At 67.1% G+C, this 55862-nt stretch carries 55 protein-coding genes and 1 pseudogene (2 of these 56 cut by a window edge); 29 read left to right on the plus strand and 27 right to left on the minus strand.

Annotated elements, in window-relative coordinates:
• Nucleotides 1-1556, minus strand: partial view of a S9 family peptidase gene (locus MC380_RS12685; RefSeq protein ID WP_242165163.1) — the 5' portion only. It extends 373 nt beyond the left edge of the window; the window shows 1556 of its 1929 coding nt (coding positions 1-1556); its start codon is at nt 1554-1556; the stop codon falls past the left edge of the window.
• Nucleotides 1557-1701: 145 nt separating this feature from the next.
• Between MC380_RS12685 and MC380_RS12690 the strand changes: the two genes are divergently transcribed.
• Nucleotides 1702-2490 carry a hypothetical protein gene (locus tag MC380_RS12690; RefSeq protein WP_242165164.1) on the plus strand — a complete coding sequence of 263 codons (789 nt, stop codon included), beginning with the start codon at nt 1702-1704 and terminating at the stop codon, nt 2488-2490.
• A gap of 154 nt (nt 2491-2644) precedes the next feature.
• On the opposite strand, the gene MC380_RS12695 is transcribed toward MC380_RS12690, so the two are convergent.
• Both MC380_RS12695 and MC380_RS12700 read right to left on the minus strand, forming a co-directional pair.
• Complete coding sequence (locus MC380_RS12695; protein WP_242165166.1) at nt 2645-3175, minus strand: hypothetical protein; 531 nt, start codon at nt 3173-3175, stop codon at nt 2645-2647.
• A 57-nt stretch (nt 3176-3232) separates the two neighbouring features.
• Nucleotides 3233-4819, minus strand: coding sequence for a sulfotransferase (locus MC380_RS12700; RefSeq protein WP_242165167.1), 1587 nt, complete (start codon nt 4817-4819; stop codon nt 3233-3235).
• A gap of 107 nt (nt 4820-4926) precedes the next feature.
• Here MC380_RS12700 and msrB point away from each other — a divergent pair, with 107 nt between their 5' ends.
• Nucleotides 4927-5394 (plus strand): peptide-methionine (R)-S-oxide reductase MsrB, encoded by a 468-nt coding sequence (msrB, locus tag MC380_RS12705; RefSeq protein ID WP_242165169.1) that lies wholly within the window; start codon nt 4927-4929, stop codon nt 5392-5394.
• Between the two features lie 20 nt (nt 5395-5414).
• Nucleotides 5415-6098, plus strand: a complete 684-nt coding sequence (locus MC380_RS12710; RefSeq protein WP_242165171.1) for a hypothetical protein — start codon at nt 5415-5417, stop codon at nt 6096-6098.
• Between the two features lie 68 nt (nt 6099-6166).
• Here the strand turns inward: MC380_RS12710 and MC380_RS12715 are convergent, their stop codons facing one another.
• The gene (locus tag MC380_RS12715; protein ID WP_242165173.1) at nt 6167-6730 is read right to left on the minus strand and encodes a hypothetical protein; all 564 of its coding nucleotides are present in this window, start codon (nt 6728-6730) and stop codon (nt 6167-6169) included.
• A 153-nt stretch (nt 6731-6883) separates the two neighbouring features.
• Between MC380_RS12715 and MC380_RS12720 the strand changes: the two genes are divergently transcribed.
• The 4 genes from MC380_RS12720 (at nt 6884) to xth (ending at nt 9896) form a co-directional block, all read left to right on the plus strand.
• The gene (locus MC380_RS12720; protein ID WP_242165175.1) at nt 6884-8104 is read left to right on the plus strand and encodes a serine hydrolase domain-containing protein; all 1221 of its coding nucleotides are present in this window, start codon (nt 6884-6886) and stop codon (nt 8102-8104) included.
• Nucleotides 8105-8161: 57 nt separating this feature from the next.
• Nucleotides 8162-8731 carry a dihydrofolate reductase family protein gene (locus MC380_RS12725; RefSeq protein ID WP_242165176.1) on the plus strand — a complete coding sequence of 190 codons (570 nt, stop codon included), beginning with the start codon at nt 8162-8164 and terminating at the stop codon, nt 8729-8731.
• A gap of 166 nt (nt 8732-8897) precedes the next feature.
• Nucleotides 8898-9101, plus strand: a complete 204-nt coding sequence (locus MC380_RS12730; RefSeq protein WP_242165178.1) for a hypothetical protein — start codon at nt 8898-8900, stop codon at nt 9099-9101.
• 6 nt (nt 9102-9107) lie between these two features.
• Nucleotides 9108-9896 (plus strand): exodeoxyribonuclease III, encoded by a 789-nt coding sequence (gene xth, locus MC380_RS12735; RefSeq protein WP_343223577.1) that lies wholly within the window; start codon nt 9108-9110, stop codon nt 9894-9896.
• Nucleotides 9897-10106: 210 nt separating this feature from the next.
• On the opposite strand, the gene MC380_RS12740 is transcribed toward xth, so the two are convergent.
• Entirely contained in the window at nt 10107-10844 is a 738-nt protein-coding gene (locus MC380_RS12740; RefSeq protein ID WP_242165180.1) for a DNA-formamidopyrimidine glycosylase family protein, read from the minus strand.
• A 116-nt stretch (nt 10845-10960) separates the two neighbouring features.
• Between MC380_RS12740 and MC380_RS12745 the strand changes: the two genes are divergently transcribed.
• A complete protein-coding gene (locus MC380_RS12745; protein WP_242165182.1) occupies nt 10961-11719 on the plus strand; it encodes a DUF72 domain-containing protein in 759 nt (252 codons plus the stop codon).
• 145 nt (nt 11720-11864) lie between these two features.
• Nucleotides 11865-13982, plus strand: a complete 2118-nt coding sequence (locus MC380_RS12750) for a hypothetical protein (protein WP_242165184.1) — start codon at nt 11865-11867, stop codon at nt 13980-13982.
• 23 nt (nt 13983-14005) lie between these two features.
• Here the strand turns inward: MC380_RS12750 and MC380_RS12755 are convergent, their stop codons facing one another.
• From MC380_RS12755 to MC380_RS12765, 3 genes are all read right to left on the minus strand, one after another.
• The gene (locus tag MC380_RS12755) at nt 14006-14194 is read right to left on the minus strand and encodes a hypothetical protein (protein ID WP_242101737.1); all 189 of its coding nucleotides are present in this window, start codon (nt 14192-14194) and stop codon (nt 14006-14008) included.
• Between the two features lie 69 nt (nt 14195-14263).
• Nucleotides 14264-15142 (minus strand): Nif3-like dinuclear metal center hexameric protein, encoded by an 879-nt coding sequence (locus tag MC380_RS12760; RefSeq protein ID WP_242165187.1) that lies wholly within the window; start codon nt 15140-15142, stop codon nt 14264-14266.
• Nucleotides 15143-15200: 58 nt separating this feature from the next.
• The gene (locus MC380_RS12765; protein ID WP_242165188.1) at nt 15201-15758 is read right to left on the minus strand and encodes an NADPH-dependent FMN reductase; all 558 of its coding nucleotides are present in this window, start codon (nt 15756-15758) and stop codon (nt 15201-15203) included.
• Nucleotides 15759-16008: 250 nt separating this feature from the next.
• Between MC380_RS12765 and MC380_RS12770 the strand changes: the two genes are divergently transcribed.
• Complete coding sequence (locus tag MC380_RS12770) at nt 16009-16371, plus strand: RcnB family protein (protein WP_242165191.1); 363 nt, start codon at nt 16009-16011, stop codon at nt 16369-16371.
• 119 nt (nt 16372-16490) lie between these two features.
• On the opposite strand, the gene MC380_RS12775 is transcribed toward MC380_RS12770, so the two are convergent.
• The gene (locus MC380_RS12775) at nt 16491-20105 is read right to left on the minus strand and encodes an alpha-1,6-glucosidase domain-containing protein (protein WP_242165193.1); all 3615 of its coding nucleotides are present in this window, start codon (nt 20103-20105) and stop codon (nt 16491-16493) included.
• Between the two features lie 348 nt (nt 20106-20453).
• On the opposite strand from MC380_RS12775, the gene MC380_RS12780 reads away from it, so the two are divergent.
• Nucleotides 20454-20894, plus strand: a complete 441-nt coding sequence (locus MC380_RS12780) for a hypothetical protein (protein ID WP_242165195.1) — start codon at nt 20454-20456, stop codon at nt 20892-20894.
• 268 nt (nt 20895-21162) lie between these two features.
• Nucleotides 21163-22029 carry a hypothetical protein gene (locus MC380_RS12785; RefSeq protein WP_242165197.1) on the plus strand — a complete coding sequence of 289 codons (867 nt, stop codon included), beginning with the start codon at nt 21163-21165 and terminating at the stop codon, nt 22027-22029.
• A gap of 65 nt (nt 22030-22094) precedes the next feature.
• Here the strand turns inward: MC380_RS12785 and MC380_RS12790 are convergent, their stop codons facing one another.
• Together MC380_RS12790 and MC380_RS12795 are read right to left on the minus strand one after the other, a co-directional pair.
• Nucleotides 22095-23042, minus strand: a complete 948-nt coding sequence (locus tag MC380_RS12790) for an alpha/beta hydrolase (RefSeq protein ID WP_242165199.1) — start codon at nt 23040-23042, stop codon at nt 22095-22097.
• Between the two features lie 53 nt (nt 23043-23095).
• On the minus strand, nt 23096-23524 hold the full coding sequence (locus MC380_RS12795) for an organic hydroperoxide resistance protein (RefSeq protein WP_242165201.1): 429 nt from the start codon (nt 23522-23524) through the stop codon (nt 23096-23098).
• 115 nt (nt 23525-23639) lie between these two features.
• Between MC380_RS12795 and MC380_RS12800 the strand changes: the two genes are divergently transcribed.
• The 3 genes and pseudogenes from MC380_RS12800 to MC380_RS12810 form a co-directional block, all read left to right on the plus strand.
• Nucleotides 23640-24467 (plus strand): AraC family transcriptional regulator, encoded by an 828-nt coding sequence (locus tag MC380_RS12800; protein WP_242101746.1) that lies wholly within the window; start codon nt 23640-23642, stop codon nt 24465-24467.
• Between the two features lie 181 nt (nt 24468-24648).
• Entirely contained in the window at nt 24649-25347 is a 699-nt protein-coding gene (locus tag MC380_RS12805) for an amino acid racemase (protein ID WP_242165203.1), read from the plus strand.
• A gap of 1 nt (nt 25348) precedes the next feature.
• A pseudogene (locus tag MC380_RS12810) lies at nt 25349-25537 on the plus strand (helix-turn-helix domain-containing protein); the annotation flags it as partial.
• A 276-nt stretch (nt 25538-25813) separates the two neighbouring features.
• Here the strand turns inward: MC380_RS12810 and MC380_RS12815 are convergent.
• Entirely contained in the window at nt 25814-27088 is a 1275-nt protein-coding gene (locus tag MC380_RS12815; RefSeq protein WP_242165205.1) for an aminopeptidase, read from the minus strand.
• Nucleotides 27089-27387: 299 nt separating this feature from the next.
• Here MC380_RS12815 and MC380_RS12820 point away from each other — a divergent pair, with 299 nt between their 5' ends.
• On the plus strand, nt 27388-28656 hold the full coding sequence (locus tag MC380_RS12820) for a PilT/PilU family type 4a pilus ATPase (RefSeq protein ID WP_242101749.1): 1269 nt from the start codon (nt 27388-27390) through the stop codon (nt 28654-28656).
• Nucleotides 28657-28774: 118 nt separating this feature from the next.
• Here the strand turns inward: MC380_RS12820 and MC380_RS12825 are convergent, their stop codons facing one another.
• The 3 genes from MC380_RS12825 to MC380_RS12835 form a co-directional block, all read right to left on the minus strand.
• Nucleotides 28775-29203, minus strand: coding sequence for a VOC family protein (locus MC380_RS12825; RefSeq protein WP_242101750.1), 429 nt, complete (start codon nt 29201-29203; stop codon nt 28775-28777).
• Nucleotides 29204-29394: 191 nt separating this feature from the next.
• Nucleotides 29395-30528: an MFS transporter gene (locus MC380_RS12830; protein ID WP_242102937.1), complete on the minus strand. Its 1134-nt coding sequence runs from the start codon at nt 30526-30528 to the stop codon at nt 29395-29397.
• Nucleotides 30529-30828: 300 nt separating this feature from the next.
• Nucleotides 30829-31278 carry an SRPBCC family protein gene (locus tag MC380_RS12835; RefSeq protein ID WP_242165207.1) on the minus strand — a complete coding sequence of 150 codons (450 nt, stop codon included), beginning with the start codon at nt 31276-31278 and terminating at the stop codon, nt 30829-30831.
• Nucleotides 31279-31552: 274 nt separating this feature from the next.
• Here MC380_RS12835 and MC380_RS12840 point away from each other — a divergent pair, with 274 nt between their 5' ends.
• Nucleotides 31553-33175, plus strand: coding sequence for a hypothetical protein (locus tag MC380_RS12840; protein ID WP_242101752.1), 1623 nt, complete (start codon nt 31553-31555; stop codon nt 33173-33175).
• A gap of 109 nt (nt 33176-33284) precedes the next feature.
• Here the strand turns inward: MC380_RS12840 and MC380_RS12845 are convergent, their stop codons facing one another.
• From MC380_RS12845 to MC380_RS12855, 3 genes are all read right to left on the minus strand, one after another.
• A complete protein-coding gene (locus MC380_RS12845) occupies nt 33285-33842 on the minus strand; it encodes a YaeQ family protein (RefSeq protein ID WP_242101753.1) in 558 nt (185 codons plus the stop codon).
• A gap of 117 nt (nt 33843-33959) precedes the next feature.
• Entirely contained in the window at nt 33960-34274 is a 315-nt protein-coding gene (locus MC380_RS12850) for a hypothetical protein (protein WP_242101754.1), read from the minus strand.
• A 42-nt stretch (nt 34275-34316) separates the two neighbouring features.
• Nucleotides 34317-35660, minus strand: coding sequence for an amidohydrolase (locus MC380_RS12855; RefSeq protein WP_242165209.1), 1344 nt, complete (start codon nt 35658-35660; stop codon nt 34317-34319).
• A gap of 189 nt (nt 35661-35849) precedes the next feature.
• Between MC380_RS12855 and MC380_RS12860 the strand changes: the two genes are divergently transcribed.
• Nucleotides 35850-36197 carry an excalibur calcium-binding domain-containing protein gene (locus MC380_RS12860; protein ID WP_242101756.1) on the plus strand — a complete coding sequence of 116 codons (348 nt, stop codon included), beginning with the start codon at nt 35850-35852 and terminating at the stop codon, nt 36195-36197.
• Nucleotides 36198-36257: 60 nt separating this feature from the next.
• Here MC380_RS12860 and MC380_RS12865 read toward each other — a convergent pair whose 3' ends face one another.
• A complete protein-coding gene (locus MC380_RS12865) occupies nt 36258-37319 on the minus strand; it encodes an MBL fold metallo-hydrolase (protein WP_242165210.1) in 1062 nt (353 codons plus the stop codon).
• Between the two features lie 153 nt (nt 37320-37472).
• Between MC380_RS12865 and MC380_RS12870 the strand changes: the two genes are divergently transcribed.
• The 4 genes from MC380_RS12870 (at nt 37473) to MC380_RS12885 (ending at nt 40895) form a co-directional block, all read left to right on the plus strand.
• Nucleotides 37473-38087 carry a TetR/AcrR family transcriptional regulator gene (locus tag MC380_RS12870; protein ID WP_242165211.1) on the plus strand — a complete coding sequence of 205 codons (615 nt, stop codon included), beginning with the start codon at nt 37473-37475 and terminating at the stop codon, nt 38085-38087.
• Between the two features lie 202 nt (nt 38088-38289).
• Nucleotides 38290-38622 carry a hypothetical protein gene (locus tag MC380_RS12875; RefSeq protein WP_242165212.1) on the plus strand — a complete coding sequence of 111 codons (333 nt, stop codon included), beginning with the start codon at nt 38290-38292 and terminating at the stop codon, nt 38620-38622.
• 3 nt (nt 38623-38625) lie between these two features.
• The gene (locus MC380_RS12880) at nt 38626-39813 is read left to right on the plus strand and encodes an XVIPCD domain-containing protein (protein ID WP_242165213.1); all 1188 of its coding nucleotides are present in this window, start codon (nt 38626-38628) and stop codon (nt 39811-39813) included.
• Nucleotides 39814-39959: 146 nt separating this feature from the next.
• Nucleotides 39960-40895, plus strand: a complete 936-nt coding sequence (locus MC380_RS12885) for a hypothetical protein (protein WP_242165214.1) — start codon at nt 39960-39962, stop codon at nt 40893-40895.
• A gap of 14 nt (nt 40896-40909) precedes the next feature.
• Here the strand turns inward: MC380_RS12885 and MC380_RS12890 are convergent, their stop codons facing one another.
• Complete coding sequence (locus MC380_RS12890; protein WP_242165215.1) at nt 40910-41290, minus strand: hypothetical protein; 381 nt, start codon at nt 41288-41290, stop codon at nt 40910-40912.
• A gap of 178 nt (nt 41291-41468) precedes the next feature.
• On the opposite strand from MC380_RS12890, the gene MC380_RS12895 reads away from it, so the two are divergent.
• Nucleotides 41469-41990, plus strand: a complete 522-nt coding sequence (locus MC380_RS12895) for a hypothetical protein (protein WP_242165216.1) — start codon at nt 41469-41471, stop codon at nt 41988-41990.
• A gap of 70 nt (nt 41991-42060) precedes the next feature.
• Here MC380_RS12895 and MC380_RS12900 read toward each other — a convergent pair whose 3' ends face one another.
• The 4 genes from MC380_RS12900 to MC380_RS12915 all read right to left on the minus strand — a co-directional run bounded on the left by MC380_RS12900 (nt 42061) and on the right by MC380_RS12915 (nt 47782).
• Nucleotides 42061-42867 (minus strand): oxidoreductase, encoded by an 807-nt coding sequence (locus tag MC380_RS12900; RefSeq protein ID WP_242165217.1) that lies wholly within the window; start codon nt 42865-42867, stop codon nt 42061-42063.
• A 32-nt stretch (nt 42868-42899) separates the two neighbouring features.
• On the minus strand, nt 42900-45968 hold the full coding sequence (locus MC380_RS12905; protein WP_242165218.1) for an efflux RND transporter permease subunit: 3069 nt from the start codon (nt 45966-45968) through the stop codon (nt 42900-42902).
• Nucleotides 45965-47080 carry an efflux RND transporter periplasmic adaptor subunit gene (locus MC380_RS12910; RefSeq protein ID WP_242165219.1) on the minus strand — a complete coding sequence of 372 codons (1116 nt, stop codon included), beginning with the start codon at nt 47078-47080 and terminating at the stop codon, nt 45965-45967. Before MC380_RS12910 ends, MC380_RS12905 begins: the two co-directional genes overlap by 4 nt.
• 84 nt (nt 47081-47164) lie before the next feature.
• Nucleotides 47165-47782, minus strand: a complete 618-nt coding sequence (locus tag MC380_RS12915) for a TetR/AcrR family transcriptional regulator (protein WP_242165220.1) — start codon at nt 47780-47782, stop codon at nt 47165-47167.
• Between the two features lie 122 nt (nt 47783-47904).
• Here MC380_RS12915 and MC380_RS12920 point away from each other — a divergent pair, with 122 nt between their 5' ends.
• Nucleotides 47905-48462 (plus strand): TetR/AcrR family transcriptional regulator, encoded by a 558-nt coding sequence (locus MC380_RS12920; protein ID WP_242165221.1) that lies wholly within the window; start codon nt 47905-47907, stop codon nt 48460-48462.
• A 114-nt stretch (nt 48463-48576) separates the two neighbouring features.
• Here the strand turns inward: MC380_RS12920 and MC380_RS12925 are convergent, their stop codons facing one another.
• A complete protein-coding gene (locus MC380_RS12925; protein WP_242101767.1) occupies nt 48577-49302 on the minus strand; it encodes a hypothetical protein in 726 nt (241 codons plus the stop codon).
• Between the two features lie 104 nt (nt 49303-49406).
• Between MC380_RS12925 and MC380_RS12930 the strand changes: the two genes are divergently transcribed.
• The 3 genes from MC380_RS12930 to MC380_RS12940 all read left to right on the plus strand — a co-directional run bounded on the left by MC380_RS12930 (nt 49407) and on the right by MC380_RS12940 (nt 52371).
• Nucleotides 49407-50816 (plus strand): winged helix-turn-helix domain-containing protein, encoded by a 1410-nt coding sequence (locus tag MC380_RS12930; RefSeq protein WP_242101768.1) that lies wholly within the window; start codon nt 49407-49409, stop codon nt 50814-50816.
• A gap of 455 nt (nt 50817-51271) precedes the next feature.
• Nucleotides 51272-51538 carry a hypothetical protein gene (locus MC380_RS12935; RefSeq protein WP_242165222.1) on the plus strand — a complete coding sequence of 89 codons (267 nt, stop codon included), beginning with the start codon at nt 51272-51274 and terminating at the stop codon, nt 51536-51538.
• A 152-nt stretch (nt 51539-51690) separates the two neighbouring features.
• Nucleotides 51691-52371, plus strand: a complete 681-nt coding sequence (locus MC380_RS12940; protein WP_242165362.1) for a L,D-transpeptidase — start codon at nt 51691-51693, stop codon at nt 52369-52371.
• A gap of 528 nt (nt 52372-52899) precedes the next feature.
• On the opposite strand, the gene MC380_RS12945 is transcribed toward MC380_RS12940, so the two are convergent.
• Both MC380_RS12945 and MC380_RS12950 read right to left on the minus strand, forming a co-directional pair.
• Nucleotides 52900-53799 (minus strand): SDR family oxidoreductase, encoded by a 900-nt coding sequence (locus tag MC380_RS12945; RefSeq protein ID WP_242165223.1) that lies wholly within the window; start codon nt 53797-53799, stop codon nt 52900-52902.
• A gap of 46 nt (nt 53800-53845) precedes the next feature.
• Nucleotides 53846-54592, minus strand: coding sequence for an SDR family oxidoreductase (locus MC380_RS12950; RefSeq protein ID WP_242165224.1), 747 nt, complete (start codon nt 54590-54592; stop codon nt 53846-53848).
• 105 nt (nt 54593-54697) lie between these two features.
• Here MC380_RS12950 and MC380_RS12955 point away from each other — a divergent pair, with 105 nt between their 5' ends.
• Nucleotides 54698-55606, plus strand: a complete 909-nt coding sequence (locus MC380_RS12955; protein WP_242165225.1) for a LysR family transcriptional regulator — start codon at nt 54698-54700, stop codon at nt 55604-55606.
• Nucleotides 55607-55786: 180 nt separating this feature from the next.
• Nucleotides 55787-55862, plus strand: the beginning of a protein-coding gene (locus MC380_RS12960; RefSeq protein ID WP_242165226.1) for a hypothetical protein. The gene runs 392 nt beyond the window's last position; only the first 76 of its 468 coding nucleotides appear in the window; its start codon is at nt 55787-55789; its stop codon lies off the right edge, out of view.

A 55862-nucleotide genomic window follows, 5' to 3' on the forward strand; every position in this document is an offset into this window, starting at 1 on the left:
CACCGGTACATCCCAGGCTCGCGCACTGCCCCCATCAGCGCCGCATAGCCGCCGTAGCTGGCGCCGAAGATGCAGGTCCTGTTCGGATCGGCGATCTTCTGCTCGATCGCCCAGCGCGTCGCGTCAGTGACGTCGTCCTGCATCTTCCCGCCCCACTCCCGCGCGCCGGCATGCATGAAGGCGCGCCCATAATTGCCCGACCCCCGGTAATTGATACGCAACACCGCGTAGCCGGCTTCCGCCAGCAGCTGCGCCTCGTCGTTGAACTCCCACTCGTCATAGACCCCATACGGACCTCCATGCGGCACCACCACCAGCGGTCGAGGTGATTCCTGCTCGCCAGGCGGCGTGGTCAGATAGCCGTACAGCGGCAAACCGTCCCGCGACCGCAGCTCGACGAGGCGGGTGGGAGCCGTGCGCGCGGGGTCGAACCACTCGCGCCTGCTGAAGACCAGGTTGGCCTGGTGGGTCCGGGTGTCGAACAGGTAGAAGTCGCCCGGGTTGCGTTGGTTCCAGGTCGCCACGATCAGCAGCTTGCCGTCGTCGGTGGCCGAGGTGACCGTGACCGCATGCCCCGGAAATGCCTTCTCCAGCATGCGCTGGCGCCGGGCGATGGCGGAGCCCTCGTCGAAGAAAGCGCTGCGCATGCCCGCATGCATGAACAGGGCGCCTTGCGGGGCGTCCGTTGCAGGATCGGCGACGATCAGATAGGGATCCACGACCTGGTCCCGCAGCTTTGGCGTCATTGACCCGCTGGTGGTGTCGTACTCGAGAATCTCGTCCGGGCCCTGCTTGTTCTCGCGCTGGAGGTAGGCCTTGCCGCCGTCCGCGGTGAAGCCCAGCGGCCACGCCGTCACGCCGCTCTGCGCCTCGTCATTGATGAGCCGCCACTCGTCGCCACGCCTGGCGCGGTAGTACAGCTTGCTGACATTGTCGTAACCGGCGCCGACCGCAAACCGCACCTCTCCGCTCGCATCCGCGACAAACCTGGCGCGACGCACAGGTGCGTCGGCGCTCGCCGAGCGCCTGCCGTTGTAGATGTCGAGCCGTTCCACCCGTGTCTTCGGGTCCGCGCCGACCATGAAGGCGCTGATCAGCACACCGCGATCGTCGCCCCTGAGCGTATCAATCAGGAAGGCCGCTTCCTGGCGCGCTTCGCCTCCATTCAGCCCGAAGCGCCCGAAGATCATCTGTCGCTTCGAACCATCGGCATTGACCGCGTACAACTCGCCAGTCGGATGCGGCTGGTCTTCCGAGCCGAACCGCTCGGCCATGCTGACCACGACGCGTTCCGGGTTGGCCCATTCGAAATCGCTCACCACCGAATGTCGCTCGCCACCAACCTTGGCGGTCACCTGCTTGTCGCTGCGGCGCATGACCGCGAGGATGGTGCGATCCTCCAGCGGCACCGTGGCGGCGTAGTACTCGCCCGTGGGGGAGATCTTGATCGTGCCGAATGGATCGCGCTTGAGGTAGCGCCCCAGATCCACCTGCGCATCTGCCGTGCCGGCGACGAGGATCAACGCCAGCAACGCCCACCCGCATCCTGCCCGCATGCCTGCTCCCCTGCCGCCCCGATCCCCGTCCCTATTCAATCGCAATTTCCTGTTCCCGGGAACAGCTCCCGGCAGCCCGGGCGTCGACGCGGCGCTCACCCTTCCCTGCTAGCGTGCGCTCCGGACGCCCTACCGGAGTGCCGCCATGCGCCTGCTCGTGCTGCTGATGTCGCTCGCCATGCCCGTGGTCGCGTTCCTGTCCCAGCGCGCGGTCTTCGGGCCAGACAACGGAACCGTGTCGGATCAGTATCCGACCCTGCTGGTGGCATCGGGCTACGCGTTCGCGATCTGGGGTCTGATCTTTCTGCTGGATCTCATTTACGGCGTCTGGCAGGCAAGCGGGGAGCGCAGGACCGATCCGACCGTGGCGCATGTCGCGCCTTGGGCTGCGGCGGGATTCGCGCTGACCGCGCTGTGGATGCCGCTGTTCTCGATGGGCTCGCCCGCCAATGGCCTGTACTGGGCCTGCCTGCTGGTGATCTTCGGTGCCATGTTCTGCCTGGTGCGCTGCGCGTTCGTCCTGTCGCACGACAGCACCCCGCAGGAAGGCCAATGGCTATGGGCGTGGACGCCGCTGTCGCTGCATGCCGGCTGGCTGTCGGTCGCTGCGTTTCTCAACCTGGCGCAGGTCATCGTGGCGCACGAACTGCTGCCGACCGCGCAGATGCTGTCCTGGAGCCTGGTCGTGTTCGCCGCGGCCGCCGCGCTGCTGCTGTTCGTCAACCACCACATGCACGGCAATATCGACTACGCCGGTGCTGCGGTGTGGGGCCTGGTTGCGGTCTATGTGAAGCAGTCCGGATGGGACGTGCCCGGCGCCAACGTGGCGGCGTGGGTCGCCATCGCGATCGCCGCGATCCTCGTGGTGCAGACGTTCTGGCTGCGCAGACGTCATCCGGGCGGCCTGTTGACCAACCCGGCGCGCGCCGATTGAGCGTGCCATTGCCGGCGTGCGGGAAAGCAAGCTCGCCGAGGTATTGAAAGTACATGCGCGGCCAGCAGGCCGCCGTGCCTCGTGATCGGGCAGTGCGCTGAGCACGCGGAAGGATGGTGTCAGGTCTGCGCGAGGACTGCGCCGCCCGCACTCATCAGTTGTCAGGAATCGGGGCTCCCGCAGGCGCCACCACCCGACGCATTTCTTCCAGGCTCAGGCCGCCGTCGCGGTCTGCATCGCGCGCAAGAAACTCAGCCTCCGCCTGCGCGCGGGTTTCCTCCGGCGATATCTCGCCGTTGTCGTTGTCGTCGCTTGCATTCGCCGTTGTGGAAACCGTACCGGCCGCGAGCTGGCCCATCGCCGCAGCACCGGACGTAGTCGCCTGCTCCAGCTCCGCCGCGCTGAGGTGATAGTTGTGATCGGCGTCCAGTGCATCGAATCGGGCCTTGGCGCCTTCGGCATGTTCGACCGCCGAGACCTTGCCGTCGCCGTCGCGATCGAGCGCGGCGAACGCCTCCGCGACAGGATCCGCTAGTGGGGCCGGCGGCGTGGCGGGCACCGGGGGAACCCCGGTTCCCACGGGGACGCCCGCTTCGGGCGCGGTCCACTGCGCTTGCGCCCAGGGGAACGTCAAGACCAGGGCCGCGCACAGCACCACGGCCTTCGCGACTGCGGGATTGCGCATGTCGGGCTCCTCCGTCTTGCGGTGCACGAGCCTGCGATCCAGGCCGTGAGCGCCGGGTCAAGGCGTGGACGCGTGCATGGACTCGCCGAGGGCATCCAGCAACGGTCCGAGATGTTCGCGGTACGGCAGCCATGCGCAGTCGCCTGATTGCAGGCCGGTGCGCACCTGGGTGGCGCTGTAGGTGGACACCGGAACGTCCTGGCGATCCAGCCGCAGCATCGCCGCATCGAATTCCAGCCCGCAATGCGCGGCGATCCGTCGCAGCTCGGGTTCCGGCGCGGCAATCAGCGCAGCGTGGGACACCGCGAGCAGGCGCTCGCCCAGCAGGTCGTGCCAGTGCGCCATGAGCCGGGCGTAGTCGCGATGGTAGGCGGCCAGTTCGCGCTGGTCGTAGGAATACGGACACAGGCCGCCGTAAAGCACCCGCAGGTTGGAAAAACAGACATCGACCGGCGCCCGCTGCACGTGCACGAAGCGCGCGCGCGGCAGGGCCCGCGCGATCAGGCCGAGATTGATGAAGTTGGACGGCAGTTTCTCGCTCCAGACACGGCGCCCGTGCGCGCGCCAGGACGATGCGGCCATGAACGCCGCGCCCAGCGCTTCATGGTCCAGCGCAAGCGCGCGCTGCAACAATCGCAGATCCATCAGCTCGCGCCCACCATCGTCCGCGGCAAGCCGCAGCGCGGTGGTGAACGCTAGCGTCTCGCCGCCGACGCTCACCTGTGGGTGACCGCCGAGCAGGCGTTCGAGCACGGTGGTCCCAGAACGGAACAGACCAACAATAAACACCGGCACGGGCGCATCGTCCACCGGCGCATGCCCGCGACCAGCGAGGAATTCCGCATCGCAGCCAGCGCGTAGCGCGTCGAACAGCCGCGTCGTTGCCGCAGGGTCGTAGGTGAGCCTGGCGCGTTTCCCCACGCAGCCTTCGGCCAGTACTTGCCAGGCGCCGCGGTAATCGCCCAGGTCGTGCAGTTCGGCGTGGAGCGCGAAATTCAGGTGAATCGCGTGTTCCGAGCCGGGTGCTGCGCGCGCCAGTTCGGTGCGCATCCTCGCCACACGTTGCTCTGCACCTTGCGGAAGATGCCGGCGCAGTTCGCTCAGGCGCCAGTGCGCATGCGCGAAGTGCGGCGCCAGCGCGATCGCGTGTTCGAACGCCTGCGCCGCTTCGGACATCCGCCCTTCGAACATGAGCGAGGTACCGTGCAGATAATGCGCCGGTGCGTGATCGGCATCGCGTGCCAGCGCGGCTTCCAGCAGGCTGCGGCTGACGGCATGCAGATCCAGCTGGCTGCACAGGTCGGCCAGCTCCACCAGCTGATCCACGCCGGCGGCGCTGGAATGCAACGCCATCGACCGCGCCAGCACGTCCAGCGCACGCACCTCGTGATGGCGGCGCAGCAGGCGCGCCAGTGCCAGCGCATGCGGCCATTGCGCAGGTGAGCAGGCCGCCGCGCGCAGCGCGGCATCGCGGCTGGCGCGATGCGAGCCGCCGATGTCGTGGGCCTTCGCCAGCGCGATCCAGCCTGCCGCCTCGCCAGGCGCCCGGGCGGCGGCAGCGTCGAAACATTCGATCGCCGTCGCCCAGTCGCGGCGGGCTGCGGCGGCGTTCGCTTCCTGCCAGAGCGTGGTTGTCGGCTTCATGCGCATCGCTGGGCGACCGGACCACAGGATACCGGCGGGCAGGCGCAGGGCGAACCGGCCGCGCGCGCCCGCTACCATGCACACTCCGACCGGCCTGCGGAGGCGCCATGGACCGTTTCGATCTGACCCCGCCCGACGACGCGCAGCGCGTGCGCCTGGAGGCGGCGCTGTCGCCAGAAGAGCGTCACGTGCTCCTGCAGCACGGCACCGAGGCGCCGTTCTGCGGCGTGTTCCTCGACAACAAGCGCGAAGGCACATACACCTGCCGCCTGTGCGGATTGCCGCTGTTCCGCTCCAGCGCCAAGTTCGAATCGGGCACGGGCTGGCCGAGCTTTTTCGCGCCCTTCGATCCGGCCCACGTGCGCGAGATCCGCGACACCAGCTACGGCATGGTCCGCACCGAGATCGTGTGCGCGCGCTGCGGCAGCCATCTGGGCCATGTGTTCCCGGATGGGCCGCCGCCGACCGGCGAGCGGCATTGCCTCAATTCGGTGTCGCTGGCGTTCGTCGGCCAGGGCGAGGCGCTGCCCGACCCGCTCGGCCGCGGCGGCGCGGAATCACGGCCGCTCGACTGAGCACCGAGCCGCCAAGCCCGATGCGTCGCTCGATCGAACGCCGCAGCGCGCTGCGACGCTGGCTGTTTTGCCTGGCCGTGCCGCTCTGGGCCTGGTCGCGCTCGACGCTCACGCCATGGGCGGTCAGCCGCGCGCCGCGCCTGTGGCTGTACGACGCCCTCTACTACCTGGGGTTCGCGCTGCTGGCCTGGGCCCTCGCGGAAGTGGCCTTGGCGGTGTTCCAGCGCCGGCGCGAACCGGCCGTCACCCTGATACCGCTCGCCATGGCCGCAGGCCTGGCCTCCGCGATCCTGTGGTGGACGTACTCCGAAAGTGGGCTACGCATGCAGATCAGGGTCAGCGCAAACGACCTGCATCGCGTGGTGGGCGCCGGGCATGGCGACGTGCGGCAGCGCGCCGGCGTGTTCCTGGTCGACACGGTTCGCGCTCCGTGCGCTGCGGCTGAACCATGGCTCTGGCTCGGGCGGCCGCATGGCGCAGGGACCGGCATCAACCGCGCGCTGGTGTTCAGCGGCCCGTCCGTGCCGTACAGCCCGCAGCGCGACGCCTACGGGTTCTGGCCGGTCGCCGATGGCTGGTGGATGGCGTACCAACATGCGCGCCGCGACCTGGCGGCAGCCGATACACCCAACCGCTGCGCGCGGGGGCGCGTGTTGCATTCGCACCGCCAGGGCATGGCTTGGATCGCCCGCGGGCGTCGCTGAAGCGCGCAAGCGTGCAGGTTGCAGCCGGCCGACCGCGGGGCGTCGCCGCGCGTCGGACAAAGCGCGGGTCAGCCATTCGCCGGCTGCGCGCCCATCCTGGCGTCGTGTCCGGCCTGCAGCTCGGACTGGGTCAGGCTGCCATCGTGGTTCGCATCCATCTGGTCGAACATCGTGCGTGCGCCCTGCTCGTGCTCCTCGCGGGTCAGCGCGCCATCGCTGTCGGTATCGACGACCTTGATCTTGTCGGCGGACGTCATGCGCGTATCGCCGCCCATCGCGACCTGGCTCGCATCCATTTCCTCGACCGTCACCGATCTGTCGCCGTTCGCATCCATGGTGGCGAACATGGCCGCCGCCCCGGTCGCATGTTCGTCGGCGCTGACGCCACCATCGCCATTGGCATCCATCTTCGCGAACTGACCGGAGACGTCGCCGGGCGCGGTTGGTGCCGAAGGCGCCGGGTCGGCGACCGGAGCCGCCGGTGCGGCAGGCGTTTGCACTTCATCCGACTGCGATGCGGCCGCATCGCTACCGATGTCGGCGCCGCGCGTGCAAGCGCCCGCGGCGAGCAGGCATGCGCCGACCAATGCTGCGCTGAGCGTACGTGGAATCGCGATCATGCAAGCGTTCATCGCTGGCCTCCGGTTCTCGGGGCCTGCAGGCTAGCCGGCGGCTGGTCTTGGCGCGGTGTGGATTGCGTGAATTCCGTGTAACGCGACTGTTGCCCGCCGTGCGCGCGCGTGCGCTAACCTGCCCTGCGAACACATCGACCGGGGGAACGCACGATGGCGCCACACATATTCGTTGCGATGACGGCCTCGCTGGCCTGCCTGCTGGGAACAGCTCAGGCATCCGGCCCGGTGGCGACCGTCCGGGTCGCGTTCGATCGCAACGCCATCACCTCGACTCAGGTGCACGGATACGCCGATGTCGGCGCGCAACGCAAGGTCACTGCCGGAGATCCGGTGCGAATCGCATCGATTTCCAAGCTGGTGGTCGCGATCGGCGCCATGCGCCTGGTCGAACAGGGCAAGCTGGATCTGGATGCCGATGTGTCCGACGGGCTCGGTTGGCCATTGCGCCACCCTGCGTATCCCGCAATGCCGATCACCCTGCGCCTGCTGCTCTCGCATCGCTCGAGCCTGACCGATGCGGCGGGTTACTACGACGTGCCGCTGGACGGGTCGCTGCGCGACATCCTTGATGACCCGCGCGCCTGGGACGCGGAACATGCGCCGGGCAGCTACTTCCGCTACACCAACCTCAACTTCCCGTTGATCGCGACGCTGATGGAAAACGCCACCGGCGAGCGCTTCGACCGGCTCATGGACCGGCTGGTGCTGCGACCGCTCGGGATCGCCGGCTGCTACAACTGGGACAACTGCAACGAAGCCACCGCGGCGCGTGCGGTGGTGCTGTACGACAAGGACGGCGCAGCGGTGCGCGACGATCATCACGGCGCCAAGCCCGCCTGCAGCACCAACCGCGCGCGCGATGGCAGCTGCGATCTCTCGCGTTGGAAAGCCGGTGTCAACGGCGCGCTGTTTTCGCCGCAGGGAGGACTACGGATCTCGGCCAACGGTCTGGCGATCATCGGTCGCCTGCTGCTTGGCCAGGGCGAGTTGGATGGTGTGCGCCTGCTGTCGCCTGAATCGGTGCGCACGCTCGTAACGCCTGCGTGGACCTACGCGCCGGGCAACGGCCTGCGCTCGGAGGACGGCGATAGCGGCTTTTTCTGCCGCTACGGCCTGGCGGTGCAGACGCTGGCCACGCAGGCCGAAGGCTGCCGCGACGATCCTTTCGGCGACGGCGTGTCCCGCATCGGCCATGCGGGCGAGGCCTACGGGCTGCTGTCGGGTCTGTGGGTGGACCCGGCCTCGGGCACCGGGGTGGCGTATTTCGCCACCGGTGTGGAGGACACGCCACCGGGCCGACGCTCGGCCTTCAGCGCGATCGAGGAAGCGCTGGCGACGGGGCAGGCGGCGGCGGGCGATCCGGCCCGGTGATGTCGAACGGGGCTTCCCGGATTCGTCGTCTGGGGAAACCACCCGCAAAGGACACGCATGGGCAAGCTCATCGTCGAACAGATCGTCAGCGCCGACGGCTACGCCGCCGCACCCGACGGCGGCATCGACTATTTCTCCGCCGCGGGCGATTTCCGCGACTGCGAACCCGAGCAGCTGCGCATGCTCGCCAACACGCGCGCGATCCTGTTCGGGCGCACCACATACGGCATGTTCGCCGACTACTGGCCCAAGGCCGATCCTGCCGAGTTCCAGGTCACCACTCTCATCAATATCCTTCCCAAGTACGTGGTTTCGAACACGCTCGAATCCGCGCCCTGGGGCGATGCCGGCGATCGCGCGGAAGTGCTGCGCGGCGACGGCGTGGAGGCCACGCGTGTACTGCGCAAGCGCATCGACGGCGACATCATAGTCTGGGGCAGCCTGACGTTGGGCGACGCGTTGCTGCGCGCCGCCGAGGTCGATGTGCTGCGCCTGCGCATCGTGCCGGTCCTGATCGGCGCCGGTCGCTCGTTCTCGCCGCACGACCTGGGCCAGCGCGCACTCGCGTTCGAGCAGGCGCAGACGTTCCCCAGCGGCCATGTCGTGCTGCAGTACCGGATGACATAGCCCTCGCCCGCTGCGCGGCCTGAGCCGTAGCGGCGCCGGCTGGCTGGTGTGCTCCACAGCATGAATGCGCGCCAGGTGTACGGGACGCACGTCTGAACGGTCAGGCTTCGCATCGCCTCGACCTGGGCATCGCGATACTCCGCCGCAATCCAGCCAGGAGTGAACCATGGCGACCTCCAAAACAGACGGCAAGCGCACCCTGATCGAGCCCAACGGCGACAAGCGTTTCGTGCGCCGCGACCAGCAGGGTCGGTTCAAGGAAAGCGACGATGTCGGCCGCTCGCGCGCGGCCGACCGGCGCACACCAGCCAAAACCAGGGTGACATCGGGACAGGGCGCCCGGGGCGCCCCGAAAAGCGGATCGAAGTAGCCGCCCGTGGCGCGCAGGGCGCTGCGGCTGGCGACGTTCAACGTCAACGGCATCGGCTCGCGCCTGCCGCACCTGCTGCAATGGCTTGCGCGCGAGCGCCCCGACATCGTCTGCCTGCAGGAACTCAAGGCCGTGCACACTGCCTTTCCACGCGCGGCGCTGGAGGACGCGGGCTACGGCGCGCTGTGGCAAGGCCAGTCGTCATGGAACGGCGTGGCGATCCTGGCCCGCGACAGCGAACCGGTCGAGGCGCGCAATGCATTGCCCGGCGAGCGCAGCGATACCCAGGCGCGCTATCTCGAAGCGGCCGTGCACGGCATCATCGTGGCCTGCATTTACCTGCCCAACGGCAACCCGCAGCCGGGGCCGAAGTTCGCCTACAAGCTGGCTTGGTTCGAGCGCCTGATCCGGCACGCGCGCAGCCTGCACGACTGCGGACATCCGGTGGCGCTGGCCGGCGACTTCAACGTGGTGCCGACCGACGAGGACATCTACGATCCCAAGCACTGGCGTCGCGATGCCCTGCTGCAGCCGGAGAGCCGTGCCGCGTGGTTCCGCCTGCTCGACCAGGGCTGGGTCGACGCCCTTCGGGCCAAGCATCCGAAGCAGCGCATCTACACGTTCTGGGACTACTTCCGCGACCACTGGAAGCGCAATGCCGGACTGCGCATCGACCACATCCTGCTCAATCCGGAGCTCGCGCCGCGCCTGCGCAAGGCCGGCGTCGACAGCTGGGTGCGCGACCTGCCCAAGGCCAGCGACCATGCGCCGACCTGGGTCGCGCTGGCGCGCTAGCGCGATCCGTGCGACGAGGGGCGATTGTCGCGGCGAAGCGCATCCTTCGACTTCGCGCCTTCGGCGCTACGCTCAGGACGAACGGCATCGGGGAAATCCGGGCACTCGATCGGCTACGCCGCGAGCCCCCGTTCGCCCCGAGCGTAGGGGCCTAAGGCCCCGAAGTCGAAGGACGCGTTTCACGGCTAGCCGCATCTCCGGGCCGACTCTTCAACGATAGATTTTCTGGCACGTTGCACACCAGAACGCCCGTCGCTGCGCCTTGCCCAGATGCTTGCGGTAGCACAGCCGCGCGCCATCGCGCGGACAGTGGGTCTTCGCATGCACCTGCCAGTGCTTGCGCAGCACGAAGGCCTGCTTCCAGCGCAGGAAATCGAAGCTGTACTCGCGCGCCTGCTCCACGAGCTGGGCCAGCTTGCGCGGTGGCAACGCGCCGATCCGGCTTTCCGGATGCACCCGGATCCGGTGCAGGACTTCGTTCTTGATGATGTTGCCAACGCCGGCGAACAGCGACTGGTCGAGCAGCGCATCGGCCACAAGCGCCGCCGGCTGACGTCGAAGCCTGGCGCGTGCGGCCTTCGCATCCCATTCGGGGGACATCACGTCCACGCTCCAGTCGTAGACCTCGTCGAGCGGATGATCGATAAAGCGCACCGAGCAGGCATAGAACGCGAGCGACCGGCCGCGGGTGAATTCCAGCCGCAGCCGCGGCGGACGATGGCTCTCCTCATCGATCCGCCAGCTTCCGAACAGGCCGAAATGGATGCGCACGGCGAATCCACCGAAGCCCAGCAAGAAATGTTTGCCCCAGCTGCGCACCTCCCGCAGCACTTTGCCTTGCAGACGCGCGATGTCCTGGCTGCTGTTGCCCGCCACCGACAGCACGCGGCGACAGGCGAAGACCTCCGCCGCATCGCGCAGCATCACGATCGAAGGACCCTCTGGCATATGGGCAGTATCGCGACGCACGATGAGCAGTGCGTCAAGCCTGACGTCATGGCGCCTGTGCACCGCCACGCGTGGCGTTGTCCTGATGCACACGCACGACCTGCTATCCCGGTGTCATGACCTCGCCACGCAAGGCTTCCACGACCGTACGCATCGGCTGCGCCGGCTGGTCGATTCCTGCAGCGCATCGCACCTTGTTCGGCGCGGGCGACAGCATGCTGGCGCGCTATGCCACGCGTTTCGACTGCGTGGAAATCAATTCTTCGTTCTACCGCCCGCACCGTCGCCAGACCTATGCGCGCTGGGCGGCGAGCGTGCCGCGCGGCTTCCGCTTCAGCGTGAAACTGCCGCGTACGATCAGCCACGAGCAGCGCCTGCGCGCCAGCGGTCCCATGCTCGACAGGTTTCTTGAGGAATGCAGCGGCCTGGGCGGAAAGCTCGGCTGCCTGCTGCTGCAGATGCCGCCGAGCCTGGCGCTGGAACCGCGCGTCGCGGCCACGTTCCTGGCGATGTTGCGCCGCCGCTTTGCCGGAGCCGTGGCCTGCGAGCCGCGTCACGCCAGCTGGTTCGCGCCGCGCGCCGCGGAGCTCCTGCACCGCCATCGCATTGCACGCGTGGCCGCCGATCCAGTCACGCATCCGGGCGCGGACCTGCCTGCGGGTGATGGGGCCTTCGCCTACTGGCGCTGGCATGGCAGTCCGCGCATGTACTACAGCGCCTATGGCGAAGCCGACCTGCGCGCACGCGCCGCGCTGGTGCGCAGCCAGCGCGTGCGCCGGCAATGGGTGATCCTGGACAACACCGCGCATGGGCACGCCATCGCCGATGCGGCCTGCCTGCAGACGATCCTGCACAGGGGCGGCACCAGGAGCTGAATCGTGTTCATCACGGCGGCAACCTGAATCTCCAGCGGATGTACGGCGATCACGCCACCCATGTGCCGGCCACCTAGGGCAAACCCCAATACAGCGCCGTACGCACGCCCATTAGCATCGGGCCATTCTTCCGTGAGCCATGGCCATGAGCGGCACCACCTACGGCGTCAATACGCAGACCTATCAACACCTGCCGCCCGAAGACCAGGCGTCCATCCGCGAGGCCTACCTCGCACGACAGGACACGCCGGAACCGGCGAACGAAACGCCTCCGGTAACTGCCACCACCGAGACTGCAGCCACCGCACCGGCCCCCGATCCGGCGACTACGCAGACACCGCAGGAAGCGGTTGCCGCAATCCAGGCCATGACGGTGCCCACCACTTCCGACCTGCCGCCGGGCATGCCCTCTTACGCGCAGCAGGCCGTCTACGAAGAGCGTGCCAGCGTATTCAACCAGTCGCGCGCGGATGCCGCGCAGGCGGCACTCGATCGCTTCGCGCCCCAGCGCAGCGATTACGACGGGCTCAACGGCGCCACGGCCAGCTACGAGTACCAGCAGGCGCAACAGGCCTACAACAGCGATCCCTACGTGGCCGAGCTGCGTCGCATCGTCGACGAAGCGCAGACCCGGCCCAACGACATTCCGGCCTACCTCACCGGCGTCGACAGCAGCACCGACGTCCAGCAGTTCGCACCCGAGCAGATGCGCAGCGCGCTCTCGCTGCTGGGCGTGGACCTGCCCGAGAACCCGTCGCCCGAACAGATGGCGGCCGGCTACGAGATCCTTGGCACCGTGCCCGATGACATCCTGGCAACGCTGATCAACCCGGGCTCGCAGGTCTCCTACACCGGTGCCGGCGGTGTGGGCACGCCCAACCTGTTCGGCCCCAGCGTGCAGTACGGCGTGCAGGTCCAAGGCGAGGTGGAACTGGGCGACTTACAGACCGGCGTCAACTTCGAACAGACCCAGCAGTTCGAGATGTCGGTGCAGGTGCAGGGCGGCCCCGTGTTCGACCTGAGCAAGACCCCGCTGCAACGCATGTACAAATGGGCCGACCGGCTTGGCCAGCTGCCCGATGCCGCGCGGGACATGGTCAACGGCTCACCGATCCTGCGCCAGGTGGTCAAGGGGCTGCCGGTGTCGGGCTCGTACACCGAGTTCGAGGGCGCACGCCTGAGCTACGAGGCGGTCGTCACGCCCGGCCAGGGCACGCAGATCGCCAACGGCGACCTCAACGGTGTGCCGAACCCGCTCGATCCGCTGAACATGCCACAGGGCACCTCGCTGCTGATGCGCGGCCAGTCGCTCACCGGCAGCACCTTCGAAGCCAACTGGAAGGCATTCACCGTCGGCGGCACGCATGCCGAACTGTCGGGTCTGGGCTTCGGCGTGACCCGCGGCGAGGGGTCGATCGTCGAGGTGTATTCGGGCCCGGTCGAAACCGTGGAAAACAGCGCCTTCTTCGGCCTCGGCCGCCAGGGTACGCTGGCGCTCGGCGTTGGCAGCGACCTGAGCATGGAGACGCGCGAGATGCAGATCGCGCGCATCGACCTGTCCACTACCGAAGGCCAGGCCGCGTACCAGACCTTCATCAGCACCGGTCGGGTGCCCGACTGGTCGCCGCCCGGGGTGCAGCAATCCGGCACCACCGAGGTCTTCAGCCATGAGTACGCCAGCTTCATCGGCCTGCAGGTCGGTGGCCTCACCCTCGGCGGCTCGAACGATGCGAACGGCACCATTACTCGCACCACCTGGGCCGACGGCACGGTCGAGTACAGCAACATCTATACGTCCACCGGCGGCACGACGACGGAAGTGCGCGGCACGCTGCGCGAGGACGGCAGCTTCGATGAATCCAACACCCGCTGGACAGTGGTGCGCACCAACCTGGACTCAACGTCGGCCTCCTACCTGCGCTCCGCCTACGATGCCTCGCAGGTCAACCAGTACCCCGAAGGTGACCAGCACACCCAGCAGGTCTTCACTACCGCCGACCTGATGGAGATCCGGGACCGCGCACGCGCCTACGTGGTCGACACCCAGGGCCAGGAGCAGCTGGACAACCTCGACAGCGGCGTGGTCTCGCCCTGGTGGGCGAACCAGGAAGAAGCGCTGGCCATCGCCGACACGCCCGAGGAGGTCTTCGCGGTTCTGAACCAGGATTTCCACGGCACGACCATGATCGCCAACCTCAGCACCATGAGCCTGCTCGGCGAACAGCCGCTGCCGGGCCAGTTCCGCATGATCGACGCGGGTTGAGGCGCGCCGGGACGGATCACCAATCAGCGCAGCGAGGCCTGCAGCGCCGCGGCCAGCGCCGCATCGCCACTGGCCAGGTCGCGCCAGGATAGTTCCACGCCCTTGCGCTTGCCCTTCTCGGTGAACTTCAGGCCGTCCGGGTCGATGACCACGGTGTAGGCCTTGTCTCCCACCTGCACCTCACGGCGCAGCGGCTTGTCGAGCGGCGTCATGTTGGTTTCGTCCTTCTTACGGAGGCTGCCCAGCCTGCGCAGGCGCGGGCAAACGGTTCGTGACGACGCTCAGCCGATGGTCCAGAACGGCTCGCGCGTCGGCATGAACCGTACCGGCAGCGGTTCGAGTACGGTCCGCAGCCAGTCCGCGCACGCCTGCATGCCCGCCTGTTCCGAAGCGACGTGACCCAGCACGATCAAAGCGCGGCGCGCGCCGTTGTCGACCCGGTCCTGCATGTATTCGACCAGTTCCCATTCGCGCGCCTCGCCGACGACAAGCAGGTCGATGTCGTCGCGCGCGGCCAAGGCCCGCAGTTCCGGTCCCCAACCCGCATAGCCCCAGCGCGCGGCCACCCGACGCACCGGCAACCCCGGGTCGCCGAGCACGCGCATGGAGTCCGCACCCAATCGCGTGGCCAGCGTCCTCGCGAAGTCGCGCAGCGGCGTGGCAGGGAACGCGAATTCGCCCGGCTTGCCCGCAACGGTGTTGCGGGCCCAGCCCAGCGCCTGCTGCATGCCGGTGTCGATGCCATCTGGCGAACGCAGGTGCCAGTGATCATGCAGGCGGAACACCACCTGCCGGTGCTGCTCGATGAACGCGCGCTTGGCGTGGACGAGGTCGTCGTTGGCCAGCGCCTCGGCCTTTTCGAAGTGGTCGTAGAAGGTCGGCTCGTGGGTCACGACCAGGTTGCAGTCCGCCGCCGACGCGCGCCGCAGCACGTCCAGCGTGGCCATCATCGTCACCGCGATGCCGCGCACCGCCGTATCCGGATCGCCGGCGACGATCCTGTCCACCGTGTCCGCACGCCATGGAACGCCGATCGAAGCCTTGATCCGCTCGACGGCATCGACCGCACGCAACGGCGCCGCCGCATGCGCACGCACACAAAGACCCTGGGTCAACATGCCGCCCAACCCAGCCTGCCACAGCGTGCGACGGGAGATCATGCGGCGATTGTGGCAGGCGCCGGGCCGTCGTGTGAAGGCCAGACCCGCGGTGGTCGGCTCACCTCCCGTCAACGACGAAGCGCGCATAACCTTCGACGAACGCGCGCAGCTGTTCGCGGGTCTTCTCGTCGATCAGAGCGCCCTGCGCATCGAACACGCTGCCCGCACGCGACACCATCAGCCGGCCGCCGAACCACGGCCGTGTGCGCAGCGTCCGCAGCACCGACCACCATGCGTCCTGGGCCAGGATGGTGCCAAAGCCGCCAGGCGAGGCGCCGATCACCGCCACCGGCTTGCCGCCGAACACCTCCGGAATCTCCGAAGCCGGTCGCGTCAGCCAATCGATCCCGTTCTTGAACACGCCCGGGATGCCGTTGTTGTATTCGGGCGTGACCAGCAACAGACCGTCGCAAGCCTTCACCTTGGCCTTCAGTGCCCGCACCGGCTCGGGCAGTCCATGCGCGACCTCGACATCTCCGTCGTAGAGCGGGATGCCGTGCAATGTGGCGACTTCGATGCGCACGCCTTCGCCCGCGACCGCCTGCGCCTCGCGCAGCAGCGCGGTGTTGAACGAACCGGCACGCAGGCTGCCGGAAATACCCAGGATCGAGATCATGGATTTGTCCCCAGGAAATGGATCGAGCGAAGACACGGGCCGGTCGCGCGCCTGGCGACCTGCAGCCCGAGCATGCGCAGGATCCGGTACCGGCGCAAGCGATGCCCTGGCTGGCGCGCGGAATCCTCACGCATTCGTGATGCAGCTGACCCGGGCCCCAAGAGCGGAAGCGATCGGACCGCAAACTCCGGGGCCATTCATTCTCGCCCCGGTAATGTCGCGGCTCGTTGCAGACCCCACGGAGTCACCGATGAAGCGCCTGCTCACCACCGCCCTGCTCGCCACGCTGGCCCTGTCGGGTCAGGCTCTCGCCGACAACGGCAAAGGCAAAGGCAAGCACAAGGCCAAGCACGACGGCCACCCCGCCCAGTACGACGGCAAGCGCAACGGCCACGACAACGGCCTGCACCTGGGACATTACAAGCGCTGGAATCGCGGCGACCGGATCCCGGCCGAATACCTGGTGTCGCGCTACTACGTCGACGACTATCGCGCCTACCGTCTGGATGCACCGCCACGCGGCTACCGCTGGGTGCGCCCGTACGAGGACGACGGGACCTATTATCTGGTCCAGGTCGCCACCGGTCTGATCTCGCAGATCTTCGGCGGCTGAGTTTTCCGCTCGCGGTCAACGAAGAAGCCCCGCTTATGCGGGGCTTCTCTGTATGGCGGCCTGAAGCGCGTCGCTTCTACTTCTAACCCGATCCAAGCGTAGGCATCCGCAATCCGCGATCACGGCACCACGAACACCACCGCCGTGCGCGCCGGGATCTCGAAACTGCCATCCGCACCGATGTAGCGCGCCTGCGCCGCGCGGCGGTCGGCCGCACCCGCCGCGGCATGCACCGGATGCAGGCGCCAGGCCTTGCCGGCTTCCTGCGCGAACGCCAGCGTGTGCGCCTGCCTGTCCACGTTGACCAGGTACAGCACTTCGCGAAAGCCCGCACCGGCATAACCACGGCCTTCGAGATGTCCGGCCAGCACCGTGGGCTCCTGCGCGCTGCCGGTATTGCGGAACACGAGGCGCTGCCCGATGTCGGTGGCGGTGCGCATCCGGAACAGCGTGGAGCTACTACGGATGCGCAGCAGGTCGCGGAATGCGTCGCGGGTCCAGCGGATGTCGGCAGGCAGAGGTTGCAGGTCCGGGTTGGCCAGCAACGGCCCCATCACCGGCCAGTTGCCGCCGTTGTCCCCAGCCGGCGGCAGGCCGACGCCGAAGTTGTTGTGCGCATAGCTCCAGTCCAGCGCGTTGAACCAGTCGCCGCTGTCGTAGCTGTTGCGGTCCAGCGACTTGCTGCGCAGGGTATCCATGCCCGCGTGGAAATAGGCGACGCCCTGGCTGAAGGCATTGATCGCCGCGCCCAGGATCTGCACCCGCGCGCGGTCCTCGCGCGTGGTGGCCAGCGGCAGCTTGTAGACGGTGGTGTCGAACAAGGTCGGGTTGTCGTGGTTCTCGACGTAGTTGACCACTTCCTGCGGGTCGGCCACGTAGCCGGCGGGTTGGCCGTTGTAGTCGATCTGCTCCAGCGGCAGGGTCGCGTCCCAGTGCGTGGTCAGGCGGTAGCCGCGGATCGAGCCGGCCAGGCCGACCTTGATGATGTCGCCCGACCACATCAGGTCGTTGCGCGACTTGTTCGCGCCGCTGCCGTTGTCGTCGTAGTACAGGCCGCTGATGTAGCCCTGGTTGCGGATCGCCGCGGACGCGTCGTCGAAACCCGAGCCGCCGCGCACATGGTCGCGGGCGCGATCGCTGAAGGTGCCGATGCCGCTGCCGTTCAACGACAGCTGCGAGGCCTGCACGAATCGCGCGCCGTTGGCGACCTCGCCGAAATTCCAGCCTTCGCCGATCAGCTGAATCGGCCGGCCCGCAGCGACCGACACCTCGTCGCGCAGCCGTTCCATCACCGCGCGCGGCTGGTGGCCCATCAGATCGAAGCGGAACGAATCGACATGATGCTCGACCGCCCAGGTCTTCACCGAATCGATCATGAGCTTGCCCATCATCATGTTCTCGGTCGCGGTGTTTTCGCAGCAGGTCGAGCGCTCGATGTCGCCGGCGTCGCTCAGGCGGTGGTAGTAACCGGGCACGATCCGGTCGAGCACCGAACGCGAGTTCTGCCCGGATGCGCTGGTGTGGTTGTAGACCACATCCATGCCCACCCGCAGCCCGGCCGCGTGCAGCGCCTGCACCATGCTGCGGAACTCGCGCACGCGCGCCGCGCCGTCGGCGGCGTTGCTGGCATAACTGCCTTCCGGCGCGGTGTAGTGCCACGGGTCGTAGCCCCAGTTGAAGCAGTCGCTGGCGCGGTGCGCATCGACCACCGCCTGCTGCACATCCGACGCGGGGCCTGCATCGGGCACCTGCGGCGTGGTGCAACCGGTTTCCGGCACGCTCGCGAAATCAAAGGCCGGCAGCAGGTGCACGTCGGTCAGGCCGGCCTGGGCCAGCGCGCGCAGATGACGCATGCCGTCCGAGCCGCCCTGGGCGAAGGCGAGGTACTTGCCGCGCAGCGCCGGCGCGACGCTGGCATCGCTCGCGGAGAAATCGCGTACATGCAGCTCGTAGATCGACATGTCCTCCTGCGCACGCACCCGTTGCGGACTGCGATCGGAGGCCCAGTTCATCGGCGCCAGCGCCGGCGAGTCCAGGTCGCCGACGTAGCTGCGCTGCGAATCGGCATCCAGGCTGATCGAATACGGATCGGTCACCAGGTTGCGCACCAGGCCGACGCCGCGCACGAACACCTGGACCGCATAGCGGTAGTAATCGCCGGCGCGCAGGCCGCTGCCGGATCCGGACCAGGTCCCGGTGGCGGCATCGAACTGCAGCGCGGCCAGCGTCGAGGCGCCGCCGCGCGCCGGATAACCGCACAGCCATACCTGCTGCGCGGTCGGCGCCCACAGCCGGAAACGCGTGCTGCCGCCCTGGATGCGCACACCCAGGTCGTGCACGCCATCGGCCGCGGCATGGCGGTCGTCGAGCTGGCCGGCGAGCTGCGCCGTGGTCGCGGCCAGCACACGGCCCTGCGCGTCTTCCTTCACCAGCACCAGTTGTTCGCGCAGCGCCTGCGCCAGCTGTGCGTCTTGTGCTGCATCCACCGCCAGCACCACGCCTGCGCCGACCCATCTGAAGCGTTCGGCGGCCTCGGCAGGCACATCCTGGGTTGGCTGCAGTGCGATCGCGCCGTCGGCACCGGCCACGGCCGCGCCCTTGCGCGCCACGATCTGTCCGTTGGCCGAGTGGTACAGCCGGAACACGCCGGCCGCATCGGTCTGCGGCCACTGCACCAGCCCGCGGGTGAGCCAGACCGCGCGGGCGTCGGTCGTGGAGACGCGCCCCAACGTAGGCGGCGCCGTGAACACGGTCGGTTCGCCCTGCACCAGCCACGCGTGACCACTGCGGTCGGCGATCGACAGCGCCGCGTAGGCGATGTGGATGTCGCTGTTCCAGCCATCCTTGTTGTTCACGCCGCCGTTGGGATTGGAAGGCATGCCGTGGAGCACGAAGGTCACGCCGGTGCGGCCGGCGTCGGCCTGCGGATTGAGCACCGGCAGGTCGAACGCCACTTCGGCACCGTCCGCCGACTGCGCGTAGTTGGGCATCGCCGACAGGGGCACCGGGTTGTTCCAGTCGCCGATCGTCAGTCCCGGCAGGCGCGCGGTGTCGATGCCGCTGCCGCCCCAAAGATGCAGGCCCCACTGCGCGTATTCCTGATCGTAGCGGCGGTAGTGCACGCGCACGGTGTCGATGTCGGGCGTGCCCGCCAGCGGATTGCTCCGGTACACGGTGGCATCGCCCGAGCGCAGCCAGAACTCGGCGCCGTCGGCGAACTTCCAGATCCGGTCAACGCCCGGATCGCCGCCCTGGCCCGGCGGATGCACGATGAAGCCGAAGCCCGCGGCATCGGGATGGGTGAACGCTGCCGCGGAAATCTCGAACCAGGCGCCTGCCTCGTCGATCCCCGAACGCGACAGCGGCGCATTCCAGTTCACGTCCGGATAGTCGGCGACATATTGGCCGGCATCGTTCACCTGCCACACGTGCAGGCCGTAATCGCCGTAATTGCCGTCGGTGCGGTGGTAGTGCACGCGCACGTCGATCGCGGCGCCGCCGCCGGTTGCTGGCAGTCCGACCAGCAACGTGTTGGGTTGCGGCGAATCGCAGATCTCCGATGCGCTGGCAGCCGATGTCACCGGCGATGAGGTAGCGGACAGTTGCACTCCCTGCGCGCCGACCTGCGCCGACTGCACGCGCCATGGAAGTTCGCAGCCGGTCGCGAGCAGAACCCACGCGAACAGTGCCACGACGCGCACGGCGCGCAGGCGGACAGAGGATGGAATGCGCATCGGACCCCTCCCGAGGGTATGGATGGCCGGCGCGGATCCACGGCGACGGCAGCCCATGGACTCTGCGCCCCCGGTCGGGGTGCGGCAAGGCGCAGCGGGCCAGCTGCAAACGTATTCAACGCAGGTGCAGCATGGCGGCCAGGCCAGTGACGCGCGTGGGCACTGATCGCGATCCGCGGGAGGACAGCAATTCGACGGTTCAGGCCACGAGCTTCGGGGTGGTCGACACGAAGCGCGCAATCGCATGCATCCTGCCCGCGAGCGTTGAATTCGGGATCGCGATCCGCGCACCACGGGCGCGGCTTGTGTTAGAAAACACATCCGGTTGGTGGAAGGAGCCACGCCCGCATGCCCGAACCGAGCCCGGCTTCAACGTCCCATCTCTTCGCTGCCGTGGCGCAGCGCGTGCTGTTCACCGCCGCTCTCTTCACCTCGATCGCAGGATGCACGATGGCCAAGGCCTCTCTCTCCAAGGACGATTTTTCCCGGCAAGTCACATCCCTGTTAGCGGGCAAGGACGCCGTGGTGGTGCCGGCTTCCGCGCTGACGGAGTTCGCCTGGGATGCGCTCTGTTTCGAGCGCGATGACACGTTGCAGCTGCGCTTCCGGAGCGGCGACTCCGAGCAGGTGCTCTCGCTGCCGTACGAGGAGTTCTTCGTCGACGAAGGACACGTGGAGAATTCGCTCGAGGATGCCTGCGTCGCACCGGGCGACCGGATCCGGGTCAGGAAGAAATATCCGGGCTATCAGGGGCCGATCGAATTCCAGAAGGCAGACAAGGACAAGTAGGGCCTGTTAACGCTATGGGCATGGGTCGCGTTCACACTGAGGGGCTGCCAGGTGGTGTTGCGCAGCGCAGGGCAGACTGGCCGTCTGGTCAAGCTGCGCGGCGCCGGCTGGCCGCCCCTCAGTGCGAACCCACGGGGCCGGGCCTGCGCGCACGCACGGCGGCGTCATCGCTCGGGCGTGGATCAACATCCACTTCCTCGCTCTTCCTTGCCATGCGCGCGCGCAGGCCCGGCGCGGCCCATGCCCATAGCGTTAACAGGCCCTAGCCATGGTCGACATCACCGATCCCAAGGGCGCCAAGCGGGAAATCGAGCAGGAAGCTTATCGGTACTACGAACAGCTCAGCGGCGTGACGCTGGCACGGCGGGCGGACGGCAGCTTCCAGCCGCAGGGCCACAACGACGCGCTCGACGCGTTCCGCCACGCCTACACCAGTGGTCGCGTCACCCAGATCGCGCTGGGCCAGCAGTGGCTGGCACGGCGTTTCGGCGACGACGCCGAGATCGGACCGGCGCATCCGAACGATCCCTACGAGCACCGCATGGACCTGTGGAACAACGAGGCCGGGCGCCGCATCGGCGATGACACATCGGGCAGCGATGCGCTGGCCCGGGAAGCCTATGCAGCACTGCAGCGCGGTGAACTGGTCACTGGCCTGCACGACCCGCGCTTGCGGCAGTTGTTCCCCGACGACCCGAGACTGCGCCTGCCGCAGGGCCATCCGCAGCGCGAACTGGTGACGTCCGATGACGTCGACCGGATCAACCAGGATGTGTCGCGTGTGCAGGACCAGTCGCGCGAGCGCTACCCCGACCAGCACCCCGACCGCGCCTACTTCGATGCGCTGCGCCGGCAGCTGCCGGCCGAGGTGTCGGATACCAAGGTCGCCGAAGTGCTGCTTGCGGCCAAAAGCGCCGGCATCGAACGCGTCGACCAGCTCGGCGCGGTGGCGCTGCGAGGCGACCAGATCTTCGTCGCCGGCACCACGCCCGGTTTCCGCGCCCAGGTCGATGCCAGCGCGCCTGCGCCGGACATGCGCGACACCGTGTACCAGACCGACCAGCACAACCTGGTGCGCGCGTACGAAGAACAGGCCCGGCCGCAGCAGCTCCTGCAGCAGACGCCGGGGCGCTAGGCGGTTCCTGGCGTCCGGCACCGGCTTCACCGACCGCACGCATGCGGTCGGTGGCCGGCCAGGATCTACTGCCGGATGAACTCCAGCAGATCGTTGTTGAGACGATCCCGGTGGGTATCGGCGATGCCGTGCGGCGCGCCCGGATACTCGATCAGCCGCGCACCCTCGACCAGCTTGGCCGCAGCGCGGGCGGACGCATCGATCGGCACGACCTGGTCGTCGTCGCCGTGGATGATCAGCGTCGGCACGTCGAAGCGCCTGAGATCCTGGGTGAAGTCGGTGGCCGAGAACGCCGCGATCGAATCGTAGGTGTTCTTGTGGCCGCCGAGCATGCCCTGCATCCAGAACGCGTCGATCAGCCCCTGCGACGGCTTGGCGCCCGGGCGGTTGAAGCCGAAGAACGGACCCGACGCCAGGTCGCGATACAGCTGCGAGCGGTTCTGCAGCGAGGCCTTGCGCAGGCCGTCGAAGACCTCGATCGGCAGGCCGCCCGGATTGGCCGGAGTTTTCAGCATCAGCGGCGTCACCGCGCTGACCAGCACCACCTTGCGGACGCGTGCGGTGCCGTGACGGCCGACATAGCGCGCCACTTCGCCGCCGCCGGTGGAGAAGCCGACCAGCACCGCGTCCTTGAGGTCGAGCGTATCGATGACGGTCGCCAGATCGTCCGCGTAATGGTCCATGTCATTGCCGTCCCAGGGCTGGCTCGACCGGCCGTGGCCGCGACGGTCATGGGCGATGACGCGATAGCCGTGGTCGGCCAGGAACAGCATCTGCGCCTCCCAGCTGTCCGAGTCCAGCGGCCAGCCGTGGCTGAAGACGACGGGTTGGCCGCGGCCCCAGTCCTTGTAGTAAAGGCGAGTGCCGTCCGGCGTGGTCAGGTAGTCCGAGGTGCGCGCGACTGCGGAAGCGGGTGTCGCGGGCGCAGCATTGCCGTTGCCGTCGGCAGCCAGGGTGGTGGCGCTCGCCATCCCGAGGATGGCGGTGCCGAGCAGGCGGGTGAAAGTATTCATGGAGGTCTCCGAAACAGGGGTCGCAGGAAATGGGGTTACGCGCGCAGCGCCGTTCAATCGGCGAGCAACAGCGAGACATCGATGTTTCCGCGCGTGGCGTTCGAGTACGGGCACACGACATGGGCCTTGTCGACCAGCGCCTGCAGCCGCTCGCGCGACATGCCGGGCACGCTGATGGTCAGTTCGGCCTGGATGCCGAAGCCGGTGGGGATCGGGCCGATCCCGACCCGTCCGGTGACCTGGCTCTCGGCCGGCAGCGCGGTCTTTTCCTGGCCGGCCACGTACTTCAGCGCGCTCAGGAAGCAGGCCGAATAGCCCGCAGCGAACAGTTGCTCCGGATTGGTGCCGGAGCCGCCGGCGCCGCCGAGTTCGCGGGGCGTGGACAGGGCGACATCGAGGACGCCGTCGGAGCTGACGGCGCGGCCTTCGCGCCCGCCAACAGCCGTGGCCTGTGCGGTGTAGAGAATGTTCTGGACGCTCATGGATCGGTTTCCTTTCCGGCGGGTGGGTGGACGTTACGTGCCGGTAGGGCTACTTTGGGCGGAATTCGGGACGATTTGCGTCGTAAAATCCAGAAAACTTGACTTGGAGTATTCGATGGCCGATCGGCTGGAAGCCCTGCTGGACCGGTTCCCGGTCAGCGCCCGGATGTTCCACACCGGCACGCTGTGCGGGATCAACGACCTCGCCGCAGAAGCAGGCACCGGGCAGCTGCACTTCGTCCGCCGTGGCGTGGTCGAGGTGGTCCACGACGGCACCACGGCGCTGCGCATCGACACGCCCAGCCTGCTGCTCTACCCGCGGCCGATGGCGCATCGCTTCATCACCGATCCCGACACCGGCGCGGACCTGACTTGCGCCAATCTCCGGTTCGAGGGCGGCGCCGCCAACCCGATCGCCGCCACCCTGCCCGCTTTCGTGTACCTGCCACTGGCGGACATCGAAGGCCTCGACGGCGTGCTGGGCCTGCTCTTCGAGGAAGCGTTCGAACAGCGATGCGGGCGCCAGGCACTGGTCGACCGGCTGTTCGAAGTCGCCGTTATCCAGATCCTGCGCCAGCTGATGGAAACCGGTCAGGCACAAGTCGGGCTGCTGGGCGGTCTTGCCCATCCGCGCCTGCGGCTGGCGCTGGTGGCGATGCACGAACGCCCGGCGCAGGCCTGGTCGCTGGACACGCTTGCCGCGGAAGCGGGCATGTCGCGCAGCGTGTTCGCCAACGCCTTCCGCGACACTTTGGGATGCACGCCCGGTGCGTACCTGCAGCAATGGCGGGTGGCGCTGGCGCAGCGCGCACTGCGTCAGGGACGCCCGCTCAAGCGCATCGCCGACGAGGTCGGCTACGGCAGCGAGGCGGCGTTGTCGCGTGCCTTCAAGGCGCAGAGCGGAGCATCGCCGCGGCAATGGAGGCAGGCAGACGCCGGCTGACGGGCTGTGCGCGACAGGGGTGTGCGACTAGGCTCGCATCGTCGCTGGCGCGCGTCACACCACGTCACGCGCCGAATAGACTGGGAGATCGATGGGAGTGCACGGCCGCGCCCGCTCCAGGCGCGCAACAGGGCCGGAGGTTCACGGCCGGCGTCGCTATCCCGGCACTCGGAGGCTGTCCATGGCGCTGCATCTCGGAATCGTGGGTGGTTCGGCGGAAGGCGCCGCGCTGTGCTATCGCACGATCTGCCAGGAAGGGGCCGGCCACTTCGGCGCGCACGGCCACCCCGAGGTGTCCATGCATACCCCGTCGCTGGCAGGCTACGTCGCGTGCCTCGAGCGGGGTGACCTGGTCGGCGTCGGTGAACTGATGCTCGATTCCGCCCGCAAGCTGACCCGCATCGGCGCGCAGCTGCTGATCTGCCCCGACAACACCTTCCACCAGGCCTACGACTGGGTCACGGAACGCATCGATACGCCCTGGCTGCACATCGCCGATTGCGTCGTCGAACAGGCCAGGGCGGGCGGCCATCGCCGACTGGGGCTGCTCGGGACGACCTGGCTCGTCGAGAGCGATGTCTACCCAACCAAACTCGCCGGCCAGGGCCTTGACCTGGTCAGGCCGAACGCCGACGACCGGCGCGAAGTGGGGCGGATCATCATGGAAGAGCTGGTTCCCGGACATGTGCGCGAACCCTCGGTCCGGTTCCTGCTGGAGACGATCGAACGCCTCGACCAGGCAGGCTGCGATGCGGTCATCCTCGGATGCACCGAGCTTCCCCTGGTGATCGATGACGGCAACGCCTGCCTGCCCACACTCGATTCGACGCGGCTGCTGGCGCGGGCCGCCCTGCGACGCGCCGCGCGCGACGCTGCCTGACACCTTCCGCGAGACGCCGGGCTGCACGCCCGGTGCATATCCGCAGCACTGGCAGGTGGTGGCGGCCCAGCGCGCGTTGCCCCAGGGACGCTCGCTCAAGCGCATCGCCGATGGAGTCGGCTACGGCAGCGAAGTAGCGTTGGCGCGCACTTTCAAGTCGCAGAGCGGATCATCGCCGCGGCAATGCAGGCCGGCACGAGGACGATCGCTTGTTCTTTCGCAACCGCCTGCGCCTCACCACGCGGGTGGGCGAAGCGCTGGACGGCAAGGTGTGGTTCGATCCCAAACCAACCACGTACTGGACCTACGCTTGGATGTACGAGTGGTGAGCCGGGTCATTGCGCGGCGAGCCAGCATTCGCGAGCGGCAGCGGCGGTTCCGGCAACATGCCGGTGGCGAGTCCAGGCTCAGCTGGGGTGGGCATGGGCCCACCCCATGTCTCTGACACATCGCCGGTTGCGCACGCTCACAACTTGAGCACGCCCTGCTCCACCACCGGTTTTCCGTCCAGGGTCACGGTGCTGCCAGGCAGATGCACGACCAGGCTGTACGGCACGGAGTTGTCGCCGCCGGCCCAGACATTCGCACCGGTACCCAGGGTGACGCTGCCGGCAGGCACCCAGGTACCGACGCTGGCATTGGCCGGCAGGCTGATGTTCGGGTTGATGCCGAAGTCCAGGAACGCCAGCGCCGCCTTGCGCTTGTCGTCCATCGCATCGTATTCGGCCTTGAAGGCCGCAAAGCCGGGGCCCGATCCGGTCATGGCGGTCAACTGCCCGGCGGAGAAGGTCAGGGTCAGGTCGTCGATCTGCTTGCCACGGAAATAGCCGCGTGTCTGCACCAACTTGCCCTCGCCGCTGCCCGGCACCGGTGTGGTGTAGACCTCGCCGGCCGGGAGGTACTGCGACAGCGCGCCGCCGCCCCGCTTGAGATCGGCTTCGGACGCCACGCCGTCGCTGGCCAGCACCGGCCGTCCCTGCACGCTGAACTTCAGGTCGGTGCCGTTCGGATGGGTCACGTGCACGTCCTTGGCGGCGGCGACCGCCTTGCCGACTTCCTCGCCGCGCGCCTGCAGTTGCGCGTAGTCGACGTTGACGCCCTTCCAGAACAGGTCGGCCAGCGCCGCTTCCGACAGCCCCAGGCGCTCGGCGCGCCATGACGCCGGATACAGGCCGTTGCCCAATTCGACGCTGCGCACTTTGTTGCGCGCGAACGCCTGCTGGACCGGTTCGAATGCCTTGGTCCGTGCAGCCACGCGCGCCGGCTCCGCGCCTTCGAACAGGTTCTCGGTGGTGGCGTTGGAAACTTCGATCGTGACGTCGGCGATCTCCGCCAGTTTCAGCGCCAGCGCATCGCTCTGGCTGTCGTACTTGGCCGGCACGTCGAAGAACAGGCGCTTGGACAGGCGGTCGCTGCTGTAGGTGATCAGCGGGAAGGCACCGGCCTTGCGCGCTGCGACCGCCAGGTCTTCCATTAATTCGGAATCGGCCATGCGCCCGCCGATCAGCACGACGTCGCCTTCCTTCACCGCCGCGCTCTGGGTCATGACCCGCGTCGCCAACTGTTCGAGGTCGGTAGCGGCGGTAGTGCGGGCTGGCGCGGCGGCGGGTGCCTGCTCTTCGGCCGCCGCCGCCTCCGCGCCGGGTGCGGCGGCAGGTGGTGCGGCGGATTCGCGTTGGCAGGCGCCCAGGACAGCGACGATGGCGATCGTCAACCCGGCGATTTGAGTGATGCGGCGCATGATGGTCTCCCATGGATCGGCTCGGGGGAGCCGGCGTGACCACAACGCCGAGCCATCCGGAGATCGGCCAGTGCCGGGCTGGGCATGCCCACGCCGGGTTTGCGCGGCCCGTTCGGGGTCATCACGCCCGGGTGCACACCGTCGCCTTCGAGGCCGCACGCCGCCGCCGCGCGAAAACGGCGGCAGCGATCACGGGTGGCGCGAGACCGCGCTCGCGTCCTGGTGGAACGACGCATCACGGGCACGCGCCCGGCATCGCACGGCAGGCATGATGTCGCGCCGCCATCGCACCTGCCTTCATGACCGTTCCCGATCTCGACGACGCCCGCGCCACCATGCACGACCTGTTGGCCCGGATGGCGGCGGCGGGCGGCTCGGACCTGTTCATCGCCCACGACTTTCCGCCGAGCATGAAGGCGCACGGCGCGATGACGCCCATGGCCGACGCGCCGCTCAACGGCGCGCAGACCGCGCGCCTGGCCGCGTCCCTGATGAACGACAAGCAGCGCGATGAGTTCGCGCGCGAGATGGAGTGCAATTTCGCCATCGCAGTGCCGGGCGTGTCGCGGTTTAGGGTGAACGTGTTCGTGCAGCAGGGCCAGGTCGGCATGGTGCTGCGCACGATCGCCGCCGAGATCCCCAACTTCGAGAAGCTGCGCCTGCCGGAAGTGCTCAAGGGCGTGGTCATGGAAAAGCGCGGCCTGGTGCTCGTGGTCGGCGGCACGGGTTCGGGCAAGTCGACCTCGCTGGCGGCGATGATCGACCATCGCAACCGCACCTCGGCCGGCCACATCATCACCGTCGAGGACCCGGTGGAGTACGCGCATGTCTCGCGCAAGTCGCTGGTGACCCATCGCGAGGTCGGCGTCGACACGCATTCCTGGCACCACGCGCTGAAGAACACCCTGCGCCAGGCACCGGACGTGATCCTGGTGGGCGAGATCCGCGATGCCGAGACCATGGAGCACGCGATCGCGTTCGCCGAGACCGGGCACCTGTGCCTGAGCACCCTGCACGCCAACAGTGCGTCGCAGACGATGGAACGCATCATCAACTTCTTTCCCGAGGAGCGCCGCACCCAGCTGCTCATGGATCTTTCGGCCAACCTGCGCGCGATCATCTCGCAGCGGCTGGTGCGCACCGAAGACGGGGTCGGACGGGTGGCGGCGATCGAGATCCTGCTCAACACCCCGACCATCGCCGAGAAGATCTTCAAGGGCGAGTTCAACGAGCTCAAGGGCATCATGACCCGCTCGCGCGAGCTGGGCATGCGCACCTTCGACTGGGCGCTGTTCGAGCTCTACAACGAGGGTCTGATCGGCTACGAGGAGGCGATCCGCAACGCCGATTCGGCCAACGAGCTGCGTCTGAACATCAAGCTCAAGAGCCGCCGCGGCGAGCCGAGCAACGCTCCGGGCATGGCCCTGTCGCTGCACGAGGACCCCACGCCCGAAGAGGTCGAGGCGATCCGCCGCGAGGAACTGCGCAAGCAGGAAGAGCGCGCCCAGGAGCTCGAACTCGAGCGCCTGCAGGCGGCCAAGCGCGACGCGGGATCGCAGGTGTCATAGCGATACGCATCGGCTGCTGACGCGGGTGTCCCGCGCAGCCGCGCGCAAGCCCCATTGCGTCTCTTGCGGCTTTCCCGTCCGGCTGCGCGCCGACGCCCGACGCGGCACGACGATTCTTCTAGAACGTCACCTTCACCGACGGCGCGCTGCGTTGCGCCTCGCCGTGGTACACGGCTTCGATGTTGTTGCCGTCCGGATCCAGCACGAAGGCGGCGTAGTAGCCGGGATGGTAGGGCCGTTCGCCCGGAGCGCCGTTGTCGCTGCCGCCATTGGCCAGTGCGGCCTTGTGGAAAGCGTCGACCATTGCGCGGTCGCTGGCCTGGAACGCGAGATGGTGGCGCCCGGTGAGCTTGCCCTGCGCGGCCTCGCTGTCGGCGGTGGACACGAACAGCTCGTCCGCCCAGAAATAGTCGTCGCCCTCGCCACCGATGGGCACGCCGAGCACGTCGAATACGGCAGCGTAAAAGCGCCGGCTGGCGGTGAGGTCGCGCACCACCAGTTGCAGGTGGTCGATCAGGCGGCCGCGATGCAGTTCATTGGTTTCCATGGATCCTCCTCGTGCGGGGGCGGGCAGGTTACCTGCGCGTATCGCAAGCGGAGAGTGAAATGCACGCACCGCCAACGCGCCGGCGAACTCCCGCATTCCTGGCCTGCGTAAACCGGATGCGCGGACGCAGCGTGCGTCGCGACGCTAGACCGCCGGCACCGGCCGGCGCGGACGCAGCGTGCGTCGCGACGCTAGACCGCCGGCACCGGCCGGCGCGCGCGCAGGTCGGCGCGCGCCCAGGCATAGATCAACAGGCCACCCAGTGCGGTGATCGCGCCCACGTAACCGGTACTGGTCCAGCCGTAGCCAGCGGTGATGGCCATGCCACCCAGCCACGGGCCGAGCGCGTTGGCCATATTGAACGCGGAATGATTGGACGCGGCAGCCAGTGTCTGTGCATCACCGGCTACGTCCATCAGATGCGATTGCAGCGCGGGCGCCAACGCGCCCATGGTGCCTACCGCCGCGACCGCCGGCAGCACCGTCCACGGCGACAGCGCCGCGAGCGGGAACGCCAGCAACACCGCGATCGACCACACCAGCACGATCGCCGCCGCGCGGAAACCGAAACGGTCGAACAGCCAACCACCGGCGAGCGAGCCGGCGATGCCACCCGCGCCGAACGCCACCAGCGCGAACGGCACGAACGATTCGCGCACGCCGGTCACCTGCACCAAGGCCGGCGGCAGATAGCTGAAGACCGCGAACATGCCGGCGAAACCGATCGCACCGGTGCCCAGCGCCAGCCACACCGGGGCGCGATTGAAGTCACGCAGTTCGCGCAAGGCATCGGTGCGCGGTGCGCCCAGGCCGCTCGGCAGCACGCGCGCGGTCATCGCCACCGTGGCCAGCGCGATCAGGGTCACCACGCCGAAGGCGTAGCGCCAGCTCAACGCCTGCCCCATCCAGGTGGCGAGCGGATTGCCGACCAGCAGCGCCACCGACAGCCCGAGCATCACCCGGCCCACGGCCTTGCCGCGCTGCTCGGGCGGACTGGCGTGGGCGGCCACCAGCGCGGCGACGCCGAAATAGGCGCCATGCGGCAGACCGGCGATGAAGCGGAACACGATCATCAGCGGATAGCTCGGCGCCAGCGCGCTGGCCAGGTTGCCCAGCGCATAGAAGCCCATCAGCCACAGCAGCAGACTGCGCCGCGGCAGGCGCGCGCCGAGGATCGCCAGCAGCGGTGCGCCGACCACCACGCCCAGGGCGTAGGCACTGATCACATGGCCGACCTGGGGTTCGGTCACGCCGAAACCGCGCGCGATTTCGGTGATCAGCCCCATCACCACGAATTCGCTGGTGCCGATGGCGAACCCGCCCATCGCCAGCGCCAGCAGAATCAATGCGAGCTGGCGCGGCGGCAGGGGCGAGTGGACGGCGACGGCGGATGGGGTCGGAATTTCCATCCACCGCATTATTGTGCATTGCAGCATGCGCTGCACGCGATGCTGCGGACCACAGTGTTGCGGGTAGCGCCGGGATCCGCGTCAGCGCGATGACGCATCGGGTGGGCCTATCGGCCCACCGAGCCCGCGGATCGCGCTTGCGAAAGGCTCAACCGATTGCACCGCGGAGCCGATGGGTCCGGGCGATCGCACCCATCGTCGCGTCGGCGACTGCGCTCAGGCGCCGTCCGGAATATCCGGCTCCACCACGTTCTTGAGCAGCGCCAGCGATTCCTGCCAGCCCAGATAACAGGCTTCGGCCGGGATCACGTCGGGCACGCCTTCCTGCACGATCTGCACTTCGGTGCCGACTGAGACCTTCTTCAGCGTCACCGTGGTGGTCATCTCGCCGGGCAGGTTGGGATCCTCGAACCTGTCGGAGTACTTGAGCCGCTCGCCCGGTACCAGTTCCAGGTATTCGCCGCCGAAGGCGTGGCTGTTGCCGGTGCCGAAGTTGGTGAACGACATCCGGTAGCGGCCACCGACCTTGGCATCGAGCTCATGCACGGTGCAGGTGAAGCCGTTCGGCGGCAGCCATTTGCAGATGGCGCCCGGATCCACGAAGGCGCGGTAGACGCGCTCGGGTGGGGCGGCCAGGACGCGATGCAGGCGGATGGTGCTGGGCATGATGCTTCTCCAATGAGAGAGGACGATCCTCTTGCAAAACGACGATCCAGCCAAGGCCGGATCGACATCCATCGCAGGGTGCCATTCGCGCAGCGATCACGATTCGCCGATCGCGCGCCCGCATCCGTCCATCTAACGCGTCCGGTGCGCATTCACCACCCGATTGGCCCACGCAATCTGCGATGGCGGATCTTTCGGCCAACCTAGGGTCGGCCCGAATGGCAGCGACGCAGCTGGATCGCTAGGCTCGCCGCATTCGCCACGGAGCCGTGCAATGGCCGACATCTACGGCATCGATGCCCAGACCTACCGACACCTGCCGCCCGAAGACCAGGCCGCGGTGCGCGAGGCGTACGAAGACCGTCTCGCCGATCAGCGCACCGTCGATCCGGGAGCCGTGGTCGATCGCATCCTCGATGCGCCTTCCTACGAAACCACCGCCGCACTGGTACGCGAACTCAAGGACATGTCGCCCGAAAACGCGCAACGCGTGCTGCAGGAACTCGAACATCGCGACCCCGATGCCTGGCCGCAGGTGATCAATACCGGCGCCCTCAACGATCTGCAGGGGACGAACTACCCGCAGCGCGGCCTGCGGGTGCTGGCCGATGCGATCGCCCTCGAGCACGCCGCCGGGCGCCTCGACAACGACGAGATCAGCCTGCTGTTCGGCGCCGGCATCGCCGGATTCGAGCGCACGCAGGCCAACGGCGCGCGGATGCTGTTCGGCGCATCGAACAGCGAAGAGATGCAAGCGTTCGAGCGCGCCATGGCCGACTACGCGCTCGACACGTTCGCCGGCGCCGACCGCAACTCCGCATCGCACGGGACCGAAACGACCACGACCGGCGTCGCCAATATCATCACCAAAGGCCTGGGCAGCGACTATTCGGGCCGCGAGGCGCTGGCCTCGGCCTATGCCGATACCGATGCGGGCGCCGACGGCGTGCAGGCGCGCTCGCCCGAGGAGCGCGCGCACATCCGCACCCTGCTGGCCGACAAGGGCTCGCTCTACGACGACGAACCGGCCAATCCCGATCCGCTCGCCGTCCTCATGCGCGGCGTGGCGGAGATGTACGGGGACGTGGAGGTCGGCGGCACCAATCTTGCGGTCGAATTCGTGAACTGGGCCGGCGAGAACCAGGAGTTCTTCGTCGAAAACGGCATCCTCGGCAACACCACGTCCGATCCGCGCGCCGAGGCGCTGGGTCTGCTGACCACGCTCCATGCCGATGCCGTCTTCGCCGACCTCACCGACGGTTACGCCAACGGCGACCAGTACGCCGGCGACGATAGCCGCAAGCTCGGCTTCCTGCTCTCGCTCACCGCCTTCAACGGCAACAACTCCCACGCCGACTCGGTGACCCGCAGCCTGGACCGCTACGTCGACGGGCTGGTGGATCAGGTCCGGCAGGATCCCGCCTCGCAGGCGGCGCAGGATCCGCTCGGCAGGCTCGAGATCGTGGCGCCAGCACTGCTGATCGCGCAGGCATCGCCCTACCTGGGCGAACTTGCTTCCAACGAGGCGCGGGTCAGCGGCATCCTGCGGGTGCTCGACGTGGTGTCCACCGGCGCCGGGCTGATCCCGGCGGGTGGTTTTGCGAAGTTCCTCACCCAGACCTACGGCGACATCAATGGGCTGAGCGACGACCAGATCAAGAACGGGCTGCGGGACTACCTGACCGATGCCATGTCCGGCTCGCCCGAAGAGCGCGAAGCCGCGCTGCGCGACGTGGTGAGCATGGTCGAGCAGCAGATCCAGGCGGAGTACGGCGACGTACCGGTGGTCGCCGGTGCGATGACGCGGCGTCTGGAGGACAACCTCTACGAGATGCTGGTCGCGATCGCGGACAACGACGTCTCCGGATTCCTCAACACGCTGAACCTGGATCGTTGAAGGCGGGCACGGCAGATAGGCCCGCGGCTTGAGGCGTGACCGGGTCGCCCGGCAACTGCGCGTACGGCAGCGACACGGAGTGGGTCGAGCCCACCCGATGTTGCGGAACTCAGGCCGCCTGTTCGAGCGGCGCCATTCGCACCTGCGGGCGCAGCGCGATGCTGCGATCGGCATCCATCAGCTGCAGCTCGCCGTCCTGGATCATCGCGGTCAGGCGCATGCCGCGCGCCAGCAGCCCGGTCGCGGCTGCGACGCCCTCTGCGGGAAGGTCGATCACGGTGAGGTTGCGCAGCCGCGCAAGCGTGGCTCCATGTTTCTTCCACCAGACCTCCGCGGCATGGCCACCATAGGTCACCACCACCACCTGCTGCGCGCGGCCGCAGGCCTTGCGCAGGCGTGATTCGTCCGGCTGCCCGAGCTCGATCCAGCGTTCGATATCGCCGGTGTAATCGCGCTGCCACAGCGCCGGTTCGTCTTCGTCGCTGAGCCCGCGCCCGAACATCAGTCGCTCGTCTGCAAACAACGCGAACGCCAGCAGCCGTGCCATCAGCCGTTCGGCGGTCTCCGAGGGATGCTGCGCCAGGATCAGGTCGTGCGAGGCGTAGTAATGCCGGTCCATATCGGTGACCTGCAGTTCCGCCTTGTACACGGTGGCATTGGGAGCCATGGCAAGCGCCTGCGGTCAGGCGCGCGATCGAAGTAGGGGCTGCATTCTAGGCGGTGCGGTGCACCCGTGCCGTAAAGACGGGCAGGCGCACCGATGCCCGCTGCGCCCGCCCTGCGCTCAGCGCCCCGGCGGGTCGGGCAGGCGGTCGCGATCCGCACTTTCGCTGACGTTCTCGTCGCGGAACGTCTCGGTGCTCTTGCGCACCGTATCGACGAGCGGCTGATAGGGCTGCTTCGCCGGCTCATTGGGAGGACGTCGGGCCTTCTTGTCGCCCTGCGACTGCCCGGTTTTCGCTTTCACCTGCGAAGCCGCCGTCTTCAGGACCCGCTCCGGCGCTGGCGCGCTGGGTGGCGCGGACAGCGCCAGGCCGGGAATGGCGCAGGCGAGCAGCACTGCCAGCAGGTGTCGGTAGCGCGGTTTCGTTTCCTGCATGGCGGTGCTCTCTTTGGGCTTCGGGTTTGTGCAGCCCCGGCGCTAATCCGTCGCCGCAGTGGCGGCAACGGGCTTGAGCAAATCGAGCACCGCCACGGTCATGGCTTCGGTGCCGAGCCGCACCGAGGGTTCCGGATCGATCTTGAACAGCGGCGAGTGGTGGCCGGGCACGGGCGGCCCGCCCGCCTTGGCGGCATCGAACGCCGCCTGCGGCGTGCCGCCGACGCTGAAATAGAAACCGGGCACGCCGAGTTCGGGCTGCACGAAATACGCAAAATCTTCCGCGCCCATGCCCGAGCGCGGCCGCGATGCGAGCACGCCTTCGCCAAACGCCTGGGCGAAGGTGGTGCGCAGCCGCGCGGTCAGCGCGGCATCGTTGATCGTGACCGGCGTCGATTCGGTCGACACCTTCACTTCCGGCAGTTTGTCCTCCGCAAGGCCGTTCATGCGCCCGACGTTCACTGCGATGCGCCTGATGCCGTCGAGCAGGGTCTTGCGCACCGCCTCGTCGTCGGCGCGCACGGTCAGCTGCAGGTCGGCGCGGTCGGAGATGATGTTGTGCTTGGAGCCGCCGTGGAACGCACCCACCGTGACCACGCCGGGCGACAGCGGCGAGATCTCGCGGCTCACCAGCGTCTGCAACGCCATCACGATCTCCGCGCCGATCACGATCGGGTCCTTGCCCTGGTGCGGGTAGGCGCCGTGGGCACCGACGCCGTGGATCGCGATATCGACGCTGTCCGACGACGAGGAACTGATGCCCGGGTCCGCCACGATCGTGCCGGTCGGCGTATCGGCATCGACGTGGAAGGCCAGCGCGTAGTCGGGCTTGGGGAAGCGGGTGTACAGGCCGTCCTCCAGCATCATCCTCGCGCCGCCGATCCGCTCCTCCGCCGGCTGCACCACGAACACCACCGTGCCCTGCCAGCGGTCCTTCATCGCCGCGAGCCGGCTGGCGGTGCCGATGAGCGAGGTGATGTGCACGTCGTGGCCGCAGGCGTGCATGACCGGCGATTCGACGCCGTCGATGCCGGTCTGGACCACGGTCGAGGCATTGGGCAGGCCGCTGGCCTCCTTGAGCGGGAGCCCGTCCATGTCGGCGCGGACCAGCACGGTCGGGCCGTCGCCATTGCGCATCACCCCCACCACGCCGGTGCCGCCGACCCGCTCGGTGACCTCGATGCCCGGGATCGCGCGCAGTTCCTTCGCCATCCGCGCCGCGGTGGCGGTCTCCTTGTAGGAGAGCTCGGGATGGCGGTGGAACCAGTCGAACAGCGCGCCCAGGCGCTGGTCGTAATCCGCCTTCACCGCAGGCCCGAACTCGGTCGCGGCGCGGGCCGGGAAAGCCGCGAACGCGGCAAGGCACAGCAGGACGCCGTAGCGCATGGACATCTCCCCAGGGTGACGCCGGCAGTGTAGGCCGGATCGGCTGGCCGGGCGGATGCCGGCACGGAGTGTGCGCTGCTGCGCAAACCGGCGAACGGCTGCGCCTGTCCGGCCCGTGCCACCGGCAATACCCGCGCGCTTGGCACGACTCCTGCATCCATAAAAACATCCCCTGTGCGGTAGATCGACATGCAGTTCTGGACCCTCATCGTCAGCTGTATCGCCATCCCGGCCAGCAGCACCGTGTACGCCCATGGCGGCGGGCTCAACGGCCAGGGTTGCCACAACAACCGCAAGACCGGCGATTACCACTGCCACGGCGGCAGCGACGGGCCGTCGCGGCCCCGCCTCGTGCCGGCGCAGCGCGACGCCATCCCGGGCAACACCCTGACGCCCAGCGGCGGTTCCGGCCCCGGGCGCGCATTTGCCAACTGCACCGAGGCCCGTGCCCATGGCGCGGCACCCGTGGGCCGCGGCGATCCGGGCTACGGCCCGCATCTGGACCGCGACAACGATGGCGTGGGGTGCGAGTCCTAATCAGGACGGCGAATACAGGCGTCCAGTCGACCCGTTCCTGCACGCCAAGCCCGCAACGCCCTACTCCACCGCGCGCCACCACGCGTTGGTCGGCTGCGGCGCCGCCAGGTCGAAATGCTCGCCCATCATCGGCGTGGCCAGGGCGATGTCGCGCTCGGCGCTCAGTGCGCTGACGCGTTCGAACGGATCGCGCCAGCCGTGCATCGCCAGGTCGAAGGTGCCGTTGTGCACCGGCAGCAACCAGCGCCCGCGCAGGTCCTGGTGCGCCTGCACGGTCTGCTCGGGCAGCATGTGCACATAGGCCCACTGCGGGTCGTACGCGCCGGTTTCGATCATGGTCACGTCGAACGGGCCGAACCGGCGCCCGATCTCCCTGAACCCGTCGAAATAGCCGGTGTCGCCGCTGAAGAACAGGCGCAGGCCGTCGCCGCCGTCGCCATCGGCCGCGTCGTCGATCACCCACGACGCCCATAGCGTGCGGTCGCCGTCGAACAGCCCGCGCCCGGAGAAATGCTGGGCCGGGGTCGCGGTGAAGCGCACGCCGTCGAACGACGCGCCCTGCCACCAGTCGAGCTGGCGCACCTTGTCCGCCGGCACGCCCCAGGCGATCAGCCGGTCGCCGACGCCGAGCGGGGTGAGGAACACCTCGGCGGTCTTCGCCAGCTGCACCACGGTGTCGCGGTCGAGATGGTCGTAGTGGTCGTGCGAGAGCAGCACGCCGCGCAGCGGCGGCAACTCGTCCAGTGCGATCGGCGGCGCGTGGAAGCGGCGCGGGCCCATCCACTGCACCGGCGAGGCGCGCTCGGCGAACACCGGATCGGTGATCCAGAAGCCGCCGCGCAGCTTCAGGAGCAGGGTCGAATGCCCCAGCCGGAACAGGCTACGGTCCGGCGCCGCCTCCAGCTGCGCGCGGGTCAGCGCCAAGACCGGCAGCGGCGCCCGCGGCACGCTGTCGGCGGGCTTGTTGAACAGGAAGTTCCACAGGATCCGGGCGGTCTTGGCCATGCCCTCGGCGGGTCGGGGTGTCGCGTTGCGGAAGCGGCCGTCGGTCGCCTGCGGCGAGTCGGGATGGGCCGCCACGGGCCGGTCGGTCGTGGCGAAGGACAGCAGGCAGGCGCTCATGAGCAGGGCTCCAAGGGTCAGGGCGATGCGCCGCAGGCGACGGAAGCGGGGTCGGGCGGGGGGTCGGCGCATCGGTGTGCCAGAGTTAGGAACTACACCGTGCAGTGTACTTATATTCGGGCAAAAGTAAACTGCCCGGTGTAAACTTTCGTCATGCCCCGCGAAGCCGCCCCCGCCCGCCTGACCGACCGCAAGCGCGCGGCGATCCTGGAGGCCGCCGTGGCCGAGTTCCGGGAATCGGGCTACGAGGCGACCAGCATGGATCGCATCGCCGCCAGCGCCGGGGTCTCCAAGCGCACCGTGTACAACCACTTCCCCAGCAAGGAGGTGCTGTTCACCCGCATCCTCGAGCAGATGTGGGAACGCGGCGCCGACGGCCTGGACATCCCCTATCGCACCGACCGGCCGCTGCGCGCGCAGCTGCTGGAACTGGTGGAGCAGAAGATGCGGCTGCTACACGACCCCAGCTTCACCGACCTGGCCCGCGTCGCCATCGCCGCCGGCGTGCACAACCCGGAGCTGGCGCGCGAACTGATCGCCCGCCTGGGCGATCGCGAGGAAGGCCTGACCGCATGGGTGCGTGCCGCCACCGCCGACGGCAGGCTCAAGACCCACGACCCCGTGTTCGCCTCCATGCAGCTGCAGAGCCTGGTCAAGGGCTTCGCGTTCTGGCCGCAGATCGCCATGGGCCAGCCGCCGCTGAGCGCAGCCCAGCAGACCCAGGTCACCGAAGCGGCGGTGGAGATGTTCCTGGCGTATTACGGCTGAGGCCGAGGTCGTTTCGGAAGCAGCCGCGCCTCGTCCTTGCGGACCGTAGTCGCTTGATGACCCATCCACCCCAAGCGATGATGGCGATTCACAGGGAAGCGAATGGAGAGGGATCGTGAGCTTCAGTCACCACCCGTCGCCGCGAAGTCAATATGCGATGTTCTTCGCTTCGCTTCTCCTCGCCACGTCAGGATGCTCCGCCGTGAATCAGAACGCCCCGCGCAACTTCAATCCGCAGCAGTCGGCTGGCGAAGCCACGCGCCAGCTGCAATCGTCGAATCCCGCCGGCACGCCCCTGGACGAGGTCGTGCGTAATCTCGAGCGGGCCGGTTTCCAATGCCAGGAGCTCGCAACGGCGAGCGCCGGCTATCGCAACTCGCTCCTGTGTACCCAGGCACCGCCCTCCGTGCAGCCTGCGCCAACCACATCCGATCCGCCTACGCCTGTCCACTGGACAGTGAGCGTGGATTCCCAAGACGGCAAGTCGGTGAGCAGACTGCAGGCGAGTCGTTACCCGAAGGATCTCGGAGAATGAGTCATGGACGAAGAGAAGAATGCCCGCATCATCGTTGGGGCGAGCGAAGTCGCAGGCGATAGACGGCATCTCTACCTCCTGTTCGAGCGCTCTGACGGCATCCGAATCGTCGTCCGCGGCGGCCCGGATACAAGACCCGAAGGCAACGATCTGGCCAACCTCGCCGAAAGCACGCTGCTTGGTTCGGAGAAGTTCGGTCATCTCGTTGTGGATGCCGCACCCTACGTGCCTCCATACGAAGCGGCATTGAAGCGGCAACAGGACGGCACCTTTGTGCCCGTTCCATTCGAACAAGCCGATCCCAACGATCCATCGCTTACGCGCAACGCGCAGGGAGATCTGATCCGGCAGACCATCGTGGCTCCTGACTGGCAAGGACCCGGCGAGAAGCATGAGCGTACCGTTGCCTGGACAGGCACGGACCAGGAACTCGCTACGAAGCTGGAGGCCGCTGTCCAGGCGGGTCGGCAGATCAACGACGCCAAGCTCGAATACTCTCCGCTCTACAACAACAGCAACGGCGTCGTCGGCAATCTGATGAAGGCTGCCGGAGTGAAGCCCGTTCTTCCCAAAGACACCGAAGGCGAGCCAGTCAAAGCTCCCGACTTCGGCGAAGACCTCTATCAGGACGTTGGCCTCGCCTCCAATCGCAGCGGTTATCGCTTCAACGGAACCCAGTGGTATGACGAGGACGATCGCAAGATCGCGCCGCCCAAATCGGGTCAGCCTGTCGTACCACAGGATCCGGGCGAGCCCAAACGCGGTTCGTCGGATGGCTTCAAGCTCAGCGCGGCCGATCAACAGCCGGAAGACCCCCTGTTCGGCCAGATCCTGGAGGGCGTCCGACGGATCGACGCCTCGCTCGGGCGCACGCCCGATGCCGCGAGTGAGCGGATGACTTGGGGTCTCTACGCGCTTGCAAAGGAACAACGGATGGAACGGGTGGACGATATCGCCCTGGGTCGCGCGGGCACGCGCGCGGCCGCCGGCGAGTACGTGTTCCTGATACAGGGTGACCCCGCCGGCTCGATTTATCGACGCGAGCAGATGCGGACGGCTGATGCTGTGGAAGCGACGGTCGAGCAAAGCCAGGCCCGGGTGCAAGCTGCCGAACACGCCCATGCGACGGCGCTCAAGATGGAACCTGAGGAGCCCGTTCGGCAGCAGCAATTTGGGCCGGTACGCGCCTGAATCGGTTGAAGCCGGGCGCCACGCGCAGCTTAGAAATTCCGCAACGCCGGCGCCGCATCGTTCGAACCTGGCCGACCCGGACAACATGGCCGATGCCCGCCCAGCCGCACGTTGGCATCAGCGCAACGCTCCACGGGAGAACGCGCATGCACCGCCTCCGTCGCTGCCTGCTGCCGGTATTGCTCGTCGCCTTGGCCGCTTCATCGCAGGCGGCCGCGGAATCGCACGAAGTCTGCGAGGCCTATGCCCGCGATGCCGTGCAGGCCTACCAGACCTCACGCCAGCACAACTGCGGCTGGCTGGATCCGCGCTGGCACGACAACCGCGACGCCCACTACAACTGGTGCCGCAGCGCGCCGGCGGAGTGGGTGGCCAACGAGACCGCGTTCCGCGCCAACAACCTGCGTGTGTGCCGGCGCGAACCCGGTGCCGAGGGCTGCCACGAGTACGCGTCCCTGGCGGTGGCAAACCAAAGATCCAACCTCGGCGGCGAATGCGGATTCACCGGCCCGCGCTGGGGCGATAGCTACGACCATCACCTGGCCTGGTGCCTGGGCGTGCCCACCGAAGCCGCCAACCGCGAGATCGCGATCCGCCACGCCATGCTGGGCGTATGCGGTGGCGGCGCCGAGTTCCGCCGCTGCGATGCCTACGCCCGCGACGCCGAACACCAGGTGCGCGAAGCCGCCGACCGCGGCTGCCAGTTCAGCGGCCCGCGCTGGACGCCGCTGTACGAAGACCACCTCACCTGGTGCCTCACCCAGCCCGCCGCCGTCGCCGCGCAGGAGGCCCGCGAACGCGAAGGTCCGCTGAGCCAGTGCCGCACCCAGCTGCCCGCCGGCCAGACCAAGACCGAGGCCTGCAACTGGACCGCGCGCATCCGCACCGAGGTCTGCGCCAATCCCGATGGCACGCCTTCGTCCACCTCGGGCACGTCCCTGGTCGTTTGCGGCCCCACCGAGGACGAGGCCAGCGAACGCGCCAAGGCCGGCCTGCCGTTCCCGCCCAGCGACGAGGACGAACCCGAGCCCGGCACCTGCACCTACCAGCTCGACGTCGGCCCGGGCTGCGCCTGCGGTTGATCGCAGCGCAGCCCTCAACGCGCGCGCAGGCGCCGGCGGTTGGCCACGGCCTTGCGCGTCGCCGGCCGCAGCGCGGCATTGCCCAGGCCCATCCAGGCCTCGGCCATCGACGACCACAACCACCACCAGGCCTGCGGTTGCCACGGCGCCAGCCACACGCCCGACTGCGCGGCCCGCAGCGGCATCCGCGCCATCGCTTGCCACGCCGCCCAGGCGCCCTCGCCGCTGGCGCTGAATTTCTCCTGCAGCATCCGCTGCACCTCGCGCTGGTTTCCGGCCGAACCCCAGGTGGACGGGTCGGCGAACATGCGCATCCGCGCCGCGATGACTTCCGACGAGGCCACGGCGGTGTCGGTGAGCAGGGGCAGGCTGGCGCGCGAAGGGCGACGGGGCATGGCAGGTCTCGTGATCAGGCGCCGCAGCCTGGCAGCCCGGCGGTGACCGCAGCGTGCGGGTGGTTCGCATGGCCTGCCTGCAGAAGCCAAGGCCGGCTGCCGCCTTTGGGTGGAGTGATTCCCGTTTTCGCGGAAACACGACAAAGCGCTCGAGCCGGCACGCTTCAGGTTCGGCATCATGCAGGCATCGGAATGGAGCCAGGCCATGTCGCACGGTTTTGACGAACTGACCGCCATCTTTCGCAAGCTTGGAGCCAACGACCCGGAAGGGTGGGCAAGCAGCCAGGTCCAGGAGGGCATCCCGCAACTCGCCCGCTTCGTGTTCCTGAAGCAGGCATGGTCGCTGGTGCTTGCCGACGGCGACACCGGCTGGATAGCGCCGTACATCGAGTCCGCCCTGAAGAGGCCGGATGAGCCCTACGCCGGCGTCGGACTTGCATTGCAGCGACTACTGTCCGCGGGCGCCGATCCCAATGACCTGACGGATGTGGTCCGCGGCATGCAGGCGGACCTGCTGTTCAACCTGTGTTACCTGCTGGGGGATCCCGGCTTTCCCAATCCGATCGCGGATGTGTCCTGGGGTCTCTTTCAGCTGGACGACGATGACAGGCCCGTCGCCCACATCGGCGGGTTGCATGAGTCGGTCCTGGAAACCGACCCTACCGGGCGAGAGATGCGTCCTCGTACGATCTCGCAGTGAAGTCAGGATTGATCCCTGGGCACCGGGAATGTCTCTTGCATCATTTTTGATTTTCGTTCGCAGTGGTGCCTCACGACAGTCCAAACGCCTTCCTGAGGCTGGCATCGACGGGACCGGCCGGCATGAAGCGACGCAGCTTGCTGAGAACCGAAGCCTGTCCAGCCGGCGTGCGGCGCATGCGCCAGCTGCCAAGCGCCGCCTCGACAATCGTGTTGGCCACGCCATCGGGTTCCGGCGCATTCCTGACATTCTTCTGGACAGCCCGGAGGACGAGCTCACGTTCGTCGTCGTAGTCCGAAATCTTCGAAGTTGTCGGGGGCGCGTTGGCGTCCAGGTTCGTTCTGGTGAAGGAAGGCTCGACAAGCACCACGCGGATTCCGAACTTGCGCACCTCATGATCAAGAGTCTCGGACATCCCCTCGACCGCATGCTTGGATGCCGAGTAGAGCCCCATGTAGGGCGCCGGGAGAAGGCCCAAGACCGAACTTACGTTGACGATTCTTCCCGAACGTTGCGCGCGCATGCGGGGCAGTACTGCCTGCGTCGTGCGCAAGAGGCCGAGCACGTTGGTGTCGAACAGCGATTGCGCCTCGGCAATCGACGTTTCCTCGGTCGCGCCCAGCAGGGTCACGCCGGCACTATTGACGAGCACGTCGATGCGGTCGGCTCTGGAGATGATCTCTCCGATTCCACGTTGGACCGAAGCTTCGTCGCGGATATCCATCTGGATCATCTCGACGCCCGCTATGGGCTGCGCCGTTGCGGTGCTACGCACGGTGCCGAACACCTGGCAACCTCGCTCGGCAAACTTCATTGCGGTGGCACGCCCGATGCCCGACGACACTCCAGTGACAAGAACGACTTTGGAATTGGACATGGCTGCTTTTTCCGATGGGTGAATGGAATGGATTAGTGCTGTGAGGGGACGGGCCTGATCCGGAACCAGATGGAATACATGGCCGGCAGGAACACCAGGGTCAGAATCGTTCCTGCGAACGTGCCGCCAATCAGCGTGTAGGCGAGCGTTCCCCAGAACACCGAGTGGGTCAGTGGGATGAAGGCCAGGATGGCCGCCAAGGCAGTCAGGATCACGGGACGGGCGCGTTGCACGGTGGCTTCCACCACCGCATGGAACGGCTCCAGACCGGCCTGTTCGTTCTCGCGGATCTGCCCGATCAGGATCAGCGTGTTGCGCATCAGGATTCCCGAGAGCGCAATCAGGCCCACCAATGCATTGATGCCGAATGGCTGCTGGAACAGGATCAGGGTGGGCACTACGCCGATCAGGCCCAACGGGCTGGTCAGGAAGACCATGACCATGGCGGAGATCGAGCGCACCTGAAGGATGATGATGATCAGGGTCACCGCCAGCATGATCGGGAACAGCGGCAGCATGGCCTTGGTGGCCTTGCCCGATTCCTCGATCGAGCCGGCCTGCTCGATGCGGTAGCCGTCCGGCAGCTTGTCGATGATCGGCTGGAGCTTCTGCAGGATCGCCGTGGAGACGTCGGGTGGCTGCAGGTTCTCGGCGATGTCGCCGCGCACTGTAATCGTCGGCGTGCGGTCGCGCCGGCGCATGATCGGTTCCTCCATGCGCACATCCGCTTCGCCCACCTGTGACAATGGGATGCGTTGGCCATTGGCGCCGGCCAAGGTGAAGTCCGTGATCTTGTCCGGGTCGAGCCGGATATCGCCAGAGGAGCGCGCGACCACCTGCACGGTGCGAATGTCTTCGCGCACAGCGGTGATCGGTATGCCGGTCAGCAGGAATTGCAACTGCTGTGCCACGGCGCTGGAGGTGAGCCCCACCGCCTGCAGGCGGTCCTGCTGCAAGGTGAAGTGCAGCGCAGGCGTGCGCGTGCCCCAGTCGGTATTGACTGTGCGCATCATCGGGCTGGCTTCCATTATCTGCTGCACTTCGGCGGCGATCTCGCGCAGCTTTTCCGGGTCGGGTCCCACGACGCGGTAGGCGACCGGGAACGGCGAGTACGGACCGAAGACGAGCTGGGTGACGCGCACGCGCGCCTCGGGAACTAGGCCATTGGCGATCGCCTGGCGCAGCCGGTGCTTCAACGCCTCGCGCTCGTCCTGGCTGTCCGTGCGGACTACGATCTTGGCGAACGATGGATCGGGCAGTTCCGGTCCCATCGCTAAGTAGAAGCGCGGCGCTCCTTGGCCGATGTAGGCGGTGACGATCCGGGCTTCCTTCTGCCGGGCGAGCCACGCCTCGACCTTCGCGGTCGCGGTGCTGGTCTGCCCGATCGCCGTGCCATAGGGCATCTGCACCTCCACCAGCACTTCAGGGCGGTCGGAGATCGGGAAAAATTGCTTCTTGACGATGGCCATGCCGAGGATAGCGAAGACGAACAGGCCCACTACCGAACCAGCCACCAACCATTTGCGGGCGATAACGCGCTCCAGCATCCGGCGGAAGTGGTTGTAGCGCGGCGTGTCGTAAAGCGCCTCGTGGCCACCTTCGACCTTCTTGAGATCCGGCAGCAGCTTGACGCCCAGATAAGGCGTGAACACGACCGCAACTACCCACGACGCGATCAGCGCGGTACCGACAATCCAGAACATGTTGCTGGTGTACTCGCCGGCCGTGGAACGGGCGAATCCATTGGGCATGAAGCCGACAGCCGTCACCAATGTGCCCGACAACATCGGCGCGGCGGTGTGGCTCCAGGCGTAAGCGGAGGCTTTGATGCGGCTGTAGCCTTCCTCCATCTTCACCACCATCATCTCGATGGCGATGATGGCGTCGTCGACGAGCAGGCCCAGCGCCAGGATCAACGATCCCAAGGTGATGCGATCGAAGTTCTTGCCGGTCGCGGCCATCACCACGAAGACCGCCGCGAGCGTGAGCGGCACAGCAGCGGCGACCACGATGCCTACGCGCCAGCCCATGCTGAGGAAGCTCACCAGCATGACCACCAACAGCGCGACGAAGAACTTGACCATGAACTCGTCGACCGCCGAGCTGATGTTGACGGCCTGGTCGGTGACTTTGGTAAAGCTCATGCCCAGTGGCAGCTCGGCACTGATCGCACTTACTTCGCTATCCAGTGCCTTGCCCAGGTCGAGCCCGTTCCAGCCATCGCGCATGACGATGCCCAGCAACAGGGCCGGTTCTCCGCCGTTACGGATCAGGAAGGTAGCCGGGTCTTCGTAGCCGCGCCGGACCGTGGCGATGTCCGAGAGCTTGAGTGTGCGACCCTGCGCGACCACCGGCGTGTCTCGGATTTTCTGCAGTTCGTTGAACGCGCCGTCCAGGCGAACCAGCACCTGCGGTCCCTGGGTTTCTACCGATCCCGCCGGAGTCAGCGCATTCTGACTATTGAGCGCGGCGAACACCTCCTGCGGACCGACGCCCAGCGTGGCCAGGCGTTCGTGCGAGAACTCGACATAGATGCGCTCGGACTGCTCGCCGATGATGTTGACCTTCTTCACGCCGGGCACGTGCAGCAGCCGCTGCCGTAGCGTTTCCGCTTCGCGCACGAGCAGACGCTGCGGCTCGCCCTTGGCCTTGAGCGCGAACAGGGCAAAGGTGACATCCGAGTATTCGTCATTGACCATCGGACCGATCACACCGGCCGGAAGGTTCTTCGCCTCATCGTCGATCTTCTTGCGGGCTTGGTAAAACTCTTCCTGCACCGCCGATGGCGGCCCGCTGTCCAGCAGGCTCAGCGTGGTGAAAGCCAGCCCGGGCCTGGTGTAGGTCTCGCTGCGGTCGTACCAGCGCAGCTCCTGCAGGCGCTTCTCGATCTTCTCGGCAACCTGGTCCTGCATCTCCTGTGCGGTGGCACCGGGCCAGGCGGTCACGATCGTCATTACCTTGACGGTGAAGGCGGGATCTTCCGCGCGGCCCAACTGGAAGAACGCGACGAGCCCCGCCAGCGAGATCAGGCAGATCAGGAACAAGGTGACCGCGCGCTCGCGAACGGCGAGCGCCGACAGGTTGAAACGGCTCTCGCTCATCGACTCGCTCCTGCGGTGGCCGCGATCGCAGGCTGGCCCGCCACCCGGACCTGCTCGCCTTCGCGCAGCAGGTGTGCGCCGAGCGCGACGATCCGGTCGCCGTGCCTGAGCTGGCCGGCGATACGCGCACCTTCATCGCTCAAGCGCTGGACCGTGACCGGACGCCAGGTGACTTTGGCCGGGTTCCCGTTGATGACCCACACTCCCGGCCCCTTGCCCGCGTCGAACAGGGCGCCGACCGGAACCTGCAAGTCGCCTTTCGAGGAGGAATGCCCGTCCGCAATCTCGACGGTGACCGTTGCGCCCAGTGGCGCGTCGGCGAGGTCTCCCTCGAGCACGTACCGTGCCTCGAAGGTGCGGGTCAGCCCGTCGGCGGCGTCCGAGAGCTGCCTGAGGCGGGTGGGGACGGTGACCCCGTCCCTGCCGTAGAGCGTGGCCTGTCCGCCGGAACCGACCGCAGGGCGAAGGGTTTCCGGCAACTGGATGACGGCTTCGCGCGGGCCGGCGTGCGCCACACGCACCACGACCTGGCCGGCGCTGACGACCTGGCCAGGTTCGGCGAGCGTTTCGATGACAACGCCGTCCGCGTCTGCGACCAGCTCCGCATAGCGGCTCGCGTTGCGGGCAACCTCGGCTTGGGCAACGGCCGCACGAAGTTGGGCCCTTGCGGCATCTGCCGCGGCCTTGGCCTGGTCGTATGCCGATGCGGATATCGCTCCAGTACCGAGCAGATTGCGGTACCGGATTTCTTCTTGCGCCGTCTGCTTCGCATGCGCTTGGGCGGCCGCGGCGGCTTGGTGCTGCGCATTCACGGCGAGCTTCAGATCGACCGGGTCGATCCGCATGAGCATCTGGCCGCGCTTGACGGTCTGCCCTGCATCCACGAGTCGCTCCAGCACCTTGCCGGAGACGCGGAAGCCCAAGTCGCTCTGTACCCGGGCGGCCACGGTCCCGGTGAAAGAACGCGATGCGGAATCGGCCCCCTGGACGGTGGCGGCACGTACCAGCGGGGTCTGGGTACGCGGGTCAGAGGTTGTTTTATCGCCGCATGCGACCAGTGCGAGCGGCAAGACGCAGAGGACTGCGGTGAAAACGAGGCGGTGCCGGAGCATGAGGGGATCCCATAGACGAGCCGTTCTGGGATCCCATCTTCCAACGAGTGACCAAATTAGTCAATAGTCACTAATGCCTATTCATCATGGAGACAGGCTGCGGAGCACCAACCCAGACAGCCGGGCGGGCGCCTCGTCGGTAGAGTCAAAGCTGTGCTGCAGGAGCAGCGGGTTGAGGTAGGGGCGCATGACCAAGTAGATCGCCGCGGTGGTCTCGTCGAGTGGGGTCTTGCGCTCGAAATCCCCGGTTTGCCGGCCTTCCTGCAGGATTTCCTGAAGCAGCGCCTGGATCCGCTCCTCATACGCGAGTGCTGCCTGCCAGCGCTCGCTGGCCGCCGAAGCTGCGATCTCGTAGAGCTTGCGATCCTGGAAAAGCAGACGAAGACTCGCCTCGACAATCGCCTTGAACATCCGTCGCAGCTTCTCGGGCGGCCTTTCGGCCTCGTCCACGGCGGCCCTGACCTCGGTCTCGATCTGCTGCAGGCAGTTGGCGCAGATCATCTCGCCGATGGCCTGCTTGGACTCGAAGAACTTGTAGATATAGGCCTTCGAAAAACCAACCGCCTTGGCGAGGTCGGAGACAGTCGTTTTCTCGTAGCCATACCGGCTGAAGTGGTCGGTCGCGGCCGCCACGATCTGATCGCGAACGTCGTGATCGACTGGGCCGCGGCCAGAAACTGAATAAGGGGTTGGGGTGCTCATGGCTCTAGCCTACCGCGTGCCTTTGGCGCGGACAACAAGTGACCATTCTGTAATATAGTCACATTGTGAAATCGTACAGCCTCCCGGAAAAGCCACAGCGAGGACAAAGGGGACGCAAGCGCATGTTGCGGCCCGCCATCCTGACTGCGGCGATGGGATTGTTCGCCCAACGCGGGTTCGAGCAGCCCACCATGGACGAAGTGGCCGAGGCGGCGGGGGTGCGGAAGGCCACGCTTTATTCGTACTTCGACGGAAGGGCCTCATTGATCGATGCGGTGATCGACAGCTGCCTGCTCGATCTGCCCGCACTGCGCTCCACAAATGGGGCTCTCCCGCTGCGCCGACAGCTCTTCGACGTCGGTCTTCAACTGCAGGACCTGGCGGCGCATCCGGCAGCCGTTTCATTGATCCTTGCAGGGCAGCGGTTGTCCGCGGAGCAACAGGCCGCGTGGCGGAGGCGGTATGAAGAGTTCGAACGTTTCCTTTCCGGACTCCTAGAACGTCATCGCTGCTGCGAACAGCCTAGGCAAGTAGCACAAGCGTTCCTGCTTCTGGTGATCGGCGATCTGCGCCCGAGATCTGCGACCCAGCGTACCGTCGTCGACACGCCAAGAGTCGCGCAGGCGGTAGACCTTCTTTTGCGTGCCTATCCTCAGCGATGGAGTTCAGGGGACTGCTGATTCATGTAATACACGCAAACTCGCTCAAGCAGCTCTCGCGATCGTCACTGTTGTGATGGTCGAGCAAATGCTTCCACCGGAAATGTCCCTGACACCATTTTTCGTCGAAACTTCCTATGAACCGAACATCGAGTGCGCCAGCCGCGCCACCTGCTCCCCGATCGGGAAATACCACTCGCTGCGTCCGATCATGATTCGCAGCGGCCACGACGCGATGATCACGAGGCCGCCAATCACATAGGCGGGATGCACGACTCGGTGCCTGCGCCAGTCGTGTACGAGGCAGGCGGCGACGAACAGCGCCGCGCACAACGGGATCAGAAGGTCACGATGCGGCTGCATGTCGAGCAGCCGCAGAATGCGCGCCGTAGCCGGGCTGATCGACGCGATGAAGCCCAGGATCATGAATCTCCGATGCAGTCCCGGCCGACGGCGCCAGGCGATGCCGAGCGCGATGAATACTGCGAACAGCCCGATCGAGGTGAACCCGACGATGGAGAACTGCGGCGGTGCCACCCCCGAGGGGCTGACATGGTTCGAGATGGCAGTCTGGAAGACCGACAGTACGCCCACCGCCACGACGATGCCGGCAAAGATCGCGCTCGCGATCCCAAGCTTGCGGTGCAGGTCGACGCGATGGGCGGCGACCAGACCCACCTGCGCGAGGAAGAGTGCCATCCAGACGGTGAACACGACGGCGTGCACATGCAGCAACGTCGTGAGCGGCGGCGGAGCGGTCAGGATGCGCAGGTAGTAGCTTGGAGCAAAGCCCACGACGACGAAGACCACGAGTGCCAGCGCGATCAGCAGATAGAACCGGAGACTCAGGACGGCGGCCATAGAGGAACTCCTCTTGGAATGGACACCTTCACATTGGCCTTTCGGAACACCTTTAAGCCATTAACCGGCCCTTGGATAGCCCTTACTTCTTTATTATTCGGTCCGTGGAACAGCGAGCCCTGCAATTCGACGGCTGGACGGTGGATCGCGTCTCGGGCGAGATCTCGCGCGACGGGCGCATGACCCGGCTGCCACAGCAGCCCCTGCGCGTCCTCATCGAACTTACCGACCGGGCGGGCGAGGTCGTCACGCGCGAACAACTCGTCAAAGCGCTGTGGCCGCGGGGAGTCGTCGACTTCGACAACGGGCTCAATGTAGCGGTGCGCAAGTTGCGCGTCGCGCTCGACGACGTCGGCGACACACCGCGGTACGTGGAGACTCTGCCGCGCGTGGGCTACCGCTTCATCGGAAAGCTGGCCACGGCGGTGCCGGCAGCCGCGATCGACTCGACACCGGTCCGCTCCGCGCGCGGTATGTGGCTCCTGCTGGCGTTCGCAGTCGTTGCGTTGGCTGCGGGCCTCAGTATCTTCTGGTTCAGCGAGCGCAGAGCGGGCGGAGCGCGTCACATCCCCAGCGCCCGCGCAGAGGAGCTGTACGTCGAGGGCATGCATCAACGTTCGCGACGCGACGTCGACGCGACCGCGCTCGCACTCGCCAAGCTCGAAGAGTCGATCAAGGAAGATCCGCAATACGCTGAGGCATGGGCGGGTTACAGCCGCACGCTCACGGGCGCAGTCGTGCGCCAACTGATGACGCCCGCGGACGGGCTGCCGAAGGCGCGCGCAGCGGCCGAGCGTGCCCTCAGGCTCGATCCAGGAGTTGCGGATGCGCACGTAACCTTGCTCCACATCCACATGGACTTCGACAAGGACTTCGCCGCGGCGACACGGGATCTGGAGAAGGGGCGGCAGCTGGGCCTCAATACCGCCAGCTTCTGGCACTACTCCGCGATGTGGCATGCCCAGCAAGGGCGGGTCGAGGAGGGGCTCGCGGACATGCGTCGCGCCCGGGCCCTGGAACCGATGACCCTGCTGCTCTCGTCCAACTACGCGCTGATCCTGTTCAACGCGCGCCGCTACGATGAGGCGATTGCGCTACTGGCGCCGATCATTGAAGCCAACCCCGGGTTTGACACGGGTCGCAGCGTGCTCGCGCGGGCACTCACGGCCACAGGCCGTTTTGACGAAGCGCTCGCGCAGTTGCAGGCACGCAAGGTCGTCGGCGCGTGGCAGGGCGATCTCGGCGTGCTCTACGCGAAGATGGGCCGGCGCGAAGATGCGCTGCGCGAGATCGCGCGGCTTGACGCGTTGCAGAGTCGCGGGTTCGGCGAGTCGTACGAACTCGCGACAATCCGGGCGACACTTGGGGAGCTCGACCTGGGATGTGAGTCGCTGGCACGCGCGCTTACCGACGGGTCGTTCCTAGTGAACTGGATGAGGCTCGACCCGCGTATGGATCCACTGCGCGGGCGCCAGTGCTTCACGGACGTTGAGAAGAAGCTCTACGGAGAATGAAAAGGGGACTGGTTCAAATCCGTTTTCATTTCCCGAATAGGATTGCCACTGGACGCAGGGCTTCTCTAGGGCAATGGTGCTAGGGACACTTCTAGGAATGTTACTAGCCGGCGGCATGGACGCACTAACCACTTTCGACTCGAGGCGAACGCCGACCTGACCGCGCAAAGTCCGTCTCGGCGTCGAACCGCATGGCTTCTCTCGCGACGGCACGCGTGTGGCTTTCCGCATGACGATGCATCTGGCCCTGCTTACAGCGGCACTGCTGGTCAAGGTTGTGATGGCCGATCAAATGCTGCGAGTTTTCGTGGCAACTGATGGATTCAAGCCGCAACTCCCAGTGGTTGCCACCTCTTCACAGACAAGAGACGTATTCAAACCTCAGCTGAATGCGGGCCAAGACGCCGGCAAGAATGGTCGCTATATTTCGGATTCCCCCGACGAGGAGAAGTGGCATGTTTCTGACCAAACAGCATCTGACGATGGCACGTACGCTCGCCTTGGCGATCGCCACCCTGGGCCTTGGCGCCTGCGCCACATATGACGACGAGTTTGCAGGGATCAACTCACGCCTCGATCAGCTCGACACGCGGGTGCAGAGCGCGGCCCAGAGCGCCGAAGCCGCCAACCAGTCCGCGCAGCAGGCCAACCAGCGGCTGGATCAGATCGAGGGCCGCGTCCAGCAGCTCGAAGCGGCACCGCGCCGCGAGCCGCGCGGTTAGTCGCGCACAACCCGCGACGAACGCCCTGAACCGGAATCCGGTGGTCTTGCTGGCCACCGGTCTCGTATCTTCATTAGTCATTCGTTCCAAGGAACCGTCCCATCCGTACGCACACACACCCTGCGATCCGGGCCGTTAATGGTGCGCTGGCGCTGGCGCTGGCGTTCGCAAGCGTCGGCGTGGCCAGCGCCGAGGAGGCCGCCGCGCAACCGGTCGCCGCCGCCGACCAGCTTCCGCGAGGCCAGGATGTGGCGGGCACAGTGATCGAGCTCGCGGGCTGGGTTGTGGCAGCCAAGGACAACCAAGGCTATCCGTTCGCGGTCATAGACAAGGCCGCCGCACAGATCCTGGTGTTCGACGGCGACGGCCGGCCTCGCGGCGCGGCCCCCGGGCTCTTTGGCTCGGCGACCGGCGACCATACGGCCCCCGGCGTCGCCGGCCTGGCGCTTCGCGAGATTCCGGGCCGGGATCGCACGACGCCTGCTGGTCGCTTTGTGGGCGGATTCGGTCCGTCGATCGACGCCGGCCGCGTGCTGTGGGTGGACTACGATTCCGCGGTCTCCATCCACCCTACCGCGACCGGCGTCCCGGCCGAGAGACGCGTCGAGCGCCTTGCATCGCCTTCGCCGGACGACAACCGCATCACCCATGGCTGCATCAACGTCTCGCCCGAGTTCTACGAGCAGATCATCCGTCCGACGTTCGAGCGGGGCGGAGTGTTCTACATCTTGCCGGATGAGGCGTCGATAGCGGAGACCTTCCCGGAGTTCGCGCAAAGTCGCGAGACTACGCAACGCGACGACGGAGAACGCGCACAGGCCGCCCGCCACTGAAGGGCGCGTCGGCGTGTTGCCTTGGTGTGCGAGGCAGCGCAGCGGATGACGCCGCTCGTGGCACGGCTTCTTCTGCCAGTGCCCAGCACAATGTCGTGCCTTCCATGCAGCGGGGATCCGGTCAGGCGTCGCGTCTGATCTTGGCAGCTCCTCCACGCCACCCAGGTCCAGGAGCACGCGTCCTTGACTCAGGCATCCGTCTCCTCGGCATTGCTCCGTCCAGTTTGCTCAGCGAACCGGTCTGACAGTTCGTTCAAGCCGACGCGCCTTCGCTGCTCAGCTTGATTCTGGTGGTTGGTCTACGTCCGCTCCTGGCCGAAAGCAGACCTGGAAGTAGTCGGAGCCATGGTCGCCTAGACGTCGATTACATCAGTGCAAAGGCGAGCGGCGCGCGTGGACCATGGGTCGCTAGTCGACGTAGGTCCGCTTCCGAACCGGAGCGGACATTCGGTTCCGGATACGAGGACCGGCAATTGCCGACGGGAACCTGATCGCGACCGGATCCCCGATCGCGATCGGGCACGTTGCCTATGCCCTGACCTGGGGCTTCAGCAGCTTCGACAGGCCAACGCGGTGCAGCATCTCGGCGCGCAGGCGGTCCAGGACGGCGAAGCCGACATCCGCGCCGTCCTGCGCAGGGTCGACGTGCACCCGGAACGGCCGCTCGCCGAACGGCGCGTCCACGACCTTGGTGATGGCATCGGCGACCAGGCTGACATCGACATCCGGTGGCACGATCTCGGCGAATGCCTTCTGCACCTGTTCGCCAAAGCCTGCATAGGGGCCCGCCTCGTACTCGGCTGCACGCGCTTCATCGGCGGGCGTGCCCGCATGGGCGAAGTGGTTGGTGCCGCTGGTGAACGCGCCAGGCACGATGATCGACGTCTCGATGCCCCAGCGCGACAACTCGCGTGCGTACTGCACGGCGATCGCGTCCATCGCCGCCTTCGCACCGAAATACGGTGCCAGGTATGGCGGCGTACCGCCGGCCGAACTGCTGCTGGATACCCACACCAGCAGGCCTTCGCGCTGCCTGCGCAAATGCGGCAGCACGGCACGATTGACGCGCTGCGTGCTCAGCACGTTGACGTCGTACAGCTGCGCATACTGTTCGGGGGTGAAGGCTTCCGCCGGACCGAACACCATGTGCCCGGCGTTATGCACCAGCACGTCGATGCGGCCGGCATCGTCGATGACCTTGGCCACCGCGGCATCCACGGAATCCTGCGACTGCACGTCCATTTCCACGGTGCGCAGGTCTGCGCCGTTGGCCTTCGAGAAGGCGGCCATCTGCCCGACCACCGGCGCGTTGCGACCGGTGGTGTTGCGCATGGAGGCGTAGACGGTATGGCCCGCGCGGGCCAGCGCTTCGGCGGTCAGGCGACCGAAGCCGCTGGAAGCACCGGTGATCAGGATGATCTTGCTCATTGCGGTTCTCCTAGATTCGAAATCAATGGGGCGCCCGGACGGCTGCTCAGACCATGCCGCCGTTGGCGCGCAGCACCTGGCCGTTGATCCAGCCGCCGTCGGCGCCGGCGAGGAAGGCGACAACGTTCGCGATATCGCCCGGCGTACCGAGGCGCTCCAGCGGGTTCATCTTCGCCATGCGATCGATCAACTCGGGCGATTTGCCGTTGAGGAACAGGTCGGTGGCCGTCGGGCCAGGGGCCACGGCGTTGACGGTGATCGAGCGTCCACGCAGTTCCTTGGACAGGACGGCGGTCAGGGTTTCCACCGCCGCCTTGGTCGCGGCATAGACGCCGTAGTTCTCCAGCTTCAGGCCGACCACGCAGGTGGACAGGTTGACGATGCGGCCGCCGTCGCGCAGCCGGCGCGCGGCCTGGCGCAGCGTGTTGAAGGTGCCCTTCAGGTTGATCGCGATCTGGCTGTCGAACAGCGCATCGTCGCTGTCGGCCAGCGGCGCCAGCTTCATGATGCCGGCGTTGTTGACCAGCACATCGACGCCACCGAAGCGCGACTCGACCGCTTCGAAGAGGCGTTGCACGGCGGCCGGATCGGACACGTCGGCCTGCAGGGCGATCGCCTCGCCACCGGCGGCGGCAATGCGCTCGACGACCTGATCGGCCTCCCGGCGATTGCCGGCGTAATTGACGACCACGGCATCGCCGTCCTTGGCCAGGCGTTCGGCGATGGCGGCGCCGATGCCTCGGGAGGCACCGGTGACGACCGCCACCGAACGGGGATTGGATTGGGTGTTCATGGGGATGCCTCGGTGATCCGCCGGACTGGCGTGCGACCAAGGTAGTTATTCCCGAATGCCGGATAATTAGGCATATTCCGCGAACACTATTCGGATATCCGAACAATGGATCGCTTCGATGCCATGCGGGTCTTCGTGCGGATCGTGGAGCGTCGCAGCTTCACGCGGGCAGCCGATGACCTGAACCTCCCCCGGGCGACCGTGACCGATGCCGTCAAGGCGCTGGAATCCAGACTGGGAGTGCGCCTGCTGCAGCGGACCACGCGCCAGGTCACGCCCACGTTGGAGGGCGAAACCTTTTATGGACGCAGCCTGCGCCTGATAGCCGATCTGGAGGATGCCGAGAGCGCTTTCAGCAACGTGCATCCCAAGGGAGCGCTGCGCATCGACATGCACGGCGTACTCGCGCGTCACCTGTTGTTTCCGCGTCTTCCCGAGTTCCTGTCGATGTACCCCGACATCGAGCTGGATGTGAGCGAGGGGGATCGTTACATCGACCTCGTGCGGGAAGGCGTCGACTGTGCCGTGCGCGTGGGCGAACTCCGTGACAGCGATCTGATCGCGCGCCGCCTGGCGATGCTGCCCGAAGCTACAGCTGCGTCGCCTGGCTATTGCGAAGGCCACGGGATACCGAAGGACCCGGACCACATGCAGGACGGGCACCTGATGGTGGGGTTCAAATCGACATCCATCGGTGCGCTGCTGCCGCTGGAATTCCAGCAGCAAGGACTTGTTCGCCACATCAGCCTGCCGACACGGGTACGCGTTGGCGGAGCAGAGTCTTACCTTGGGGCGGCGCTGGCCGGCTTCGGAATCATCCAGGCTCCACGCTATCGGCTGGAGCCCTATTTCTCGGGCGGGCAATTGATACCCCTGCTCGAGAAATTTCCGCCGTTACCCAGCCCGGTCAACATCGTCTATCCACGCACTCGTTTGCCGTCGCCCCGCTTGCGTGTATTCATCGACTGGGCGGCCGGGGCCTTCTCGACCGACATCGGCAGCATCGAACGCTGAGCGGCTGCCCAAGCCGAAGCCTGGGCTTCTCCACCCATCGCGTGCCGTCGCGCCGCTTTCCGCGCCACTTAGGAAAATTCCTAGCCGCTAACGCGGGGTTTTCCGAAAGACACACCCGCCGCACCTCTGCAGTCTCTGCACGCCCGCACTCGGCGGGCATTCCAAGGGATGGAGACGCATATGCAAAACCTGGTTTCGTTGAACCTCACCGCGCAGGACCTGGCCGACCTCGACGGCGCGCTGGAGACGATGCGGC

The organism is Lysobacter sp. M15, assembly GCF_022662515.1.
GTDB lineage: Bacteria > Pseudomonadota > Gammaproteobacteria > Xanthomonadales > Xanthomonadaceae > JAKPBU01.

Coding starts and splice junctions, on each gene's coding strand:
- MC380_RS12885 (WP_242165214.1), top strand. CDS start 39,960: ATGCACCGCCTCCGTCGCTGCCTGCTGCCGGTATTGCTCGTCGCCTTG.
- MC380_RS12845 (WP_242101753.1), bottom strand. CDS start 33,842: ATGGCTCCCAATGCCACCGTGTACAAGGCGGAACTGCAGGTCACCGAT.
- MC380_RS12760 (WP_242165187.1), bottom strand. CDS start 15,142: ATGATCTCCCGTCGCACGCTGTGGCAGGCTGGGTTGGGCGGCATGTTG.
- MC380_RS12935 (WP_242165222.1), top strand. CDS start 51,272: ATGTTTCTGACCAAACAGCATCTGACGATGGCACGTACGCTCGCCTTG.
- MC380_RS12920 (WP_242165221.1), top strand. CDS start 47,905: ATGTTGCGGCCCGCCATCCTGACTGCGGCGATGGGATTGTTCGCCCAA.
- MC380_RS12815 (WP_242165205.1), bottom strand. CDS start 27,088: ATGCGCCGCATCACTCAAATCGCCGGGTTGACGATCGCCATCGTCGCT.
- MC380_RS12700 (WP_242165167.1), bottom strand. CDS start 4,819: ATGAAGCCGACAACCACGCTCTGGCAGGAAGCGAACGCCGCCGCAGCC.
- MC380_RS12905 (WP_242165218.1), bottom strand. CDS start 45,968: ATGAGCGAGAGCCGTTTCAACCTGTCGGCGCTCGCCGTTCGCGAGCGC.
- MC380_RS12795 (WP_242165201.1), bottom strand. CDS start 23,524: ATGAGCGTCCAGAACATTCTCTACACCGCACAGGCCACGGCTGTTGGC.
- MC380_RS12800 (WP_242101746.1), top strand. CDS start 23,640: ATGGCCGATCGGCTGGAAGCCCTGCTGGACCGGTTCCCGGTCAGCGCC.
- MC380_RS12840 (WP_242101752.1), top strand. CDS start 31,553: ATGGCCGACATCTACGGCATCGATGCCCAGACCTACCGACACCTGCCG.
- MC380_RS12870 (WP_242165211.1), top strand. CDS start 37,473: ATGCCCCGCGAAGCCGCCCCCGCCCGCCTGACCGACCGCAAGCGCGCG.
- MC380_RS12690 (WP_242165164.1), top strand. CDS start 1,702: ATGCGCCTGCTCGTGCTGCTGATGTCGCTCGCCATGCCCGTGGTCGCG.
- MC380_RS12880 (WP_242165213.1), top strand. CDS start 38,626: ATGGACGAAGAGAAGAATGCCCGCATCATCGTTGGGGCGAGCGAAGTC.
- MC380_RS12860 (WP_242101756.1), top strand. CDS start 35,850: ATGCAGTTCTGGACCCTCATCGTCAGCTGTATCGCCATCCCGGCCAGC.
- MC380_RS12865 (WP_242165210.1), bottom strand. CDS start 37,319: ATGAGCGCCTGCCTGCTGTCCTTCGCCACGACCGACCGGCCCGTGGCG.
- MC380_RS12790 (WP_242165199.1), bottom strand. CDS start 23,042: ATGAATACTTTCACCCGCCTGCTCGGCACCGCCATCCTCGGGATGGCG.
- MC380_RS12820 (WP_242101749.1), top strand. CDS start 27,388: ATGACCGTTCCCGATCTCGACGACGCCCGCGCCACCATGCACGACCTG.
- MC380_RS12695 (WP_242165166.1), bottom strand. CDS start 3,175: ATGCGCAATCCCGCAGTCGCGAAGGCCGTGGTGCTGTGCGCGGCCCTG.
- MC380_RS12890 (WP_242165215.1), bottom strand. CDS start 41,290: ATGCCCCGTCGCCCTTCGCGCGCCAGCCTGCCCCTGCTCACCGACACC.
- MC380_RS12835 (WP_242165207.1), bottom strand. CDS start 31,278: ATGCCCAGCACCATCCGCCTGCATCGCGTCCTGGCCGCCCCACCCGAG.
- MC380_RS12915 (WP_242165220.1), bottom strand. CDS start 47,782: ATGAGCACCCCAACCCCTTATTCAGTTTCTGGCCGCGGCCCAGTCGAT.
- MC380_RS12945 (WP_242165223.1), bottom strand. CDS start 53,799: ATGAGCAAGATCATCCTGATCACCGGTGCTTCCAGCGGCTTCGGTCGC.
- MC380_RS12895 (WP_242165216.1), top strand. CDS start 41,469: ATGCAGGCATCGGAATGGAGCCAGGCCATGTCGCACGGTTTTGACGAA.
- MC380_RS12720 (WP_242165175.1), top strand. CDS start 6,884: ATGGCGCCACACATATTCGTTGCGATGACGGCCTCGCTGGCCTGCCTG.
- MC380_RS12855 (WP_242165209.1), bottom strand. CDS start 35,660: ATGCGCTACGGCGTCCTGCTGTGCCTTGCCGCGTTCGCGGCTTTCCCG.
- MC380_RS12725 (WP_242165176.1), top strand. CDS start 8,162: ATGGGCAAGCTCATCGTCGAACAGATCGTCAGCGCCGACGGCTACGCC.
- MC380_RS12730 (WP_242165178.1), top strand. CDS start 8,898: ATGGCGACCTCCAAAACAGACGGCAAGCGCACCCTGATCGAGCCCAAC.
- MC380_RS12825 (WP_242101750.1), bottom strand. CDS start 29,203: ATGGAAACCAATGAACTGCATCGCGGCCGCCTGATCGACCACCTGCAA.
- MC380_RS12745 (WP_242165182.1), top strand. CDS start 10,961: ATGACCTCGCCACGCAAGGCTTCCACGACCGTACGCATCGGCTGCGCC.
- MC380_RS12775 (WP_242165193.1), bottom strand. CDS start 20,105: ATGCGCATTCCATCCTCTGTCCGCCTGCGCGCCGTGCGCGTCGTGGCA.
- MC380_RS12910 (WP_242165219.1), bottom strand. CDS start 47,080: ATGCTCCGGCACCGCCTCGTTTTCACCGCAGTCCTCTGCGTCTTGCCG.
- MC380_RS12830 (WP_242102937.1), bottom strand. CDS start 30,528: ATGGGCGGGTTCGCCATCGGCACCAGCGAATTCGTGGTGATGGGGCTG.
- MC380_RS12805 (WP_242165203.1), top strand. CDS start 24,649: ATGGCGCTGCATCTCGGAATCGTGGGTGGTTCGGCGGAAGGCGCCGCG.
- MC380_RS12715 (WP_242165173.1), bottom strand. CDS start 6,730: ATGAACGCTTGCATGATCGCGATTCCACGTACGCTCAGCGCAGCATTG.
- MC380_RS12710 (WP_242165171.1), top strand. CDS start 5,415: ATGCGTCGCTCGATCGAACGCCGCAGCGCGCTGCGACGCTGGCTGTTT.
- MC380_RS12900 (WP_242165217.1), bottom strand. CDS start 42,867: ATGTCCAATTCCAAAGTCGTTCTTGTCACTGGAGTGTCGTCGGGCATC.
- MC380_RS12785 (WP_242165197.1), top strand. CDS start 21,163: ATGGTCGACATCACCGATCCCAAGGGCGCCAAGCGGGAAATCGAGCAG.
- MC380_RS12850 (WP_242101754.1), bottom strand. CDS start 34,274: ATGCAGGAAACGAAACCGCGCTACCGACACCTGCTGGCAGTGCTGCTC.
- msrB (WP_242165169.1), top strand. CDS start 4,927: ATGGACCGTTTCGATCTGACCCCGCCCGACGACGCGCAGCGCGTGCGC.
- MC380_RS12950 (WP_242165224.1), bottom strand. CDS start 54,592: ATGAACACCCAATCCAATCCCCGTTCGGTGGCGGTCGTCACCGGTGCC.
- MC380_RS12955 (WP_242165225.1), top strand. CDS start 54,698: ATGGATCGCTTCGATGCCATGCGGGTCTTCGTGCGGATCGTGGAGCGT.
- MC380_RS12755 (WP_242101737.1), bottom strand. CDS start 14,194: ATGACGCCGCTCGACAAGCCGCTGCGCCGTGAGGTGCAGGTGGGAGAC.
- MC380_RS12750 (WP_242165184.1), top strand. CDS start 11,865: ATGAGCGGCACCACCTACGGCGTCAATACGCAGACCTATCAACACCTG.
- MC380_RS12925 (WP_242101767.1), bottom strand. CDS start 49,302: ATGGCCGCCGTCCTGAGTCTCCGGTTCTATCTGCTGATCGCGCTGGCA.
- MC380_RS12780 (WP_242165195.1), top strand. CDS start 20,454: ATGCCCGAACCGAGCCCGGCTTCAACGTCCCATCTCTTCGCTGCCGTG.
- MC380_RS12765 (WP_242165188.1), bottom strand. CDS start 15,758: ATGATCTCGATCCTGGGTATTTCCGGCAGCCTGCGTGCCGGTTCGTTC.
- MC380_RS12740 (WP_242165180.1), bottom strand. CDS start 10,844: ATGCCAGAGGGTCCTTCGATCGTGATGCTGCGCGATGCGGCGGAGGTC.
- MC380_RS12770 (WP_242165191.1), top strand. CDS start 16,009: ATGAAGCGCCTGCTCACCACCGCCCTGCTCGCCACGCTGGCCCTGTCG.